We start from the raw sequence: 57,671 nt of genomic DNA on the forward strand, positions 1-57,671 counted from the left end.
ACGAAGGTTTTCTCCGGGTCCCGCTCCCGTCTAGCCGGAACCAACGGCTCCACGCGACTCCAGAACGCATCCGTCACTTCCCACGACTTGGCTCCCATGCACCTGCTCCGAGCAAGAACGAAAGCCGTATTATCGGCTAATTACGGACAAGTTCTTAATGGCGGCACCTGGAAAAACGCCGAGCCCCTCTTCCCCGGTGGCGCCTTCATCTCCGACAACTCGCCGCGGAACGACCTGGACAAGGATGGCCAGGCGGATGATCCAGGCTGGATCATGCTGGGAAAATACGAGGGGGGCCGTTTCGACCCGATGGCCGTCGGCGGCGTCTCCGGCATCGTGCTGGATGGTTTCTTCAGCATCACTGAGACCAGCAGCGGAGTGGGCTCCTGGGCCCTGACCCTGGACCCTGCGGTGGCCTCTCGGGCTGCCGCAGTCCTTGGCGCCAATTACTTCGACCAGTTCGCCCTGGTCTTCAAGGCTGGACCCAATTTTGCCGTTTATGATTTCACGGCAGCTCAGTTCGGCATTACCAACCCAAACGCCACCGACCCGGCTTACAACTGGTATGGCACCTTCGATGTCAGCGACACCCTTCGCAACGGGGGGGGCAAGGCAGCCGGCATCTCCCATGTGAGCGTCTGGGCCCGCGACCCGGCAGAAAACATCAACGCCGTTCCGGAACCCGGCACCCTCGCCCTGCTCGGCCTGGCCGGCGCGGCACTGGTCAGGCAGCGTCGCAAGACAGCCGCCTGAGCGCGCCCCGCCGCTTCACACTCGCCGCCCCCTTGACCTTGCGCAATGGGGCGGCGCTGCATTTGGCGCTAGACTGGAAATTCATCGAACATCTAAAGACGGGAGGCTCCCATGATTCCCCTCAACCCGTTGCTGGCCAGTTCGGGGCAGGACGCTCTGGATACCCTGTCCACCCTCTGCCAAGGCAGCCTCATCTGTGCCCAGCGCCTGATCTCCCTCAACCTCAGGGTGGCTCAGACCCTGATGGCAGGCAACGTGGCCGGCACCGACGCCCTGCTCAGGGCCCCTGACATGACAACCATCTACGACACCCAGAGCCGGTTAAGTCACCAGCTCATGCAACAGGCCGTAGGCTACGCGGTGGATTTCAACGAAGTCGTGGCGGAAAACCAGCAGGAACTGGCTGATCTGCTCAAGGCCAGGACAGACAGCCTGACCCGCGCCCTGTCCGGACAGGGCGTCGAACAATCCGCCGCCAGTGCCACCCTCATGGCCGGGGTCGTGCGCAGCATGCTCGACTCCGCCACTCAGGCCAGGGACAGCATGCTCGAAGTCGCCCGCCAGGCGGAGCGCAACCTGACCAAACCCTGACCCGGATCAGGGCGTTTCAGGCTCGTCCCGCTCCGGAAAACGGGGCAGGCAGACCCGGAAGACTGCTCCAGCCCCCAGTGTGCTGCTGACATCGATCCGGCCACCGTGCTTGCGCACGATGTCATAGGAAATCGACAGCCCCAGTCCGGTCCCCTTTCCTACGGGTTTGGTCGTGAAGAAGGGATCGAAGACATGCTTGAGCACCTCCGGGGAAATGCCTCTGCCGGTGTCGGCCACTTCGATCCAGATTTCGGTCGGTGTAAAGCCGGTGCTCACGGTAATGGTGCCCCGCTCCTCAATGGCGTGGGCTGCATTGATCAGCAGATTCATCACCACCTGGTTGATCTGGGCAGGAACGCAGGGCACCCTCGGCAGGCTTGTATCGTAGGCACGCACCACCTCAGCTTTGTATTTGAGCTCGTTCCAGACCACATTGAGGGTGCACTCGACGCCCGCGTTGAGATCGGCCTCCTCCTGCTCAGCCTTATCCACCCGGGAGAAATCCTTCAGGTCCGAAACAATCTTGCGTACCCGTTCCAGCCCCTCCCGGGACTCCCGGATCAAATCGGCACAGTCCTCCTTCAGATAATCGAAGTCGACCGCCTGGAAATCCGCTTCGGTCGCCGTGCCGGCACGGCAGGTCTCCAGCAGGCTCAGGAGTTCTTCGTTGTAGCCCTTCAAGGTCCCCAGGTTGGAATTGACGAAGCCCACCGGGTTGTTGATTTCGTGTGCCACCCCGGCCGCCAGCACGCCGATGGAGGCCATTTTTTCAGACTGGACCAACTGGCAATGAGCCTCCTCCAGCTCATGAATCTTGGAGGCCAGTTCAAACCAGCGCCGGCGCAGCAGCTCCAGCAATCCCCAACCCACCGCCAGCACCGCCATGAAAGCCGCGCTGTGAACCAGCGTGGCCTGACGAACCCCGTCCCCGGTGGCGGCTTCAATCGGGTCGTAGCGCTGGGAAACGCTGATTCCGCCTCGCACATCCCCCACCCGATAACCCTGTTTGGCATGGCAGGCCATGCAGCTTTCCTCAACCATCAGGGGCGCCATGTAGCGCAGCAGACGCTCTCCGCCGCCCTGCAAGCCCGTCACCTCCCTTGTGCCCTGCTCGAAAGCACGCAGGGCCCGAGCCTCCCACTCGTCGGCCATGTTGGCAGGGCGGATGGGATTGAGGCTGGTCAGACGAAACATCACACCTCCGTCGCTGGCCGCGATCCCGGCGATCAAGCGGGTCATGTAGGCCGGATTGATCATCGTGAGCTGGAGCCCCTCACGGGTGGTCAGATCCCTGAGGGGGTGCTCCAGATACGGGTTAGGCTCCACTCCCCGCCCTACCGGCACATAAACTCCCCCATGAACCGCATTCCAGTTGCGGGTCAGCATGACCATCCGGAACATGTTGCGCGCACCCTCCACAGCCACCTCGGTGGCCTGCTCCCGGATCTCTTTCACCTGCAGGTCCAGCGACACCCACACCAGCAAGCCCCAGAGCGCAAGAGGCAACAGCCACCACCGCCGCTCGCGGATGACCCGGGGTACCGATCGGATGGAGAGGGAGGCAGGTGCGTCGACGGAAGACACGGCAATCTCGTCTTGGAAAGGTGGCGCTCAGGATAACGGAGGCAAGGGCTGCGGTCCTGAAGGAAAATCAAAATCCCTCAAGGACGGCTGTGTTTCCGTCATGGCCAACCGCTTCATGGCTCCTCACGTCCGCGCCCCTCACGGCAAGGCTTGGAAGCGGCCACCCTCTGGGCCCGATAGATCCCCGCATGGCCGGAGAACAAATAGCTCACCACGCAGGCGATCCCCGCAAAGACACCCACCTCGGCACCAAAGACCTCCATCGCCATCAGGGTCGACGCAATCGGTGTATTGGCAGCCCCGGCAAAAACCGCCACAAAACCGACTCCTGCCAGCAGACCGAAGGGTAGATCCAGCAGCGGCGCCAGCGCATTGCCCAAGGTGGCGCCGATGTAAAACAGGGGCGTCACCTCTCCTCCCTTGAACCCGCTGGCCAGGGACAGTGCGGTGAGGCCCAGCTTGGCAGCGAAATCATGGAAAGGCAGGGGCTGCTGGAACGCTTCGACGATCACCGGAATCCCCAGGCCCAGATAACGCTCGAGAGGTAGGCCGAAGGCCAGGGCGGCAATCAGGATTCCGCCCAGAAGGGGGCGCAGGGGCGCATAGGTGACCTTGCCCCGCAGCCAGGCTCCGAGGCCGTGGGTGGTCGCAGCAAACAGTTTTCCGGTGAGGCCGAACAAGGCCCCGGCCACCACCACCGCTCCCAGGTTCCAGGCATTTACAACGGGTACGCTGCCAATCATGTAATGGGTATGCTGAACGCCCCAGGCGATTCCCACCTGATCGGCCACCACCGCTGCCGTCATGCAGGGCAGGAGAGCGTCATAGCGCAGGCGACCAATGGCCAGCACCTCCAGCGCAAACACGGCGCCCGCCAGGGGGGTCCCGAACACCGAGGCAAAGCCGGCCGCGATGCCCGCCATCAGGATGATGCGCCGGTCTTCATGGCGCAGACGGAAGAGGTGGGTCAGTTGATCGGCCAAGGCCCCTCCCATCTGGACGGCGGTGCCCTCCCTGCCCACCGAAGCGCCAAAGAGATGGGACACCACGGTGGCCCCCAGCACCAGGGGCGCCATCCGCAGGGGAACCACCTTCCTGGGGTCGTGGATCTCGTCGATCAGGAGGTTGTTCCCCGCCTCCACGCTTTGACCGATATGGAGATAAAGCCATCCCACCGCAAAACCCGCCAGAGGCAACAAGGCCACCAGACCGGGGTGGGCCTCCCGGTTGGCCGTCGCCCAAGCCAGCGCCCACAGGAATGCCGCCGATGCGGAGCCAGCCAGGACGGCCACCAGGCAGGCCAGCGCCACCCACCGGGTCAGATAGGGTAATACGTCGAGGAGCTCGGGGCGGGACGGCTTGAACATGGTCCGGACTGTGCCGGGAAACACGCCCGAGGACAAGCCGCCGCCAGGGCGGGCGCTCAGGCCGTGCCTGCGTAGATCCGCCTGAGCTCCCGCTTGAGCAGCTTGCCCGAAGCATTACGGGGCATGTCCTCCACGAAGAAGACCTGTTTGGGTACCTTGAAGGGCGCCAGGTGCTCCCGGGCATGGGCGATGATGTCCTCGGCACTGGCCCGTACCCCCTGCTTGAGGCTCACCACGGCGACAACCGCTTCGATCCATTTCTCATCAGGCAGGCCGACTACCGCGGCCTCTGCCACGGCGGAATGGAGATACCGGGCCTCCTCCCCCCCCCGGCCCGAAACCACGCCCCCACCGGTCTTGATGACGTCCTTGATCCGGTCGGTGATGTAGAGATAGCCTCCTGCGTCCATGTAGCCCACGTCCCCGGAACGGAACCAGCCATCGGCAAACGTGGCGGCCGTCTCGTCCGGCTTGTCCCAGTAGCCACTCATCAGCTGGGGGGAACGATGGACGATCTCGCCCATTTCGCCCACAGGCACGTCCTTCATGTCCGTATCCACGATGCGGGTCTCCACGTTGAAGATCGGCCGCCCCGCCGATGCAGGACGCTCGGCATGCTCTTCCGGGCGAAGCACCGTGGCCAGAGGGGCAATCTCGCTCTGGCCGTAGCAGTTGTAGAGGGCCAGCGCCGGCAACCGGGACGCCAGCTCCTGCACCACGGCCACGGGCATGATGGACGCGCCGTAATAGCCCTTCTGGAGGCATGCAAGGCGCACTGGATCGAAGGCCGGGTGACGGAGGAAGGCAATCCACACCGTGGGGGGTGCAAAGAAGGACGTGATCTTTTCGCTCGCAATCAGGGCGATGCAGGACTCGGGCAAAGGCGCCTGGACCAACAGCGTGGTGGCGCCCACGAGCAGTTGAGGCATCAGGAACACATGCATCTGCGCCGAATGGTACAAGGGCAGGGACGCCAGGGAGCAGTCATCCTCCCGGATGTCAAGGGCCAGCAGCGTTGCCACATATTCCGCCAGCAAGGCCCGGTGGCTCATCATCGCCCCTTTGGGTGCCGCCGTGGTCCCCGAGGTGTACAGCAACTGGACAACGGCTTCCTCGTCCACATCCAGTTCCGGCGGTGTTGCATCACCGGGCAGCTGAGCCCAACCCAGCACATCGTGATCCAGGCCCCCATGGAGGGTGCCCTGCCACTCACAGGACAGCGTCACACCAGGTGCCCGGACATGGGACGCCATGTCCGGGTCGGCGAACAGCGCCCGGGCACCAGACTGGTCAACGATATAGCGCAGCTCGCTGTCGATCAGGGCATAGTTGATGGGCACATGGACCAAACCCGCCCGCACGCACCCCAGCCACAGCAGCACGTAGGCATCGGAATTGCGGCCATAGGCGGCCACCCGGTCACCGGCCCGGAGACCCAGCCCGATCAGGCGACGGGCCACCCGGTTCGCCCCTGCGTCCAGGCGTGCGTAGGACCAGCTGCGCTCGCCAAAGCGCAAGGCCTCCTTGTGAGGGTTGCGGCGGACCGAACGGGCCAGGGCGTCACCGATCAGGTTACGGCTCGCACGCCGGATCTGCTGCACGGGGGTACAGGTATTCATGGGGTCTCCTCCTTGTATGTATGGGTTTCAGGGCGCACACCAGTCCTTGATGATAATCACGGCGGCCATGCCACGCTCAAAGTGGGAATAGGCCACACCCGGTGCTGCATCGTTTCCGCTATGCTCAAGCCAGATCATGCCCGAAACCCCAGCCCTCCCTTCCACGGGTGACGCGGGAAAGACTCGCGGCGAGCCTCCCCCTGCCCTCACCCGTCTGCGCCATCGCCCCCTGCTGCTGATCAGGCTGTTCATCCTGGCCAGCAGCCTGGCGGGGCTCGTCATTGCCTGGGCCGACATCCTTTCAGACATGTCGGCCCGGGAAATCACGGCCCGCGAGCGGGTACGCAACCTTGCCCTGATCCACGCGCGGGCGGCAGGCGAAACCATTCAGGCCACCATCGAACGCTTCGACTTTGCCCTGCAACTGGCCCGCAGTGCAGCCCGGGAAGGCTCACGGCCCCTTGCCATCCAGGCGAGTCAGAACAACGCAGCCCTCCCTCCAGACCTGGTTATCCAGCAATTCCTGATTGATGAAACGGGCCACCTGGCGTTTTCATCCCTGAGCACAGCCCCCCGCAACTACCTGGGTGACCGGGACTACTTCCGGCAACTGGCCAGCACCAGCGCCGATACGCTGGTGATCTCGCCTCCCGTACTGGGCCGGCTGACCCGGAAATGGAGCATCCAGCTCGCCCGTCCCCTGCTCGAAGACGGCCGGTTTCAAGGGGTGATGGCCATGGCGATCGCACCGGAGACCTGGACCCGTCAGCTGGCGCGCTTCGAGATGGCCCCCCGGGACACCCTGACCCTGGTGAACGGCCAGGGTCAGGTACTGTTGCGCACCCTGGCGGGGCCCGAACATATCGGCAAGACAGCGCCTCCCCAGCGGGACTACATTCGCAATCCCTCCCAGATGGAAGGCAATTACGAAACCCATGCGTCGGTGGATGGCGTGCTGCGTCAGTACGCCTGGGTACGCCTGCCCTCGGGGCTGGTCATGCTGACCGGCATCGCCCTGGATGACGCCCTCGCCCCCGTCAGGGAAATCAACCAATGGACCCTGGTGCGGGCTGGGCTGTTCAGTGCAGTCTTCCTGGCCCTGACCTTGACCCTCCTGGTGGCACTCAGCCGCTACGAGAAGATCGTGCTCCAGCTGGGAGAACGGGAAAAACACTACCGGAACGTCGTGACCCACATGGCAGAAGGGCTCCTGGTGGTAGACGAGGAGGGATGCATCACCGACAGCAATACCGCATTCACTGCAATCACCGGCTTCAGCAGCCAGGAAGTGCGCGGACGCCACGTCTCCATGCTGGAGGGCCCTCCCAAGGGAATCGCCAGCCTGAACGAACTGATAGACGCCACCGATGACATCCCCATGGAAGGGGATTTCCACGGCCTCCACCGGGATGGCCACAGCTACACCGGTCACAGCCTGATCTCGGTGGTCCGAACTCCGGATGGGCGCATCCTGCGGCGGGTCGTGCTCCTGACTGACGTCACCGAGAAGCGCCTTCGGGACGGACAGATCTGGCATCACGCCCACTTCGATCTGCTGACCGGACTGCCCAACCGGGTCCTGATGCAGGAACGCATCGACAAGATGCTGCGCCAGGCCCGTCACAACGACAGCGGGGTCACCGTCCTGTTCATCGACCTGGATCACTTCAAGCCCATCAATGACGAACACGGCCACGACGTGGGAGACGTAGTCCTGCGCCAGGTCGCCCAGCGCCTGAAAGATCTGTTCCGGGAGGACGACACGGTCTGCCGGCTGGGCGGCGATGAATTCGTCGTGGCCATTCCTGGTGATCTGGATCCGCTGGCCTGGGAAACCGTGGCCGCAAAAGTCGTCCGCAGCCTCTCAGTCCCCTTCCTGGTGGCCGGTCAGGCGCTGAACATCTCGTGCAGCCTCGGCGTGGCCCGTTTTCCTGCCGATGGCGAGAATGCCGAGGCCCTGATCAGCCATGCCGACCAGGCCATGTATCGGGCCAAGAACCAGGGCCGGGCCCGCTGGAGCACCTGAACTCCGCCAGCGCGGTTCAGGTTTCACCCACGGCAAACTGCCCTACGGTCTGCTCCAGTTTGCCGGCCGCAAAACCCGTCAGCTCAGCACTGCGCATGGAGGCGTGAGTGGCGCCACGGGTCCGCTCGGCCAGCTTGCGCACCTCATCGCTGACCCGGTGCGCCACCTCCTGCATGGCCGCCGCATTGGCATTGGCCGCGTCGATTTCGCCCAGTTGTCCCCGGATCGCCGCCCGGATGCCCTCGATGGCCCGCTCCACGTCCGCAGACACCTGACCCGCCTGGCCATTCTTGGCGAGCATGTCCCGGTTGGTGTCGCCGATCTCGCTGGTGGTATTGACCACCTGGCGGATCGTCTGCTCCAGATTGTCGATGAAGCTGTTGGTCCACTGGGCCAGTACCGCGGTCTCGTCGATGCGTCCGGAGGCCCGCGGCAGTCACTGGGACAGCCGCCCACCTCCCTCCGCAGTGGAAGAGGTTTTCCCCCTGCGGATGGTCTCCCTTGCACCCGGATGCAGCTGCCCCGTCGCCGGATCCTTGAACACCAGCTCCAGCTCGGTGTGCTCCCGTACCTGCACCCGCCCGAAGTCCGTGCGTACCCCTTCCTTCAGGTTGTCACCCCCTGTGAACGTGGCATCCTCAAAACGGGAACGAGCACATCACTCATGCACCAGGACAGGGCATGCGAACGTGATTGGTGCGCCCTCAGTCCAGTTCTAAACCCGCCTTGTAGCGCCAGGCCGACTGCCCTTTTTTTAGGCAGCCCTTAAAAACCTTTCCAAATCATTCCCTTGAAAACAAGGCTCACACCTTATCCACAGCTTTGACCACGACCCCCGGGGATAACCCATCTCTTCCTTCCGCAAGTGAACAACATGGGTGGCCAACCCCACTCATCCTGAGCAGGATGCACACCGAAAGAACCACCCAGACCTAAATTGCACAAAATTTAAGCATCCAAAAAATTCTCATTGAAATCAATTCCCTGGCAAAAAATCTCACATTTTGTCCACAAGCCTGCCCACGGCGGACGGGGATAAAACCGGCTTATTCCACATCCTCCCGCATCTCCCACTGGAAATTCACGCATTCCGGACGCCCGGGAATGTGCAGCCGGCTCGCCGCCGGCGGTGCGGAAGCCACCACACGTCCTGCCCGGAGCACCAGCCGCCGCGTAGCCCTCAGGCGGATCGCCTCCACCGGATCCCGAGCCTGCAGGAGTACCAGATCGGCACGGCAACCCGGCGCAAGGCCATACCCCTCCAGCCCGAGAATGCGCGCCGGCGTCTCCGTCACCGCAGCAAAGCAGGCGGCCATGCCCGCCTGGCTGGTCATCTGGGCCACGTGGAGGCCCATTGCCGCGACCTCAAGCATGTCGCCGCTGCCCAGGGCATACCAGGGATCCATCACGCAGTCATGGCCAAAGGCCACCGACACGCCCGCCGCCAGGAGCTCCGGCACCCTGGTCATGCCACGACGCCTGGGATAGCCGTCATGGCGGCCCTGCAGCGTAATGTTGATCAAGGGATTGGCAATGGCTGCAACCCCCGCCTCGGCGATCAAGGGGAGCAGCTTGGACACATAGTTGTTATCCATGGAATGCATGGACGTGAGATGCGATGCAGCCACCCGCCCCTGGAGCCCCAGTCGCTGGGCGTGATAAGCGAGGGTTTCGATGTGGCGCGAGAAGGGATCGTCGGATTCGTCACAGTGCATGTCCACGGGCAGCCCCCGCTCTGCGGCCAGTTCGCAGAGGATGCGAACCGACTCTGCCCCTTCCGCCTGGGTACGCTCGAAATGCGGAATCCCGCCCACCACCTCCACGCCCAGGTCGAGGGCCCGTGTGAGGTGCTCCAGACTCCCCGGACACCTCAGCACCCCATCCTGGGGAAAGGCAACCAGCTGGAGATCCAGATAGGGCTGCACCTGCGCCTTCACATGGAGCAGGGCTTCCACGGCCAGCAGGCGCGGATCACACACATCCACGTGGGAGCGGATGGCCAGGAGCCCCTGCGCCACCGCCCAGTCGCAGTAGGTCATGGCCCGCGCCACCAGGGTCTCCTGAGTCAATCGGGGCTTCAGCTCCCCCCACAGGGCGATCCCTTCCAGGAGGGTACCGGAGCGATTGACCCGGGGCAGGCCATAAGACAGGGTGGCGTCCATGTGGAAATGGGCATCCACGAAAGGAGGTGTCACCAGTTGCCCCGCTGCGTCCACCTCCTCGTGTGCCCGGGCCGCCAGGGAAGGCTCGAGGGCAGCGATGCGCCCATCCAGAATGCCTATGTCCAGGCCCCGGCGACCATCGGCCAGACTGCAATTGCGCAGGATGAGATCAAGCATGGTGACTCCTTTCTTGTGCGGGGTACTCAGCGCGTACCGAAAATACGGTCTCCCACATCGCCCGGGCCGGGCACGATGCAGTTGTGATCACGAGAGGAACGAAGCAGGCCACGCGATGCCTTGCCCGTTTCCCCCAGCGTCACACCAAAATGAAAATTTTTCATCAATACGTGCGCAAATCCTGCGTTTCATGTATAGTGCGCGCCTCTGACACGCAACGCAAAACAACGCCAAGCGCTGATTCAGTCCCATGCGGCAGTAGCTCAGTTGGTAGAGCGCAACCTTGCCAAGGTTGAGGTCGAGAGTTCGAGACTCTTCTGCCGCTCCAGTTTCAAGCCTGTCAGGTGCATGTCTGACAACGCATGGCGCAGTTCAAGCTCATGTAGCTCAGTGGCAGAGCACTCCCTTGGTAAGGGAGAGGTCGGCAGTTCAATCCTGCCCATGAGCACCAGTCGCCCGAAAGGCCGGTTCCCACGGAACCGGCCTTTCGTTTTTTGGCGCCCCTCACAGATCAGAAGCCAGGGTACTGGTGGAGCAGGCCGGTTACGGCCCGCCCCCTAAGCCTCAATGGCGACTCTGGATTTCCTCGATGAAGCCCTGCATGCCGGTGCGGATGTTGGCGGCGTTGCCCTCGTCCGTATCAATATGCATGGCCAGGCGGTAGGCCGGATTCACCCGCACGACCACGTCGCCGAAGATCAGCTCCCGGTCCCCCTCGACGCGCACCCGCACCACATACTTGTCACGGACGCGGAAGCGCCGGGCATCATCGGGCGACATGTGGATGTGGCGCTGGGCACAGATCACCCCGCGCTCGATGGTCGTGCTGCCAGCCGGCCCTTCCAGGGTCACGCCCGGCGTATTGGCCAGGTCACCGGACTCCCGGATGGGCGGCTGGACGCCAAGCTTGAACTGTTCGGTCATGGCAATTTCCACCTGGGTTTCCTTGCGGGTGGGTCCGAGGACGCGCACATTGGCAATCCGCCCCTTGGGGCCTACCAGATGAACCTTTTCGGCACAGGCAAACTGACCTGGCTGGGACAGCTCATGCTCGGGCGTGAGCTGATGATCCTTGCCGAAGAGCTTTTCCACATCCGCCTGACACAGGTGCACATGGTGAGCTGAAATCTCGATGGGGATGGCCGGCGGCTCCTCAGCCCGGGACTCCAGCAACAGCTGGTTGCGTTCGATGGCCCGAAGAGTTTCCCAAGCCAGCAGACGCTGATGGTCATTGGCGATGACCAGGATGGTCACCGGGGAGTCGTCCGCCGAGATGGTGGCATGAGAGCCCACCATCTCCAGGTTGCGGTTCTTCTCCTCGTCCAGCTTGATGCCCATGTAAGCCAGACCCTGACAGGCCAGGCTGCGTACGGCCGCACTGGTTTCACCCACATCGCCGGTAAAGGCCAGCACATCAATGCCCCCCATCGCCGCCACATAGGCACCGATGTTCTTGCGCACCTGGTAGCAATAGGCCTTGTGGGCCAGCAGCGCACGGTGATGACCGTTGCTGGCCGCCGTCTCGATGTCGTGGATGTTGCTGGAGATGCCGGAAATGCCCTTCAGGCCGCTGCCGGTATTGATCAGGCTGGACAGCTCCTGCGGGGACATGCCGTGCTGCTCCATGAGATGGATCATCACCGCCGGATCAATGCTGCCGGAACGGCTGGCCATGATCACACCGTCGGTGGGCGTCATCCCCATCGAGGTATCCACCGAACGGCCATGATCGATGGCGCACAGGGACGAACCAATGCCCAGGTGGCAGGAGATGATCTCCAGCTCACCGAGAGGGCGCTTGAGCACCTCCGCCGACTTGAGGGATACATATCGGTGAGACGTGCCATGGAAGCCATAACGGCGGATACCCTCCTGTTTGTACAGGTCGTAGGGCAAGCCGTAGAGGTAGGCGTAGGGCGGCAGGGTCTGATGGAAAGCCGTATCGAAGACCGCCACATGGGGCACACCGGGCAGCTGCTTCATCGCCATCCGGATGCCGTCCACGTTCACCGGATTATGCAGGGGCGCAAACACCGACAGGGATTCGATCTCCGAAATCACCTGAGGGGTGATCACCACCGCACTGGAAAACTTGTTTCCCCCATGGACAACCCGATGCCCCACCGCGCTCACGTCCTCGGGATGGAAGGCAAACGCGTCTCCCAGCAGGCGGGTAGATTCCTGGATGATCCGGAACAGCTCGGCCAGGACAAAGGGCTCACGCATCTGGGTACGGGTCTGGGTACCCACGGAGACGGTCACGCACGCCACGGCCGGGTCTGCATTGTCGATGATCCCATGGACATCCGACCCCAGATCCTTGGTGTCGTAAATGCCAAAATGGATCTGGCTGAGGCCCACGTTGAGGGCCACCACCTTGCCGGTGCTGCCAGTGTGCAGCGACAAGGCGTAGGGGTCATCGGTGCGGGGGGAGCCCTGAGCCTGTCCGGTGACGATATCCACCGACATCCGGCGCATCCGGTCCAGCAGCAGCCGGGAAAGATACGCCACGGCCTTGGGGTTGGTCAGGATCCGGGAATTGAAGACATCCTGAGGCACCAGCAGCACGTAGCAACGGTTACCGGCAATCACATCCGCAGCAAGCTTGTCGCCCGTGAGGATGGACATGACGCCGAACACATCCCCCGGCCCCAACTGGCTGAGCACGGTGCGGGTGCCCGTATTGTCGGTGATGGAAATCTCCGCATGCCCGGTGATCAACACACCAAGGTATTTGCTGTCGTCGCCGGTTTCCAGGATCGCCTCATTACCCTCGTAGGTGGCCAGGCGGCCCCGGCTGACGATCTCCTCGACCCTGTCGGCCGGGAAGTGCTCGAAAAGGCGTACCTGTTCGAGGAAAAACCGTTTCAGATCAATTTCGCTCACGCTGATTCTCGCTTCCAAGGGGTATAGCCATGAATGACAGGATAGTCCTGCTGCTGCAATGCAGCAAAGAACAATCGCGGCGGCACCGGCGGGACTCCACAACTCCGTTGCGAAAGGGCGACGGCAGGCCTGACCACGAGTCTATGACAATCCTATGACGAAAATAAGGCACACGCCGGGCCAGGCTGCCAGCGCTGCCAGATGACGCCGCGGAGCTGCCGGACGGACAACCGTACCCCCGGCTGCAGGGATTCCACAATTTATTGGCGACGGCCGTTCCTGGCTCATTACCCGAGGGGCTGGCGGCAGGTGCCCTCAACCTCGTGATTGCCATCAACCACCGCCCGGACCCTTACTTTGACCCGTGATTCAGAGGCTGGAACTCCCCGTTGCGGATCCGGGCGAAGAATACCTGCCGCTGGGTATCCCCGTTGGCATCGAAGACGATCTCCTGCTGGAGGCCCTGGTAAGGACCATACTTGAGCACAGCCTGCTTGGCAGACTCCCCGCGTTCGCGACGGCTCATGGCCGTAAACAGCACCATCGCCGCATCGTAGGCACATACGGCGCTGTAGTCGGGGCGCTTGTTGAAGCGCTGGAAATAGGCCTCGCGAAATGCCGCATACCGCTCGGAACCATCATGGCGGTTGTAGTTCTCGATGATCACCAGCCCCTCCACCATTTCACCCCCCAATTCCAGCATCTGGAGGGACGCACCCCATTCAGCAGCAGCAATGGGCAGTTCGGGCGCCCGCTTGCGTGCCTGGTGGGCCAGCCTGGCCACGTCGATCCCTCCCGAGATGAACAGCAGCGCATCGGGCCGGGCCGACACCATGTCTGCCACGACCCGGGCAAAATCCAGGTCCACCCGGGATTCATAGGGAACAGCAACGACCAGAACGCCCCCGAGCTCGGTATAGAACCGACGGAATTCATTCAGCCAGGACTCCGTAAACACCTGGTTCCGCACATCGTAAGCAATCGCCATGCGCTTCTGCCCCATGCCCAAGAGCGTCTGGGCATAATCGCTGGCATTGTCACGGGTGGTTCGGTTGATACGGATCAGATTATCATCCTTGCCATGCAGCTCCATCGCCGTGATCGTCGGACTGATCGCCAACGTACCTGTCCGGGCCAGCACCGGCACCGCCGCCGCTGCCATGCCGCTGGAGAACGGGCCGATCACCGCCTCCACCTTCAGGGCAGCAAGCTCCTCCGCAGCACGGACAGCTGTCGCCGGTGTGGCGGCATCATCCCTGGCGACCAGCCTGACCTTCCGGCCAGCAACGCCCCCAGCCCGATTGGTCTGCTCCACGGCCAGCTGAACACCATGGAGTCCCGATTCGCCGACATCGGAATTACGGTCGGAAAGCCCTCCCAGGAAACCCACTACCAAGGGCGCCTCCTGGCTGCAGGCGGCCAGCCAAACAACCAGCATAAGGGACAGCAAGAAACAGGCTCTGGGCATGGAGTTTCTCAAAAATTCAAAAAAGCCAACAATTTCACTAAAAATTTTAGTGTTTTTAACAAAAATATCAAATAATGATTTTTGCCTTGCGCTGTGACGAGATACGCTCTCCGCAAGACTTTCCAAGATGGGGATCTTCAAACACGCACAGCCACCACAGATGACCATATAGCCCGATCAATCATGACATCAGCTTTCAAACGGCCTCGCTGGCATATGCGCTGGCGAAACTCGGTCCGGCAACGCCTGATGGTCCTGGGACTGGCACCCCTGCTGGTCGCCCTGCCTGTCATCGTGGGAATCCTGATCCTGGTCGGAGGTGCCCGGTTCGATAACCTGCTGCTTGCCACGGCGGCAGGCAACATGGCCAGCGCCCGTACCTACATGGACCAGCTGCGCGCCCAGACACGCCAGGACATCCTGGAAGTCGTACGCTCCGACACGATTGTCCGGCTGCTGGAAGAGCGGGCCGCCCACCCCGCTGGGGACGCAACGGAAACCATCGACCGGGCCCTGAGGGCCCGGGCGGACGCTGCCCATCTCGACTATCTGGTGATCTCTACGCCCGAAGGGCATGTGATCGCCTCAAGCTCAGGACTCCGGCCCGGCAGCCAGATCCCCATCAGCAACGTAGCCCGACAAGCACGCACCGGGATCCCAAGCTCATCCTACGAACGCTTTGAAGTCGCGGAACTGGCGGCTCTCAACCCGGAGCTTCCCGCCAAGACCCTCATCAAGACAGACAACGCCCTGCACACCAATGCACCTCCGTCCAAGGATGAATCACGGGGCCTGATGATCGCCGCTGCGGCCCACTTTCCCCTGAGCACGCGACACCCCGAAGCCATCGTATTGGGAGGAATCCTCCTGAACAACAACATTCCGCTGACCAATCGCATCCGGGAAGTGGTCTTTCCCATCAACGCCAACTTTGGCGAAGTCAGCGGCCATGCCTCCCTCCTCCTCGGGAATACGCGGGTGGCCACCACCCTGACCGGGCACCGGAACGAATATCTGCTTGGCACGCTCCTCAGCCCGGAGATCCAGGCACAGGAAACCCAGGAAACCCTGATCCTGGGCAAAACACTGACCCTGCGCACCCACATTGCAGGAGAATGGTACGTGGCGGGGTATCAGCCCATTCTGGACAGCCAGGGAGAACAGATCGGGATTTTTGCCACCGGCTTTCCTGAACATCATTACAGCCGGGAAAAATGGCTGCAAGTGGGAGGCATCACCTTGCTGCTGGCCATCAGCATGCTGACACTCACTTTTTCCTTTCTGCGAGCCGGCAACGACATCACCCGACGTCTGACGGCCATTGGCGGCACGATGCGGGCCATTCACAACGGCGAGACGGGCAGCCGCGTCACTCTGGATCACGAAACCGACGAGATCGCCCAGCTGGCCCGCCACTTCAACGAGCTGCTGGATGCCCTGGATGCCCGGGAGCAGGCCGAACGGGCCGCACGCCAGGCCATCGCCGAAGAAGCCATGCGCCGTCGCGCCCTGTTCGAAATGGCCCGGGACGGCATCGTCGTGGTAGACATGAACTGTGCCGTCGTGGACGCCAATCCCCAGTTCGCCACCATGCTGGGGTATTCCCTGGAGGAAATGAAAGCCCTGCATGTATGGGACTGGGATCCGGGCATCGCCCCTGCCGAACTGCTGGAGATGGTCCGCAGTGTCAGTCCCGAAGGAGAACAATTCGAAACCCGGATCCGCAGCCGTAGTGGCTGCAACCTGCCGGTGGAAATCAAATCGAGCCGCGTCCTCTGGGGCGACAAGGTGTACGTGATGTGCACGGTGCGGGAAATTTCAGAGCGCAAGCAACTGGACCAGGAGCTTGAGCGCCACCGCCACCACCTGGAAGACCTGGTCGGCCAGCGCACTCTGGAACTGGCCTCTGCCCGGGACGAAGCTGAAAGTGCCAACCGGGCCAAGAGTGCCTTCCTAGCCAACATGAGCCACGAAATCCGGACCCCGATGAACGCCATCATCGGCCTGACTCACCTCCTGCTGCGGGACGTGGAAAACCCGGAGCAGGCTGAACGCCTGGGAAAGGTGGACAGCGCTGCGCGACATCTCCTGCGGGTGATCAACGACATCCTCGACCTGTCGAAAATCGACGCCAACAAGATCACCCTGGAAAACATCGACTTCCCCCTGTCCGCCGCCCTGGACCGGGCCACCTCGATGCTGCGGGCCAGCGCAGCCCAGAAAGGACTCCAGCTGCAGCTCGACGTGGATCCCGTCCTCCCCACCTGGGTCTGCGGCGACCCGGTGCGTCTGGAGCAGATCGTTGTAAATTATTTGTCGAATGCGATCAAATTCTCCGAAAAAGGCTGCATCACCCTGCGCGCCCGGGCGCAGCCGCCTCTCGGCGACGGCCGCCTCGTGGTGTGCATCGAGGTGGAGGATCAGGGCATAGGCCTCAGCCCCAAGCAGATTGACTCCCTCTTCAGGGCCTTCGAACAGGCCGACAACTCCACCACCCGACGCTATGGCGGCACGGGTCTGGGCCTGGCCATCAGCAAGCGCCTGGCCGAGCTGATGGGCGGGAGCGTCGGGGTGACGAGTGCCGAGGGTACAGGGTCCACCTTCCGGGTGACGCTGCCCTTTCTCCCTGCCAGCACAACCCTGCTGTACGCAGGAAGCCCTGCCACGGACGCGGGCTTTGGCGAGGACAAAACCGAGGGCCTTGCCGAGCAGATCTGCACGGGCCATGCAGGTCAGCACATCCTGCTGGTGGAGGACAACCACCTCAATCAGGAGATCATCTGCGAATTGCTCGGGGATACCGGACTCCGGGTGACTGTCGCCAACAACGGGCAGGAAGCGCTGGACATGCTCGCCCGAACCCCCTGTGACCTGGTCCTGATGGACCTCAGCATGCCGGTCATGGGAGGTCTGGAAGCGGCTGCCCTGATCCGCCGGCAGCTTCATCTGACGGATCTGCCGATCCTGGCAATGACGGCCAATGCTTTTGACGAGGACCGGGATCGCTGCCTGGAAGCGGGCATGAACGACCATGTGGCAAAACCGGTGGATCCGGAGATCTTCTTCCAGGCTCTGTTGCGCTGGCTGCCCCTCCAGTCGCACCCTGCAGCACCTGATGCCAGACAGTGAAGCGCTCTCCGCCCCCTTCAGCCCAGACGACACCCGGAAGCACTCACACCTCCTGACACACATCCAGTCACCTTCCCGGAACCTTTACCTACCCTTAGCACTCTCTCAAGGAGAGTGCTAATATCCGGTTGAAGGAGGTGCCTACTGATGTCCAATGCCCTGTCGTTTCCTGTTCCGTCCGCGGTTGGCAGCCTGGATCAATACATCCAGAGCGTGAATCGCATCCCGTTGCTGACCGAGAAGGAAGAATCCGACCTGGCCCACAGCTTCCGGGAAGAAGGCGACCTGGAAGCGGCCCGCAAACTGGTGATGTCCCACCTGCGCTTGGTAGTAGCCATCGCCCGGGGTTATCTGGGTTATGGTCTGCCCCATGCCGACCTGGTCCAGGAAGGCAACGTCGGCCTGATGAAGGCCGTCAAGCGCTTCGATCCCGAGCGGGGCGTGCGCTTGGTGTCCTTCGCCATCCACTGGATCAAGGCCGAAATCCACGAGTACATCGTCAGGAACTGGCGTCTGGTCAAGATCGCGACCACCAAGGCCCAGCGCAAGCTGTTCTTCAACCTGCGCAGCATGAAGACCAGCAACAGCACCCTTCAAGGGGAGGACGTGCTGGCCGTGGCCCAGCAACTGGGGGTCAAACCCGAAGAAGTCCGGGAAATGGAAACCCGTCTGTCGGGAGGCGACGTGGCCCTGGAAAGCGGCCCTGATGACGAAGAAGAGCGCTTTGCTCCGATCGCTTACCTGGCCGACCCCCACGCCGAGCCTTCCGAAGTCATCGCCCAGCGGGAATATGCCCGCCTGCAGGATTCGGGCCTGCATGAAGCCTTGGCTGCCCTGGATGAGCGTAGCCGGACCATCGTCCAGCGTCGCTGGCTGGCGGAAGGGGATGCCGCCACGCTTCATGAACTGGCAGCAGAATATGGAGTTTCCGCTGAGCGGATCCGCCAGATCGAAGCCAAGGCGATGCAGAAGATGCGCACCCAGCTGGCAGCCCTGACGGCCTGAAGGCCAGCGGGCTCCTGCTAGCACTCGGCTGGCTCTGCAGGGCGGCCTCCGGGAGGCCGCCCTATTTGCCAGCCAGCAACTGACGGATATCCGCCGCAATCTGTTCGGGCCTCTCGCCGTGTTTCACATACAGGCGCAGCCGCCCCTGAGGGTCGAAGACATAGGTTCCGGTGGAATGATCCACGGTGTAGGTGCCCCCCCTGGTACCCCCCTGCTTCTGGTAGAACACCTTGAACTCCCTGGCCACCGCCTCGGTGGCCGCTTCGTCCCCACGCAAACCGACAAAACGCGGATCGAACACCGGTACATATTCGGCCAGCAAGGACTGGGTATCCCGCTCGGGATCCACCGTAATGAAGAGCACCTGCACCTGCTCTGCATACGCCCCGAGCTGGCGCATCACTTCCGCCATGCCCAGCAGGTTGGTAGGGCAGATGTCGGGACATTGGGTATAACCAAAGAACAGGGTCACCACTTTTCCCCTGTAATCCGCCAGGCTACGCACAGCGCCGGTGTGGTCCTTCAGCCGAAAATCCTTGCCATAATTGGCACCGGTAATGTCCGAACTGGCAAACCCGACCCTCCCCTGCCCTTCACCGGAAGGCGAGCACCCCACAAGAACCCCTGCTGCCAGCAAGGCAGCCACACTGTATCGAAGGCGGAAACTCATAAATATTTTTTTTGATAAAAAAAACAATATCAATGCTAGACTTCGGCCAGAATTTAACTTGTAGCAAATTGATACAAGTGGGGCCTGGAGGAGACGCCAAGGCCAAAACCATAAGAAAGCCTGTCGGGGGTGCGGCGAAAGCCGCGCCCCCGATCCATTTCAGGCTCAGCCTGTTGGGTGACCAGGCCGCAGGAATGGCTCAAGCCGCCAGCGCCGTCAGCAGCTTGTCATGGATTCCACCGAAGCCCCCATTGCTCATGACCAGGACCTGGTCCCCTGCCCGGGCTTCCGCGACAATCGCCGCGACCAGCGCCGCCAGGTCATCCTCCACCACAGCCTTGCCGGCAATCGGCGCCAGCGCGCTCCTGGCATCCCAGCCCAGGTTTGCCGCATAACAGAACACCTTGTCTGCCTGGGCCAGGCTGGCAGGCAGTTGCTCCTTCATCACCCCCAGCTTCATGGTATTCGAGCGAGGCTCCAGCACGGCCAGGATACGCGCCGCACCCACCTGACGACGCAAGCCCTCCACCGTCAGGGTGATCGCCGTGGGATGGTGGGCAAAATCATCGTACACCGCCACGCCACGCACGGTTCCCCGCAATTCCAGGCGGCGCTTGACCCCCTCGAAACGGCTCAAGGCATCCAGGGCCACCTCCGGGGTTACCCCCACGTGGCGGGCCGCAGCCAACGCAGCCAGCGCATTCGCCCGGTTGTGGCTGCCTGACAGGGGCAAGCGCCGCCGGCCAAGCTCCTTGCCCAGGTGACGAATCACCACCTCATCCTCAAAACAGCCTTCGGCCACCGACCAGCCCGCTGCGTCATTGAACCACTCGAGCTCAGACCAACAGCCCCGCTGGATCACCCGCGCAAGAGACTCTTCGGCTGCATTCGCGACGATCCGTCCAGACAGGGGGATAGTCCGCACCAAATGGTGGAATTGCGTTTCGATCGCGGCAAGATCACCAAAAATGTCTGCATGATCGAACTCCAGATTATTCAGGATCACGGTCCGGGGACGGTAATGGACAAACTTGGAACGCTTGTCGCAGAAGGCCGTGTCGTACTCGTCAGCCTCGATCACGAAAAAGGGCGACTCGGTGAGCCGCGCCGACAGACCGAAATTCTTGGGAACCCCCCCCACCAGGAAACCCGGATTCAGCCCTGCGTCCTCCAGGATCCAGGCCAGCAGGGAAGTGGTGGTGGTCTTGCCATGAGTTCCCGCCACCCCCAGAACCCAGCGCCCCTGGAGCACATGCTCGGCCAGCCACTGGGGACCCGAAACATAAGGCAGCCCCTTGTCGAGAATGGCCTCCAGGAGGGGATTCCCGCGGGAAATGGCGTTTCCCACCACGAAGACATCCGGGGCAAGCCCGAGTTGCTCGACCCCGTAACCCTCGACCAAGCCAATACCCTGCTCCTCCAACTGGGTACTCATCGGCGGGTAGACATTGGCGTCGCAGCCGGTCACCTTATGGCCGGCGGCCCGCGCCAGCAGTGCCACGCCACCCATGAAGGTGCCGCAGATTCCAAGAATGTGAATATGCATGGTCAGATGCAGCAGAAACCGTGCCGCAATAGTCGTGTGTAGAATGGCTGATATTCTAATCGAACGGGGAGCTCCGACCTGCCATGCCGCGCCCTGCCGTTCCATATCGCAGCAACCTGCGCCGGGAAATCGCCGCCCTCGCCGCCCGGATGATCGCCGAGGACGGAATCAGCGACTATGGCTTCGCCAAGCGCAAGGCTGCCCGCCAGTTGGGCGCCACCAGTGCCGACGAGCTGCCCAACAATGCCGAAATCGAGACCGAGGTCCGCACCTATCTGACCCTCTTCCAGGACGACGAGCACCTGGAACGCCAGCGGCTGCTGCGGGTTGCCGCCGCCGAAGTGATGCGTGAACTGGAGCCCTTCCGCCCCTATCTCACCGGCTCCGTACTGGAAGGCACCGCGGGGCGCTATTCCGAGGTGGACATCGACCTCTTCCCGGAAAGCGCCAAGGAAGTGGAAATCTTCTTTCTCAACCACAATGTGGACTACGAGCATAGGGAGCCCCGCCGCACGCAACCCGAAGCCCCGGAGGCGATCCTGGTCTTCGACTGGGGTGATGTCCCCATCCGCCTGCGGATCTACTCTCCGGAAGTGGAACGACTGCACCGCAGGGGCAGTCACGGAACCCGAGGCATGGAACGCGCCCGCCTTCCCACCGTCGAAGCCCTGATCAACAACACGCCACCGGCAACGGTCGACATCGAGCCATGAAAACCCGCCTGAACACCCTGTTCCTGATACTGATCGCCGTCGCGACAACCATCGCCGGGATCTATGCCGCCCGCAAGGAAACACAAAGCCTGACCGCTCCGGACATCACCGCCGCCCAGCAGGACGCCGTGGCCCAGTTGATGGCCCTGGACCTGCCCGACAGCGCTGGCAAACAGCACCCCCTGCACCAGTGGCAGGGGAAGGTCATGGTGGTCAATTTCTGGGCAACCTGGTGCCCGCCCTGCCGCAAGGAAATGCCGGCCTTCTCCCAACTGAGCGAGAAATATGCACACAAAGGCATCCAATTCGTCGGCATCAGCATAGATACCGCAACCAACGTACGGGATTTCCAGGCAGCCAACCCCGTCGCTTACCCTCTCGTGGTGGCCGCACCCAGCGTTGTGAGTCTCACGGAGGTCCTGGGCAACACTTCTCAGGGTCTACCCTTTACAGTCATCATTGACCGGCAGGGCAAGCTCAGTCTGGTCAAGCTGGGGATGCTTGCCGAAGAGGATCTGGAGCGCAAGCTGGCGGAACTGAGCCAGTCCTAAGCATCATCCGAAGCTGGCCCGTTGTGGACAACTTCCGGCAAATTACGGCAAACTTGCCAGCATGACGCGGAAAAACAGCCCCCAGGATGCCACCTCGAACGACGCCCGGCAAAGCCGGATCCTCGTTTTGCATGGCCCCAACCTCAATCTGCTCGGTCGCCGGGAACCCGGCATTTATGGCCTGACCACCCTGTCCGACATCCATGAAGCGATGGAAAGCCGGGCCCGTGCGGACGGTGTGCTCCTGGAGTCTTTCCAGAGCAACCACGAAGGAGAGCTGATTGACCGGGTGCAGGCGGCTGCCACCGAAGGCGTCGACTTCATCGTCATCAATCCGGCAGGCTACACCCACACCAGCGTGGCCTTGAGAGACGCCCTTGCCGGTGTGGACATCCCCTTCGTGGAAGTACACCTGTCCAACATTCACGCCCGCGAGCCCTTCCGGCATCACTCCTATTTCTCCGACAAGGCCATTGGGGTGATCTGCGGCCTGGGCGCCCAGGGCTATCTGCTGGCCCTGGAATTCGCCCTGTCCCGCCTGCGCGGCTGACACCAGACATCGGCCCGTCCCCTCCTGCGGACGGCCATCAACACATCAAGGGGAAACTACAATGGATCTTCGCAAGCTCAAGAAATTGATTGACCTGGTCCAGGAGTCCGGCATTTCCGAACTGGAAGTGACGGAGGGCGAGGAAAAGGTTCGTATCGCCAAGCATGTAAGCGGCCCGGCGCCGGTGAATTACGTCTCCCACATGCCAGGCCATGCCCCGGCGCCGGCGCCCGTTGCGGCAGCCACCACCGTCCCGGCGGCAGCGGACGAAGATGCCCTCCCCGAGGGTCACGTGGTCAAGTCTCCCATGGTGGGCACCTTCTACCGGGCCAGCTCGCCGGGTGCCAAGCCCCTGGCAGAAATTGGCCAGAGTGTGGCTGCCGGCGACGTGCTGTGCATCATTGAGGCCATGAAACTGATGAACGAAATCGAGGCGGAAGTCTCCGGCACCATCAAGGCCATCCTCGTGGAAAACGGAGAACCCGTCGAGTTCGGCGAACCCCTCTTCGTCATCGGCTAAGCCCCACCATGTTTGAAAAGATCCTTATCGCCAATCGGGGCGAGATTGCCTTGCGCGTGCTGCGAGCCTGCCGTGAGCTGGGCATCAAGACCGTCGCCGTACACTCCGAACCGGACGCCGAGGCCAAATACGTCAAGCTCGCCGACGAATCCGTGTGCATCGGCCCGGCTTCATCCACCCTCAGCTACCTCAACATCCCGGCCCTGATCTCGGCGGCTGAAGTCACCGATGCCGAAGCCATCCACCCGGGCTACGGTTTTCTGTCCGAAAACGCCGACTTCGCCGAGCGGGTCGAGCAATCTGGTTTCGTCTTCATCGGCCCCCGCGCCGAGACCATCCGCCTGATGGGTGACAAGGTCTCCGCCAAGGACGCCATGAAAGCCGCCGGGGTACCCTGCGTCCCCGGCTCCGAAGGCGCCCTGCCGGACGACCCCAAGGAGATCGTCAAGATCGCCCGCGCCATCGGCTACCCGGTGATCATCAAGGCAGCCGGCGGCGGCGGTGGGCGCGGCATGCGCGTGGTGCACACCGAAGCCGCCCTGCTCAACGCCGTCACCACCACCCGCTCCGAAGCCGGCGCCTTCTTCGGCAACCCGGTGGTGTACATGGAGAAGTTCCTGGAAAACCCGCGTCACGTGGAAATCCAGATCCTCGCCGACCAGCACGGCAACGCCATCCACCTGGGCGAGCGCGACTGCTCCATGCAACGGCGCCACCAGAAGGTCATCGAGGAAGCCCCCGCGCCCGGCATCGAGCGCCGCCACATCCTGCGCATCGGCGAACGCTGCGCCGAGGCCTGCCGCAAGATCGGCTACCGGGGCGCCGGCACCTTCGAATTCCTTTATGAGAATGGCGAGTTCTACTTCATCGAGATGAACACCCGGGTCCAGGTCGAACACCCGGTCACCGAACTCATCACCGGTGTCGACATCGTGCAGGAGCAGATCCGCGTCGCCGCCGGCCAGAAGCTGCGCTACCGTCAGAAGGACATCGAGTTCCGCGGCCATGCCATCGAGTGCCGCATCAACGCCGAAGACCCGTTCAAGTTCACCCCCTGCCCGGGCAAGATCGGCAACTGGCACGTCCCCGGCGGCCCCGGCATCCGCGTGGATTCCCACGTGTACAACGGCTACACGGTGCCCCAGCACTACGACTCGATGATCGGCAAGCTGATCGCCTACGGCGACACCCGCGACCAGGCCATCCGCCGCATGCGCATCGCCCTGTCCGAAATGCTCGTCGAGGGCATCAAGACCAACATCCCGCTGCACCAGGAGCTGATGCTTGACGCCCGCTTCGTCGAAGGCGGCACCAGCATCCACTACCTGGAACACAAGCTGGCGGGGCGCAACGAGGTCTCGAAGAACTGATGTGGATCTCCGTCATCCTGCAGGCTGACGCGACGCGCGCCGAAGCCCTCTCCGAAGCCCTGATGGAGCACGGTGCCCTGTCGGTCAGCATCGACGACGCCGACGCCGGCACCGACGCCGAAAAACCCCAGTTCGGCGAGCCGGGCATGCACCCAGCCAGCCTGTGGGACCACAGCCGCGTCGTCGCACTGTTCGACACCGACATCGACCTGGCCCAGGCGCTGGCCACCGCCTCCGCTGCAGCCGGGCTCGATGCCGTACCGCCCTTCACCATTGAGGAAATCGAAGAGCAGAACTGGGTCCAGCTCACCCAGAGCCAGTTCGACCCGATCCGCATCACCGACCGCCTGTGGATCGTGCCCTCGTGGCACGAATCCCCGGCGCCGGACGCCATCAACCTGGTCCTCGACCCGGGCATGGCCTTCGGCACCGGTTCCCACCCCACCACCCGGCTGTGCCTCGAGTGGCTCACCACCGAGATCCAGCCCGGCGTCAGCGTGCTTGATTACGGCTGTGGCTCCGGCATCCTGGCCATCGCCGCCGTCAAGCTGGGTGCTGGCGAGGTGACCGGCGTGGACATCGACGAGAAGGCTGTCGAGACCGCTGCCGACAACGCCGCCAACAACAGCGCCAGCCTGCACCTGCAGGTCTCGGCCCAGCCCCTGGACGGCACCTTCCAGCGCGTGGTGGCCAACATCCTGACCAATCCCCTTAAGGTACTGGCACCCCTGCTGGCGGCCCGGGTCGCCCCTGGCGGAAAGCTGGCCCTGTCCGGCGTCCTGGAGGCCCAGGCCGAGGACGTGATCAAAGCCTACGCACCCTACATCTCCCTCCAGGTAGGTGCGACCCATGAAGGCTGGGTTCGTCTGGAAGGCGAGCGGCCGGAGCAGGCAGTGTCATGATCCTGGCGCGCTGCCCGGCGTGCTCCACCGTTTTCCGGGTACGTCCCGAGCAGTTGCGCGCCCGGAGCGGGCTGGTCCGCTGCGGGCAGTGTCAGCATACCTTCAATGCCCTGGATACGCTGGTGGATGAAGGTGATGAAGTCCCCGCTGCGCCCCCCCTCCTGCAGGCCATGGAGGAACCGGGGCCACCACCCAGCCCATCCGGCCCCCTCTTCGTACTGGAAGAAAAAGAACCGGAAAATGCCCTGCTCGATCCGCTGGAGGTGTCTGCCCCAACCCACGAGCTGCCCCTTCCTCCTGGCGAACTGCCTTCATCCGGCCCCCCACCCGCAGACATCTCGCCTTGGGAGGATGTGCCCCTAGATCCAGACGACAGCTGCGCCCCCCTCCCCTCTGGCCTTCCCCTTCCAGGCAGCGGGATGGTCGGGACCCCACCGCCTCTTGAACTGGATTTCGACCTGGAGCTCGTCCCCTCGTCCGGGAACGCTGGGCACCTGGAGAAGAGCCTTGAGCCAGCTTCCGGACAGGTGGCGGATGAGCGCGACCTGAGTGCTGTCGCTGCGACCCTGACCTGGCCAGCCGAGCTCACGTCATTGCGGAACGAGCCCTCCATCACACCGGATTTTGAGCTGGACGATCTGCACCAAAGCCTTCCCGAGCCACTGACATCCCCCTCTTTCGAGCCGGCTCTGGATGAGGCTGCGGCCCCGCTGGACTTCGAATCGCTGATTCACACCCGCGACCAGGGCAGGGAGAATGAGCCCCCCCAGGCGCCACTGTTGCAAGGGGCACGGGCAGGAACAACCGCGCCAAACCAGTCGCGCCCCCCCTTGCCGGCCTCCGATCTGGAAAAGCCCGCGGCCGAGGCCGACGAAGACACCGCGGAGGAAGCCGACGAAGAGGGAGACAAGGGCTGGGGACAGGCGCTCTGGGCTGCAGCAGCGACGCTTCTGCTCCTGACCATGGCCGCCCAGGGCGTGCTCGTGTTCCGTAACGAGGTTGCCCTCGCCAATCCCCACCTGCGCCCCTTCCTGGAGAGCCTGTGTGCCGGCATCGGCTGTGAGCTGCCATTACCCCGTGAATCCTCGTTGATCGCCATCGAGAGCTCGGACATCCAGCCCGATGCTGGTCATGAGGCCCTGTTCACCCTCCACGCAACCCTGCGCAACCGGGCGGAGTTCCAGCAAACCTGGCCCCACCTGGAAATCACCCTGACGGATGCCCGGGATAAAGCCCTGGTGCGCCGGGTCCTCTCGCCAGATCAGTGGCGCCCCGCCGAAGCGCCGAAGGCGGCCTTCCCTGCCAAAAGCGAAATCGTCAGCCGGGTCGCCTTCGAAGCACCCGGCATAGCGGCTGCTGGCTACCGGGTCTATGCCTTTTATCCCTGACCACGTCCGGGATTAACGCAGCCTCGTCCCGCTCAACCTCGCACCACGCAACAACATCATGTCCACACTCATCTGCGGCTCCATCGCCTTCGATTCGATCATGGTGTTCCATGATCGCTTCCGCAACCATATCCTGCCCGAGCAGATCCACATCCTGAATGTCTCTTTCCTGGTACCGGAGATGCGTCGGGAATTTGGTGGCTGCGCCGGCAACATCGGCTACAACCTCAAGCTGCTGGGGGGGGAGCCGCTGCTCATGGCCACCGTCGGCGACGATGCCACCCCCTATCTTGAACGTCTTGATCGACTGGGCATATCCCGTGCCCACGTGACTCAGGTGCCAGGCACCTTCACCGCCCAGGCCTTCATCACCACAGACCTGGATGACAACCAGATCACTGCCTTCCACCCCGGGGCAATGGTGCACTCTCACCGCAACAAGGTCAGCGATGCCCAGGGAGTCACGCTGGGGATCGTTTCCCCGGACGGCCGCGACGGCATGCTCGAACACGCCCGCCAGTTTTCGGAGGCAGGCATCCCCTTCATCTTCGATCCGGGCCAGGGTCTTCCCATGTTCAACGGGGATGAACTGCTGCACTGCCTGCAACTGGCCGACTATTGCACGGTCAATGACTACGAAGCCCAACTGCTGTGCGAGCGCACCGGTCGCAGCCCGGAGTCCCTGGCCACTGAAGTCAAGGCTCTGGTCGTGACCCGGGGCGGCGAAGGGTCAGAAATTCATGTGGACGGGCGCAAGCTGGAGATTCCCTGCGCGACACCGGCCAGCCTGACCGACCCCACCGGCTGCGGTGATGCCTACCGGGCCGGCCTGCTGTATGGAATCGAGCAGGGTATGGACTGGGAGCAGACCGGACGTCTGGCGTCCCTGATGGGCGCCCTCAAGATCGCCTGCCGGGGCGGACAGAACCATGCCCCGAGCCGGGATGAAATCGCCGAAGCCTATCGGCAGACTTTTGGTTCAACCCTGTGGTGAAAGGAACCCTCATGCGAATCCTGAACATCGGCCTGGCCCTGGCGGCCGCCATCAGCATTACCGGCTGTGCCTCCGGCCTGGGTGGAGGCGACTACGAACGTACCGAAGCACGACGCGTGATGAGCGTGCGGATGGGCACCATCGAAGGTGTCCGCCTGGTCAAGCTGGAAGGCACCAACTCTCCGATCGGCTCCATCGGCGGCGCTGCCATCGGCGGTGTTGCGGGCAGCACCGTCGGTCAGGGCAAAGGTGCAGCCATCGCGGCCGTGGTGGGCGCTGTAGTGGGCGGCATTGCCGGCGCCGCCGCCGAGGAAGGCCTGACCCGCAAACAGGGGGTCGAAGTCACTGTCAAACTCGACAATGGCGAGCTGCTGGCCATCGTCCAGGAAGACGGTGGCGAGAACTTCAAACCCGGTGAGCGGGTCCGCCTGCTCCAGGATGGCCGCAACACCCGCGTCACCCGCTGAATCAGCCAGTTCATCCATATCCACTGGGGGATCAGATGCCCCCCAGTTCCTTTCCGGGCCGGCGTCATACACCCGTCATCACTCGTTCACGGCAGCGCAATCTGGTCTTTCCAGAATGGATGGAAACCTACAGAGGATTCCGTCATGCTGCAGAAGCAACAGAACATCACCCAGCGCTCCGGGCGCAACCTGCATGCAGGCCTGGCCAGCTGCCCCACCGAGATTCTGGAAGCCCAGAAGCTTCGCTATCGCGTCTTTGGTGAGGAGATGGGTGCTCGACTGTCCAGCCGCATCCCTGGAGTGGATCGGGATCTGTACGACCCCTTCTGCAAACACCTGATTGTCCGCGACGAGGACGCAGGAAAGATCGTTGGCACCTACCGGATCCTCTCACCGAGTGCAGCGAGGGAAGTGGGCAGCTACTACTCCGAAAGCGAATTCGACCTGACCCGCCTGCGCCACCTGCGCAACCGGATGGTGGAAGTCGGTCGCTCCTGCATTGACGCTGAATACCGCTCCGGTGCGGTGATCACCCTGCTCTGGGCAGGCCTGGCCCGCTACATGGTGGAAAACGGCTACGACTACCTGATTGGCTGCGCATCCATCAGCATGGCTGACGGCGGGCATGCAGCGGCCAGCCTGTATAATCGCCTGAAGGATGAGCACATGTGCCCGCTGGAGTACCGGGTCTTCCCCCGTACCCCTCTGCCCCTCCAGGCCCTCCGTCAGGATCTGGACGCCGAAACCCCGCCCCTGATCAAGGGCTACCTGCGTGCGGGTGCCTGGATTTGTGGCGACCCCGCCTGGGATCCCGACTTCAACACGGCGGATCTGCCCATCCTGCTGCCGGTGTCCCGGATGGACGCCCGTTATGCCAAACACTTCATGGGACGCAAGGACTGAAACCCGCCAGCCCCACTCCACCGCTGCTTCGCACCCTGCGCTACGTCCGTCTGTCGGTTCACGTGCTGAGAGGATTCATCCTCTCGGCGCTGTATCTTCCCCTCATCCGCCCATCCCGACGGATACGCCTCAAGCAGAACTGGTCCAGGCAGTTGTTACTCATTCTGGGCATACGGATCGTGGCAGACGAGCCTTTTGTAGCGCCCGGTAGCCTGCTGGTCGCCAATCACATCTCGTGGCTGGACATTTTCGTGATCAACGCCGCCTTCCCTGCCGCCTTCGTCTCCAAGGCCGAGGTAGGCCAGTGGCCCTTGATCGGCTGGCTGGCGGCCCGCCACGAAACCGTGTTCCTGCGCCGGGGCAGCCGCGGTCACGCGAAGATCGTCAATGGGGAAATCGAGGCACTTCTCGGCCAGGGGCGCCACGTGGCAATCTTTCCGGAAGGTACCACCACCGACGGGCGTCATGTCCAGGGCTTCCATGCCGCCCTGCTCCAGCCTGCAGTCGAGATCGGCGCTCCGGTCCAGCCTGTCGCCCTGACCTACCGCCTGCCCGACGGTGCTTACACCCGGGCGCCTGCCTACGACGGGGACGTCAGTCTGCTGGAATGCCTGCAGGCCGTGATCGCAGAACGGGAGATCATTGCCCGGGTGGGGGTCTTGCCCGCCCTGAGCAGCACCGCCGGACTTGATCGCAAGGCCATGGCGCAGGCAGCGCGAGCTGCCATCATGGCACGCATCGCCGACCACTGAATCCGACGTGCCATCAGGACGGCCGGGGCTTGCCGTGTGCCAGCCCCGGGCAGGGGATCTGAAACACGCTCCTGTCCTCCAGGCGCACAGCCGTCAGCTCACGTCCCCACAGGCAACCGGAATCCAGGGCCAGCAGATTGGGCTCGACGCGCAAACCCAGCGCTGACCAGTGCCCGAACACCAGGGTGGTGTCGGCACTGCGGCGGCCGGGCACCTCGAACCAGGGCAGATAGCCCTTCGGTGCCTTGGTCACTTCGCCCTTCACCTTGAAGTCCATCTGTCCATCCACGGTGCAGAAACGCATCCGGGTCATCGCGTTAACCACCACCCGCATCCGCTCGTGGTCCCGCAGGTCATCCCGCCAGGCCACCGGTTCACTACCCCACAGGTTATGGAGCAGCTCGGCATGATACGGTCCCGCCAGCGCGCCCTCCACCTCACGGGCCAGCGCCCGGGCCTGAGGTACGGTCCAGCCCGGCAGCAGGCCCGCATGAACCATCGCACAACCGCTTTCCACATGCATCAGCGGACGCGTGCGGAGCCAGCTCAGCAAGCTCTCCCGATCCGGGGCATCAAGCACCGCCTGCAGCGTGTCGTCCTTGCCCCGGCTGCGGATCGCCCCGTAAGCCACCATCAACAGGTAGAGGTCATGGTTGCCCAGGACGGTGATTGCCGCCGGACCGAGGTCACGAATGAAGCGCAGCGTCTGCAGGGAATCGGGGCCACGGTTGACCAGGTCCCCCACAAGCCACAGACGGTCCCGGGCCGGGTCGAAGGAAACCCGCTTGAGCAAGGCGGCCAGGGAAGTGAAGCAGCCCTGGATGTCACCGATTGCGTAAGTCGCCATGTCAGGCTCGCTGTTCCTTTTTGGCCACCACGGTCAGGGGTGGCGCGGTGGGCTGAGCTGGGGTGTACTCGGGCACCCAGCGTCTCAATTCCTTGCGTACTTCCACAGCCCCCACCGACCGGCGCTGGCGCAACCAGTGCAGCAGCGCTTCAAGCCAGCCGTCCTCCACCTCCTGAGCCCGGGCGATCCGCAGCTTGGGATGGTGGGTGGCTCGGGTCTGCTCGGTATCAGCGAGGACTTCCTCATAGAGTTTCTCACCCGGGCGCAAGCCGGTGAATACAACCCGGATCTCGCTCTCCGAATGGCCTGACAACCGGATCATGTCCCGGGCCATGTCAGCGATGCGCACCGGCTCACCCATGTCGAGCACGAAAATTTCACCGCCATGTCCCATCGACCCCGCCTGCAGCACCAGCTGGGCAGCCTCAGGAATGGACATGAAAAAACGGGTGATGTCCGGGTGCGTCACGGTCACCGGTCCGCCTGCCGAAATCTGCTCCTGAAACTTGGGAATGACACTCCCCGCGCTCCCCAGCACATTACCGAAACGGACAATCTCGAACTGAGTCTTACCCCTCGCCGACAGCGACTGACAGACCCGCTCGGCCAAGCGCTTGGTGGCACCCATCACGTTGGTCGGATTGACCGCCTTGTCGGTGGAAACCAGCACGAAGCGGGGAACCCCGAAAGTCACCGCACTACGGGCCACCTGCCAGGTTCCGAGAACATTGTTGCGCACAGCCTCCCAGGCGTTGTCATCCTCCATCAGGGGAACATGCTTGTAAGCCGCCGCATGGAAGACCACATGGGGACGGTAACGGCCGAGCACCTCATCCACCCGGATCGCATCCTTGACATCCCCTGCCAGCAACAGCACCTGCACCCCGGGGAAATGGCTGGCGAACTCCTCCCCCAGGCGGTACAGGGAAAATTCGCTCACATCGAAGCAAATCAGCAGGGACGGCTCGAAACGGGCAATCTGGCGACACAGCTCCGATCCGATGGAGCCTCCCGCACCGGTCACCATGACCACCTTGCCGCGCAGATACTCCCTGACTTCCGCGGTATGAATATGCACCGGGTCACGGCCGAGTAGGTCTTCCAGGTCCACCTGGCGGACTGCGCTGTACTCCACCCGGCCGGCCATCACGTCCTCGATGGCCGGAAGAATCATCGCCTTCACGCCAGCCCTCACACAGGCACTGGTCACCGCACGGCGGACCTGGTGACGGGCGGACGGCATGGCAATGATGGCCGTGCGGACCTTGAACTCTTCGGAAAGGTGCTCAAGATCGGCGATTCGCCCCAGCACCTTGCAGCCATAGACCTCACGCCCCTGGCGCCGGGGGTCGTCGTCGAGCAAGCCCACAACCCGCCATTCGGAGGAGCGGGCCAGATCCCGGATCAACCCGGCAGCCTCCTCCCCCGAACCGAGTACGATGACGGGCTGCCCCTGTGCCCGCAAGGCACCGTACAGGTGGAACTCCTTCCAGGTTCGATAAAGGGCACGGGTTCCCCCCATATAGACTGCCAGCAACAGCGGCTGGAGCAGGAATACCAACCGGGGCACCGCCGGGAAGGCGCCAGCGGTCACCACCACCACCAGCAAGGGGGTGACGAGGGTCGCCACCAGGACCGCCCGGGCAATCCGCAACAGATCCGGCAGACTGGCAAACACCCAGACGCCCCGGTAAAGGCCAAAGGCACGCATCAGGGAACCCTGCACCACCAGCGCAGCTCCCAGGCCTGCGATGGCCGCCGGGTGGAAGTCGGCAGGGACGTCAAGATTGAAGCGGATCAGGTAGGCCAGCCACCAGGACAGCGCGACCCCCACGAGATCGGACAGGAACACCAGCAGGGGATGAAAGTTTTTGGGGATCAAGGTCGGGAAGCACTGCGAGCCAGGTGCCGACGCCATGCGACATCGATCCCCAGCCCCAGAAGAAAATGCATCAACAGCACGATTGTAATGAGGGCCCACTGCCAGGAGAAGTCCAGTCTCAGCATGCCCACGGCAGAGGCGCCCGAACCGGCCATCAGAAAGTAAGCCAGCAGCGCCGTCCGGCGATGACCGAACCCCAGCTGAACCAGGCGCTGATAGTAATGGGTCCGGTGAGCCTGCCAGACCCGTTCCCGTCGCAGGGCCCGCTGCAGCAGGGTCACGCTTGCATCCAGGATGAAGGGCGCGAAGACCAGGAGTGGAAACCACAGGGGCCAGGCGCCGGCACCCGAGCCGCACAGCCCGAGGGCGCCCGCCAGAAACCCCAAGGGCACCGATCCTGCATCCCCCATGAAGATCCGTGCCGGATGAAAATTGAAGCACAGGAAACCTGCCGCCGCCGCTGCGATGCTGGCAGCCAGCAGGGCCAGGGCAGGCAGGTCCCCCAGCCAGGCCGCAGCCGCCAACGCCGAAAAACCGAACAGCCCCATGCCTCCCGCCAGCCCGTCGGCGCCATCCATGAAATTGTAGAGATTGGCCATCCACACCAGCCCGACGGTCATCAGCACCCGCAGCCACCCGGGCTGTTCCAGCCCCAGCAATGCCAGCACACTCGCCGCAGCCACGAACTGAACCAGGAAACGGAGCCGTGCCGGCAGGCTGCGCCGGTCATCCAGCAAGCCGATGGCGGCCAGCAGCATGGCCCCCCCCAGGGCTGCGAAAAGCCCGTTTCCCAGGCCATCCGCAAGCCACAGGGCCAGGCCAGCGGCAAGCACCCCTGCCATGACCCCCACGCCACCGGTTCGCGGCGTCGGACGGACATGGAGGGAACGCTCATTGGGATGATCCAGGAAATACAGCCAGGATCCCGGACGGCAGCACTGCCGGGTGACCCCCCAGGCTACCCCGAAGGCCAGCACGGGAATCAACCATTCAACGGCCATGCAACATCTCCTCCAGGCCCTCCGCCAACCCGACCCGGGCCTCCCAGCCGAGCTCACAGGCAATCCGCGCAGGTGAATGGCAGGCGGACCCCAGCAGCCGCTCCAGCACGTCCTTGTCGAAGGGAAGGCGCCGCCTCATCAGCACCTCGCCCACGTCTCCCAGACGAGCCAGCCCGACGAGGAGCGGACGCGGAACGGCCCAGCCCAGGGGCGGCAGCCCGAGCACCGCCCGCAGGGCATCGTACAGCCCGCGTCCCGAAGGTGCCTGGGCGTGTGCAACGGTATAGGTCCGCCCCGCAGCCTGGGGCGCCGTCAGCGCCAGCTCGATGGCCGCCACCAGATCGCTCACATGCACCAGGGAGCGCCGATTTCCGGTCTCTGGCAAGGGCGGGAAAAAACCCCGGCGGATCAGGGCCGCCATGCGCTCCAGGTTGCCCCGCCCCCCCGCGCCATACACCATGGCCGGGCGCAGGATCACCACCTCCATGCCGTAGCGCTGACCCGTTTCCAGAAGAGCCTCTTCCGCAGCCCGCTTGGCCCGCCCGTAGTCGGAGACCGGAGGCAACGGCCACTCCTCATCGGCACACGCCTCTCCCGGCTCCCCCACCGCCTTGACGCTGGACAGGAAGACAAAACGCCCGACTCCCGCTCGCCCAGCGGCCTCCGCCAGGTGACGGGTCCCTTCAAAGTTGACCCTCCAGTGTCGTTGCACCTCTGCCGGCCCGAAGGCGCCAAAGGCATGGGCATGGCCCGCACAATGGACCACCCGGCGCACCCCTCCACAGGCCACCGCCAGGGCCGCCGCCTCGGCCAGGTCCCCCTGGCACTCATGAGGCACGTGCGGACGGCCACGCGTCAGCACCCGAAGGGGCGTGCCCTGCGCTGCCAGACGGGTCACCAGACGCCGGCCTATGAAGCCCCGGCCACCCGTGATCAGGATGGACGCCGGATTCAGAAAGCCTCCCGGGGACGCAGAAAGCTGGCAAAGCGGGGGACTCCATCCCGGGTCAGCTGGCGGTAACGATAGGTGATCTGACTCCCGACTGGGGGCGGGCTGCGCCGCTCCGCGTCGGTAAAGCCGGTACCGATCCGGAAACGACGCCCCTCGGGCGTCTCCACCACAAGCGCCCCCAGCAAACCGGTCAGGCGCCCTTTGCCCGGCAGATGGGCCACCACGATGGCCTCCGCATCCTGCTGCGGCTTCAGCTTGAGCAGGACGTCGCTACGCCCGGTGAGATAAGGAGCATCGGCCCGATGGAGCATCAATCCCTCGCCCCCTTCGCGCACCACTTCCTCCAGACGGGTCTGCAGTGCCGGACGGTCAGCAATCCGGAACTGCTCCACCGCCTGCAGCCAGGGCGTGCCGCTGCGCTCCACCAGCAAGCGGATCGCCTCGACCCGGGCCGTGAAATCACCGGGTGCTCCGGGTAACTCGAAGACCATGTAGCGCACCTGCCGCCAGGCTTCGTCATCGGGTTGAAGGCGCCGGACGGTGGCCGACAGGGCCTCGAAACGACCTCGTCCGAGCCAGAGCTCCCCGTCCAGGGAATGCTGCCTGGGCAGCCCCGCCACGAACCAGTCGGGGGCCGGCACCACATTCCCACTGCGAAAGCGCAGGACCTTGCCGTCCCACAAGGCCCGCACACCGTCAAGCTTTTCGCTGACCCAGTAATCCGCCGGCGCGACCGCCCCTTTCAGGGTTTCCGCCAGCAGCAGCAGCGGCGCAGCCGTCCCCACAGCGGGGGTAACAGCCAGAACCAGCATGAGCGCCCACGCCCGTAAACAGGATTTCAGAACCATTTCCAACCATGCACCCGAAAGAAGGTCGCCGCCGAACGGACGAACAGACCAACGTGGCGCAGCCCCTTGCGCGCCGCATGACCGCCATGATGCACTACCCGGACCGCCGGAACATATGCCAATCGTGTTTTTTCAGCCGCTCGCAGGCTCAGGTCGAAATCCTCGAAATACAGAAAAAAGCGCTCATCGAAACCGCCCAGCTCGCGCAGGACAGAGGACCGGAACAGCATGCAGCAGCCACTCACGATGGGGGGGTCCCAGAGCACCTGATCACCGATCCGGTCACGCATTTCGTAGTGCCCCAGGCGCCCTGCACAACGGGCCTTCAGCCACCCCGGGGCAAAGCCCCGCAGAAACAGATCGAAGACGCTGGGCCTGCGCTTGCACAGATACTGGACACGCCCGTCATCCCAGCGGGCCGACGGCACCAGCAAGCCACACTCCGGGTGAGCCCGCATGAAGTCACGGGCCTCGCGCAGGGCGTCGGGAGCCAGTTCGAGGTCAGGGTTGAGGATCAGATGAAACGCCCCGGCCCCCTCCAGGCTCAGGTTGTGCCCCCGCCCGAAGCCGACATTGCCATGCCCCTGCAGCACCCGCACCTGCCACGCCTCCGGCAGCCGCAGCCCTGCCAGCGCGGCCGCGCTTTGGCCATTGTCGATCAGGAAGAGCTCAGGGACCCAGGCGGCCTCATCACAGGCACGCACAAGGGAGGTCAGGGTTGCCTCCAGCAAGCGGGGATCCGGCCGGTAGAGGACGACACTGACCGTCAGACGTTCCATGGGTGAACTCCCGGCGGAAGCGTTTCATCCGGAAGGGCGAGTCTGGAGCGGATCAAACCTGGTAGTAGGCGCGATACCACTCCACAAAGCGGGCGACCCCCACGTCCACCGGCGTGGCCGGAACGAAGCCCGTCCAGGCGTTGAGGGCATCCGTATTGGCATAGGTGGCCGGCACATCCCCATCCTGGAGAGGCAGGAAATTCTTCTCGGCCTGTTTGCCCAGTGCGTTTTCGATGGCTTCAACAAAGGCCATCAGCTCCACAGGATTGTTGTTGCCGATGTTGAAGACCCGGTAAGGCACGTTGCTGGTACCGGGATTGGGCAGGTCTGCGTTGTAGAGCGGATCGGCCTCCGCAGTGTGGTCGAGGGTCTTGATCACGCCCTGAACGATGTCATCCACGTAGGTGAAGTCACGCTTCATCTTGCCGTGGTTGAACACGTCGATGGGCCGTCCCTCAAGGATCGCCTTCGTGAACAGGAACAACGCCATGTCCGGGCGCCCCCAGGGACCATACACCGTGAAGAAGCGCAGGCCAGTCGTGGGCAACCCATACAGATGGCTGTAGGTATGGGCCATCAGCTCGTTGGCTTTCTTGGTAGCCGCATAGATGCTGACCGGGTGGTCGACACTGTCCTCTTCCGAGAAAGGCATTCTGGTATTGCCGCCATACACACTGGAGCTGGATGCATACACCAGATGCTGCACCCGATGATGGCGGCAGCCTTCCAGGATGTTCATGAAACCCACCAGGTTGCTTTCCACGTAGGCGTGGGGATTCACCAGGGAGTAACGCACACCCGCCTGGGCAGCCAGGTGGATCACCTTGTCGAACTTTTCCTCGGCAAACAGCTTTTCCATGCCGGCCTGATCGGCCACATCCAGCTTGATGAAACGGAAATTGTCGTGAGGAGTCAGGCGCGCCAGACGATCGTGCTTGAGCTGGACGTCGTAGTAATCATTCAGGTTGTCGAGGCCGACCACATGGTCACCCCGTGCCAGCAGGACCTGACTGGCCTGCATGCCGATAAAGCCGGCGGCGCCGGTAACGAGAATTTTCATGGTCGCGAAACTGCCTGAAATGGGAAAACCGGACCGATTTGGCACACAACGACATTGGAATGCCAAGTCAGATAGCCCGACATTCTGGCATGCTGCTCCGCAGCGGTAAATCCATCTGTCACCCTGCGCGTGGCGTCTGTAACGGCCGTTATACTTTTACACCGTCCCGCCACCAGGCATGAACTTGACTCTCCGTATCCTGTACACCCTCGTCTGGCACCTCGCCCTGCCGCTGATCGGGCTGCGCCTGCTCTGGCGTGCCCGGCGCCAGCCGGAATACCTGCAGCATGTAGGCGAACGCTTTGGCCGCTATCCGGACCGGGTGGCGGGTCCCGTGATCTGGCTACACGCAGTTTCTGTCGGAGAGACCCGCGCAGCGGCCCCCCTGATTCATGCCCTGCTCGCAGCCCACCCCGACTGCCGGCTGCTGCTCACGCACATGACCCCCACCGGGCGGGCTACCGGGGTCGAGCTCTTTGGCGCCCTGAGTCCACGGGTACGCAGCGTCTATCTACCCTACGACCTGCCCTGGGCCATGCAGCGCTTCCTCAAGCACTTCCGGCCACGCCTGGGGATCCTGATGGAAACCGAACTGTGGCCCAACCTGATTGAAGCCTGCCACCAGCGACACATTCCCCTGGCCCTGGTCAACGGACGCCTGTCCGAACGCTCGGCCCGGGGCTACGCCCGGATCGGAACCCTCGCCCGGGACGCCTTTGCCCACCTGTCGGCGATTGGCGCCCAGACCGAAGCGGACGCCCAGCGGATGACTGCACTGGGAGCCCGCTATCTGAGCGTGACCGGCAACATCAAGTTCGACATCGCTCCTCCCCCAGCGATGGACGCCCTCGGCGCCACATTCCGCAACCGCATCGGCCCCCGCCAGATCCTCCTGGCCGCAAGCACCCGGGAAGGTGAAGAAGAGCCGCTGCTGGAGGCATTTGCCCGCCTGGCCGGGCCGGAAGTCCTGCTGCTGCTGGTCCCACGCCACCCCCAACGCTTTGGCGAGGTGGAGCGGCTGGTCCAGCGCTGCGGCCTGACCCTGCAATTGCGCTCCCAGGCGGTCCCGGTAATGGCGGATACCCGGGTCTGGCTGGGAGACTCCATGGGCGAAATGCACGCCTACTACGGCGCAGCCCACGTGGCGCTCATTGGTGGCTCCTGGAAGGAGCTGGGGGGCCAGAATCCCATCGAGGCCTGCCAGATGGGCTGTCCGGTCATCGTCGGCCCCCACACCTTCAACTTCAAGGCGGTGTGCGAACAAGCCATCGAAGCGGGCGCCGCCTTGCGGGCTGGCGCTATCGAGGAAGGCCTGAAGCAGGCACTGCTGCTCCTGGACACCCCCACCCGCAGGGCCAGCATGGGCGCAGCAGGAAGGGAGTTTGCCCAATCCCATCGGGGGGCTACGGCCCGTACCGTCACCCTGCTGATGCCCCTTTACCGGGGCTCTCATCCCCAGCCCGGCCAATGAGGCCAAGGATTCAGGCTGCCAGCAGGTAATCCAGGACCCACCCACCGAAGATCACCGCCCCCACCCAGTTGTTGTGCAGAAAGGCCTTGAAGCAGCGGGGCCGGTCCCGGTCGCGGATCAGGATGTAGTGATAAATCATGAGCACCGCTGCAGCCCCCAGCCCCGCCAGAAAGTACATTCCCCGACCGGTGTGCAGCCCGACCCAGGCCAGCAGCGCCAGGGTTAGCCCGTAACAGAGCATGATGGCCGTGACCTCGAAGCGGCCGAAGGTGATCGCCGAAGTCCTGATGCCGATTTTCAGGTCATCGGGACGGTCCACCATCGCGTACTCGGTATCGTAGGCCACCGCCCAGAACACATTGGCCAGCAGCATCACCCAGGCCTCCAGGGGCACCTGGCCCTGCAGCGCCGCAAAGGCCATCGGAATTCCGAAACCGAAGGCCATCCCCAGGTAAGCCTGAGGAATCGCCAGAAAACGCTTGGTGAAGGGATAACTGCCGGCGAGGAAAACCGCCGGCACGCTGAGCAGGATGGTCAGCCCGTTGAGGGGCAGTACCAGCAGGAAGGACACCAGGGCCAGGGCCGCCGCGAGCCCCAGGGCCTCCCCGGGGCGGACCCGCCGGGCAGCCAGGGGGCGGTTGCGGGTACGTTCCACATGCCCGTCGAAATCCTTATCGGCATAATCGTTGATCACGCAGCCTGCCGAACGCATCAGCACCGTACCGACCACGAAGATCGCCACCACCCACGCCACCGGCCGGCCGTCACTGGCGACCCACAGGGCCCACAAGGTCGGCCACAGCAGCAGCAGGATTCCGATCGGCTTGTCGATACGCATCAATCGGGCGTATTCGGCGAGGCGCTGGGACAGGGTCAGCTCAGGAAAGGGACTCAAGATACTCATGGGGCAAGCGCTCCTATGGCAGGCAAAAAGGCTTCGGTGACCAGCAGCGGGGAACCGCAACGCCAGAAGGCGGAGCGTCGCGCCCACAGGGGTGGCAGGTCGGGCATCCCGGTGGCCCGGGCGGCATGATGCCAGCGGGTATCCCGGCCATCCAGGCGGGCCGCCTCGAGGGGCGAACGGCGCACCCGGGGATCATCGAAGAGCACTGCCGCCAGGGGGCGTGCGCCCAAGCCATGGAGGAGGTGCCAGGCAGCAGGAATGCGGGTATCCACCACCAGCGAACGGGCAAACACCACTGGCCGCCCATCCGCCATCAGCAGGACTTCCCGGATCCACAGTTCGCCATGCCCATGCACCCCCAGGGCCGCCAGTTCATCCGGCATCACCCGCCCCTTGCCCTGGCTCACCACCCGCAGGGAGAAGCGCTCACATCGACTGCGGATGCGCGCCGTCAGGGAACGGTCATCAGTCAGCCAGCCCCGCATCGCCCTGGGAGCCTGCCAGGCAGCCATGCGGAAGGGATCACGGCCCGGAAAGTGGGCAAGGGTCATCGGAACAGGGAAAGAGGCAAAGGGCCGTATTGTGATCACTCGGGGATCAAGAGTGAAGGGGCGGGGTTCCCGCGCAGACACGCCGCCGCGATCGCGGCCAGGGTCGCCCTGCCCCCGAGACAGGTGGCTGCGGACACCCCCTGGCCGCAGGCCACGGCCGTAACGGCACGGGGCTATCAGGCCTTGAGCAGGCTGGCCCGTCCGCCGAACCAGCGGGCGGTGATGGCATCGGCCACCTGCGGGGCATCGCGCAAAATCTCTTCGGCCAGGCCGCGGGCGATGTCCACCAGCACTGCATCCTCCTCCAGGTCGGCATAGCGCAGCAGGGGCACACCACTCTGGCGGGCACCGATGAACTCCCCAGGGCCCCGGATGCGCAAGTCCTCGCGGGCAATCACGAAACCGTCAGTGTGCTCATAGATGGCCTTCAGGCGCTCACGGCCGGTCTGGGACAGGGGTTGGGCGAACAACAGGATGCACACGGACTCATGCACCCCCCGGCCCACCCGGCCACGCAACTGATGGAGCTGGGCCAGACCGAAGCGCTCCGCGTGCTCGATGACCATCAGGCTGGCATTGGGCACATCCACGCCCACCTCGATCACCGTCGTGGCCACCAGCACCTGCACCTCGTTGCCGATAAAGGCTGCCATCGTCGCCGATTTCTCGTCATTCTTGAGACGTCCATGCACCAGCCCCACCCGGAGTTCCGGCAGTGCCGCAGAAAGCATCTCGTAGCACTCCTCGGCGGTCTTGAGCTGGAGCGCCTCCGACTCCTCGATCAGCGGACACACCCAATAGGCCTGACGCCCCTCCAGACAGGCCTGGCGGACCCTCAGGATCACCTCGTCGCGGCGCTCGTCCTTGATGAGTTTGGTAACGATGGGGGTCCGCCCGGGCGGCAGCTCATCCAGGACCGACACGTCCAGGTCGGCGTAATAACTCATGGCGAGGGTCCGCGGAATGGGCGTGGCAGACATCATCAGCATGTGGGGCGACTCCCCGGCCTGGCCCTTCTCGCGCAGCGCCAGACGCTGGCGGACCCCGAAGCGGTGCTGCTCGTCCACCACGGCCAGGGCCAGCAGTGGCAGGGAAACCGGGTCCTCGATCAAGGCATGGGTGCCCACCGCCAGCAGGATTTCAGCGCTGGCCAGGCGGGCAAGGGTGGCTTCCCGCTCCTTCTTGCGGCGGCTGCCTGACAGCCAGGCCACCTCGAGACCCAGAGGCGCCAGCCAGGCGGCGAGCTTGCGGTAATGCTGTTCGGCGAGGATCTCGGTGGGCGCCATCAGTACCGCCTGGCGACCGTTTTCAGCGGCCTGGAGCATGGCCAGGGCGGCCACGCAGGTCTTGCCGCTGCCCACATCCCCCTGCAGCAGGCGCTGCATGGGATGGGCCGAGGCCAGATCCCGGGCAATCTCCCCGAACGTCCGGGCCTGGGCGCCGGTCAGGGCAAACGGCAGCTGGCCGAGCAGGGCCCGGGTGAGGGTGTCATGCGGTGGCAGACTGGGCGCGTTCTTGGCCCGGCGGGCCGCATAGGCCCGGCGCAGGGAAATCTGCTGGGCCAGGAGCTCATCCAGCTTGATGCGCTGCCAGGCCGGATGGCCCCGGTCTTCGATGTCGGCGATGGCCATGGAGGGCGGCGGAGCATGAAGGGTGCGCAGGGCATCAGGCAGGGAAGGCAGGTGAAGGCGCTGGCGGAGCCCGTCCGGCAGCTCGTCGCGGAGGCCGTTGTGACGCAGGGCTCCCGTCACCAGCTTGCGCAGGGCCGACTGGGCGAGGCCCGCCGTGGTCGGATAGACCGGGGTGAGGCTCTCGGGCAGAGGCGCCCCGGGCTCCACCCCCCGCACCCGCGGATGGATCATCTCGAGGCCGAAAAAGCCCGGCCGCAGCTCACCGAACACCCGCAGGCATGCACCTGCGGCCATCTGCTTCTGCTGCGCGGCATAAAAATGCACAAAGCGCAGGGTGACCTCGCCGCTGGCATCCCTCGCCCGCACCACCAGCTGGCGCCGCCCACCCAGGGTGATCTCGGAGGACAGCACCTCCACCTCACACTGGACGGCCACGCCGGGACGGGCATCCGCCAGCGGGGTCAGGCGGGTCTCGTCCTCGTAGCGCAGGGGAAGGTGCAGGATCAGGTCCGAGGGGCCGAAGACATCGATCTTCGCCAGCCGCTCCGCCAGCTGCGGCCCGACCCCGGGCCACCCTTTCAAGGCAGGCCGGGACCCAGTCCGGCCCTCACCCTTCGGCCGGCGCGCAGGCCCGGCCGGCAGCTCGGCGGGAACGAGGTCAGCAAGCGGCTCGGCGGACATGACGGGAATGCACGGGTCAGCCGATCACCAGCACCGCATCCGCTTCCACCTGGGCACCCCGGGGCAGCTCCTTCACACCCACCGCAGCACGCGCCGGGTAAGGCTCGGTGAAGTAGCGGGCCATGATCTCGTTGACCTGGGCAAAATTGGCCAGGTCAGTCAGGTAGATGTTGAGCTTGACCACATCCGCGAGACGGCCTCCGGCCGCTTCGGCCACCGCCTTCAGGTTTTCGAAGACGCGCACGGTCTGGGCCTCGAAGCCTTCCACCAGCAGCATCGAGGCCGGGTCGAGGCCGATCTGGCCAGACAGGTAGACGGTGTTGCCGGCCTTCACGGCCTGGGAATAAGTGCCGATGGCCGCAGGGGCATTCGGGGTGGCGATGATCTCTTTGGTCATTGATGGGCTCCGGAGCAAGGTGGACCGCCGTGGCGGCAGGAAATTGGCAAAGGGGGGAGTTTACCCTGCTCCTGCAGCCTGCACGGCAATGGCAAGATGCGGGTTTGGCCTGCTTGAACCGGAAGATCCCATGCCTGCCCTGCCCCCATCCCTTGTCCAGCAGCTCTCAGAACGCTTCGGGAAGCGCTTCTCCACCGCCGGATCCGTCCGCGCCCATCATGGCCACGACGAATCCCATTTCCCCGACGCCCTTCCCGATGGGGTCGTGTGGCCCCACTCCACCGCCGAGGTGGTCGAGATCGTGAACCTGTGCCGGGCGCATCGGGTACCGCTGATTCCGTTCGGCGTGGGCAGCTCCCTGGAAGGACACATCCTGGCCACCCAGGGGGGCATCAGCCTCGACATGTCCGAAATGAACCAGGTCCTCGCCATCCATGGGGAAGACATGGACGCAGTGGTCCAGCCAGGGGTCACCCGCAAGGCCCTCAACGCGGCGCTGCACGGCACCGGGCTGTTCTTCCCGATCGACCCGGGAGCGGACGCATCCCTCGGCGGCATGACCGCCACCCGCGCCTCGGGCACCAATGCAGTCCGCTACGGCACCATGCGCGAAAACGTGATGGCCCTGGAAGTGGTCCTGGCCGACGGCCGGGTGATCCGTACCGGCGGCCGCTCCCGCAAGTCATCCGCCGGCTACGACCTGACCCGGCTCTTCGTCGGCTCCGAGGGCACCCTCGGCGTGCTCACCGAGGTCACCGTCCGCCTGCATCCGCTGCCGGAAGCCATCTCCGGCGCCACCTGCGCCTTCCCGGACGTGGGCAGCGCGGTGCAGACGGTGATCCAGACCATCCAGCTGGGCATCCCGGTGGCCCGCATCGAGCTCCTCGACACCCTCACCGTGCAGGCGGTCAACCGTTACAGCAAGACGGCCCTACGGGAGTCGCCGATGCTGTTCTTCGAATTTCATGGATCTCCCGGCAGTGTCGAGGAACAGGCCTGTACCGTGCAGGACATCGCCCGGGACAACGGCGGCCAGGACTTCGAATGGGCCACCCGCCCCGAAGAGCGTACCCGCCTGTGGCAGGCCCGCCACGACGTGCTCTACGCCAGCCTGGCCTTGCAACCGGGCAGCCGTGGCGTCACCACCGATGTCTGCGTGCCGATCTCACGCCTCGCCGAGGCGATCGCCAGCACTCAGGCGGCCATCGCCGAGAGTGGCCTCCTGGCCCCCATCGTCGGCCACGTGGGCGATGGCAATTTCCATGTGGTGATCCTGACCACACCCGACGATCCGGATCAGGTCCGCCGGGCCGAGGCACTCGGCAGGCGCATTGTCGAGTGCGCCCTGGCCCTGGACGGCACCTGCACCGGCGAGCATGGAATCGGCATCGGCAAGCAGGACTTCCTGCGCGCCGAACATGGCGAAGCGGTGACGGTGATGGCCAGCCTCAAGGCCGCCCTGGACCCGCTGAACCTCCTCAACCCCGGCAAGGTGCTGGCGCCGGCGCTGAAAGCACAGCCGACCAGGTGATACCCACACGCCGGCTGCAACATTTCCAGAGCAATCCACTTGCATTAAAAAAACAACACCTGACGAGCAGAGGTCAGATACGTCAGCGGACTGCGCTAAAATCTGTCTGACATTGCATGTGCAATGCTCGAAAACAGAAAGAAAAAAGAGGACCCAGTCATGAAGAAAATCATTCTTGCCGCGCTCGTTTCCGTCCCCTTCACCGCTTTCGCTGCGGCCAACAACGTGGGCTCCTGCGGCCTCGGCTCCAAGGTCTTCGAAGGCCAGCGCGGCGTCGCCCCGCAGGTCCTGGCTGCCACCACCAACGGCACCTTCGGCAACCAGACCTTCGGCATCACCTCCGGCACCCTGGGCTGTACCCAGGACGGCGTGGTCAGCTCCAGCTGGAAGACCGCCATGTTCATCGACGGCAACAAGTCCCAGCTGGCCCGTGACGCCGCCTCCGGCCAGGGCGAAACCCTGGATGCGCTGGCCGCGCTGCTGAAGGTCGATGCTGCCGACAAGGCCGCCTTCGTCAGCCTCACCAAGGCCCGCCACTCCGAGATCTTCGCTTCGGTTGAATCCGCCGAGAGCATCGCCACCCGCCTGAAGGCCGCCCTGCAGTCCGACGCCCGCCTCGCCAAATACGCTGAAGCCGTCTGATTACCGCAGCACCGCGGGTCCTGGTCAGCCAACGGCCCGCAGCACACCCCAGCCCTGTGCCCGCACAGGGCTTTTTAACGCCCGCAGCACACCTTCATCCCATGCGCACACTGCTCGCCCTCGGCGCCGTCCTGAGTCTGGCCGCAGCCGCCCTGCCGGCCCGGGCCGACGGCCCCGGCGACCTCCAGGCCCAGGCCCGCAGCCTGCATCTCGCTGACGACCCTGGCTGGGCCGACCTGCTCCAGTACGAACCCCACCCGCTCACCCGCCGGCTGCGCAGCCTGGCCGACGACCCGGGTTTCTTCAACGCCCCGGACGGTGCCAGGAACCCGGCCGCCGAGCTCGACGCGACCCTCGCCCGGCTGTTTGAGCCGGCCCGCCCGGACGATCCCGACAGCCACCCCCAGTGTCGCTTTCCGGCACGCCTGCACTGGCTGCGGGCGCGGCTCGGCATGAGCATCGACACCCTGCCGGCCCAGCCCTGCCCGCGCCTGGAGGCCTGGATGGCGGCGATCAACCCGGCCGGCGCCACCCTCGTCTTCCCGTCAGCCTACGTAAACAGCCCGGCCTCAATGTTCGGCCATACCCTGCTGCGCATCGACGCCGTCGGCCAGACCGAGGCTACCCGGCTGCTCGCCTACACCATCAACTACGCCGCCAAAGCCGACGCTACCGATGGCTTCAGCTTCGCCCTCAAGGGCCTCACCGGGCTTTACCCTGGCATGCTCTCCAGCTCGCCCTACTACGTGAAGGTGCGCGAATACAGCGACATGGAAAGCCGCGATGTGTGGGAATACGGCCTCAACCTCAGCACCGCCGAAACCCGCCAGTTGCTGCGCCACGCCTGGGAGATCGGCGCCACCCGCTTCGACTACTGGTTCTTCGACGAGAACTGTTCTTACATGATGCTGCGCCTGCTCGACGTGGCGCGGCCGGGCCTGCGCGTCTCGCAGCAGTTTTTCTGGACGGCGATCCCGGTGGATACCGTCAAGGGCGTGGTCGCCGCAGTGCCGGGGCTGGTCACCGACATCCACTTCCGCGCCTCGGCCGGCACCGAGCTCGCCCACCGCGCCGGCCGGCTGGCCCCCGGGCAGATGGAGGCCGCCATCGCGGTGGCCGACGGACGCGCCGCGCCGGAGAGCCTGGGCGACAGCCCGCTGGCCATCGAGCAGCTCGAGTTTGCCGACCGCCTGGTGTCCTTCCGTGGCCACGGCGGCAAGCTCGGGCAGGACGAAGCCCTCGCCCGCCTGAAGGGCATCCAGACCCGCCGCAGCACGCTTCCAGCCATGGACAGCGGCCCCGTCCCCATTCCGGCGCGCCCGGAAACCGGCCACGCCTCGGCCCGCGCCGGCCTCGCCGCAGGCAGCCTGGCGGGCGACGCAGCCGTGTTCCTCGAGCTCCGGCCGGCCTACCACGAGCTCCTTGACCCCGAACGCGGCTACGCCCGCGGCGCCCAGATCCGCTTCGGCGACCTGGCCGCCAGCCAGCGCGAAGGCCGGGGCTGGCAGCTCGACCGCTTCCTGCCCGTGGACATCGTCTCGGTAGCGCCGCGCCAGGCATGGACCCAGCCCCTGTCGTGGAAGGTGCGCTTCGGCTGGGAGCGCAGCCTGGGTGCCAGCCGCGCCATCGCTCCGATGCTCGCCGGAGGCCCTGGCGCGGCGTGGGAGTGGAAGCTCGGCGGGGAGCCGCTGCTGGCCTACGTGTTCCTCGAAAACCAGCTCCTCAGCCACCCCGCCCTGCAGAAGAGCTGGGCCATCGGGAGCGGCCCGCTGGCCGGCGTGCTGCACGACCTGGGCAAGCACAGCCGGGTGCAGGTCGAAGCTGGCCGCCAGTGGTACATCGACCAGCGTCTGCAACGCAGCAGCTTCCGCGCCCGCCTGCGCACGCGCCTTGACCCGCACAGCAACCTGGTGGCCGGCTACGAATGGACACAACTCGAGCTGCCCGGGACGCACCACAGGGAGCGCAGCCTCCAGGTGGGCTGGCAACTCTATTTCTGAACACTGGAACCCGCGCGCTGCTGTCGCCTCAAAGAGGAGTCAGACAGTGTCGCGCGGGGTACCCGCACAGCCGGGTTGGCGCGCGAATCGTCCCACCGATTTTTGCGAGGACAAAACCATGGCCGAGCAGGATCCACGCCCTGTCCGCAGCGCATCCCTGGACGACAAATACACCACCGAGTCCGGCCGAACATATCTCACCGGCTACCAGGCCCTCGTCCGCCTGCTGATGATCCAGCGCAACCGCGACCGGGCCGCCGGGCTCGAGACCGCCGGCTTTGTCTCCGGCTACAGGGGTTCCCCCCTGGGCGGGCTCGATCTGAGCCTGTGGAAGGCCCGGGACCACCTCGCCCGCCACGACATCGTCTTCCAGCCCGGCATCAACGAGGACATGGCGGCCACCGCCGTGTGGGGCAGCCAGCAGGTAAGCCTGTCGCCCAAGGCCCGGGTCCAGGGCGTGTTCGGCATGTGGTACGGCAAGGGCCCGGGGGTGGACCGCTGTGGCGACGTGTTCCGCCACGCCAATGCCGCCGGCAGCGCGCAATACGGCGGGGTGCTGGTGATCGCCGGCGACGACCACGCGGCCAAATCGTCCACCCTGCCCCACCAGACCGACCACTTCTTCAAGTCGATGATGATGCCGGTGCTGGCCCCGGCTGGTGTGCAGGACTATCTCGACTTCGGCGTGCATGGCTGGGCCCTGTCCCGTTATTCGGGCTGCTGGGTGGCCTTCAAGGCCCTCGCCGATACCGTCGAGACCTCCGCCTCGGTGGACGTGGACCCCCACCGGGTGAAGACGAAGATTCCTGAAGATTTCGCCTTGCCCGAAGGCGGCCTCAACATCCGCTGGCCCGACCCGCCCCTGGTGCAGGAAAAGCGCCTGCTCCACGCCAAACTCTACGCCGCCCTGGCCTACTGCCGGGCCAATGGCCTCAACCGGATCATCATCGACTCGCCCCAGCCGCGCCTGGGCATCATCACCGCCGGCAAGAGCTATCTGGATGTGCGCCAGGCCTTCGACGATCTGGGCATCGACGAGGCCCTGGCCGCCGAGATCGGCATCCGCCTGTACAAGGTGGGCATGGTGTGGCCGCTGGAGGCCGAGGGCGTGCGCCACTTTGCCGAGGGCCTGGACGAAATCCTGGTGATCGAGGAGAAGCGTCAGCTGATCGAATACCAGCTCAAGGAAGAGCTCTACAACTGGCGCGAAGACGTGCGCCCGCGGGTGGTGGGCAAGTTCGACGAGAAGGGCGAGTGGTCGCTCCTCACCACCCAGGGCCCCGACGGACGCGCCACCGTGGACCATGGGGAATGGCTGCTCCCCGCCGCCGGCGAGCTGACCCCGGCGATGATTGCCCGGGTCATCGCCGTGCGCATCGGGCGCTTTTTCACCTCCGAGCGCATCGAAACCCGGCTGGCCTTCCTGCAGGCCAAGGAGGCCACCCTCGGCCGCCGTGTCTTCGCCATCGACCGGGTGCCCACCTTCTGTCCCGGCTGCCCCCACAACACCTCCACGGTGGTGCCCGAGGGCAGCCGCGCCATGGCCGGCATCGGCTGTCACTACATGGCCACTTTCATGCCCGACCGCAAGACCGGCACCTTCACCCACATGGGGGGCGAGGGCGTCCCCTGGGTTGGTCAGGCGCCCTTCCTGAACGAGGAGCACATCTTTGCCAACCTGGGGGACGGCACCTACTTCCACTCGGGCCTGCTGGCCATCCGCCAGGCGGTGGCGGTCTTCAACCGGCCCGGGGTGACAAGCGGCATCACCTACAAGATCCTCTACAACGACGCCGTGGCCATGACCGGGGGGCAGCCGGTAGACGGGGAACTGAGTGTGCCCAGGCTGCTGCGCCAGCTGCAGGGCGAAGGCGTGAACACCATCGTGCTGGTCACCGACGGCACCGACCGCCCCTGGCATGTGGCCGACATCCCCCACGGTATCCCCATCCGCCACCGGGACGAGCTGGAGGTGATCCAGCGGGAACTGCGCAGCACCGCCGGCGTGTCGGCCCTGGTTTTCGACCAGACCTGCGCTGCCGAAAAGCGCCGCCGCAGGAAGCGCGGCACCTACCCCGACCCGCAGACCCGCGTCTTCATCAACGAGGCAGTCTGCGAAGGCTGCGGCGATTGCGGGCGGGAATCCAACTGCATGGCCATCCTGCCCGTGGAGAGCGAGTTCGGGCGCAAGCGCCAGATCGACCAGTCGGCCTGCAACAAGGATTTCTCGTGCATGAACGGCTTCTGCCCCAGCTTCGTCACCGTTGAAGGTGGCCGGCTGCGCAAGGGCCGTGGCCTGCAGGGCGATGACAACCGCTTCGCCCCCCTGCCCGCCCCCAGCCTGCCCTCCGCCCGCGAGCCCTGGGGTATCCTGGTCACGGGTGTCGGTGGCACCGGCGTGGTCACCATCGGCGCCCTGATCGGCATGGCGGCACATCTGGATGGCAAGGGCGTCACCGTGCTGGACATGACCGGTCTGGCCCAGAAGGGCGGTTCGGTGTTCAGCCACGTGCGCATTGCCGAGCGCCCCGAAGACCTCCACGCCGTGCGTATCGCCACCGGCGAAGCCAACGTGGTGATCGGCGGCGACCTGGTGGTCACCGCCAGCGTGGACGCCCTGGCCAAGATGGCCACCGGCCGCACCCGCGGCGTGGTGAACTGTGCCGAGACGCCCACCTCCGAATTCACCCGCAACCCGGACTGGCAGTTTCCGCAGGAAAAGATGCAGGCAGCCATCGTCGAGGCGGTCGGCCAGGGAGCCTGCGACTTCCTGGATGCCCGGTGGCTGGCCACCCGGCTGATGGGCGACGCGATCGCCACCAACCTGTTCCTGCTGGGCTACGCCTGGCAGAAGGGCTGGGTACCGGTCAGCGAGGACAGCCTGCTGAAGGCCATCGAGCTCAACGGTGCTGCCATCGAGATGAACCGCAAGGCCTTCACCTGGGGCCGCCGGGCCGCCATGGACCTGCGCGCCGTGGAGCGGGAGGTCCGCCCTGCGCCGGTCATCCCGATCCGGCCGGAAACCCTTGAGGACCGGATAGCCCGCCGGGCAGCCCTCCTCACCGACTACCAGGACGTGGCCTACGCCCGTCGCTACACCGACCTGATCGCCCGGGTGCGGGCCGCAGAAGCCCCCCTGGGCAGCGACACGCTCACCGAGGCAGTGCTCCGCAATCACTTCAAGCTGCTGGCCTACAAGGACGAGTACGAGGTGGCCCGGCTCTACAGCGCCCCCACCTTCCGGGACGCCCTGGCCGCCACCTTCGAAGGAGACTTCACCCTCCACTTCCACCTGGCACCCACCTTCCTGGCCCGGCCCGACTCAGCCTCCGGACGCATCCGCAAGCTCGCCTTCGGCCCCTGGATGCTCACCGCCTTCAAGTGGCTGGCGCGCCTGAAAGGCCTGCGCGGGACGCCCTTCGATCCCTTCGGCTACCACCCGGAACGCCGCGCCGAGCGGGCCCTGCTCGCCCAGTACGAAGCCGATCTCCTGGGTATCCTGCCGGACCTGACCACGGATCGACTCCCGCTGGCCATCGAGCTGGCGAACCTGCCGGAAGACATTCGGGGGTTCGGACACGTGAAAGGACAGGCCATCACCCGCGCCGAGCAGAAACGTCAATCCCTGCTGACCCGCTGGCACGCCCGCCTCACTGGCGCCAGTCAGGCCGCATGAACCGAACTGTACGGAACAACGGGCCACGGAAATATCCAGCCACCCCGTGGCCTGGTTGACTGGCCCCGCACGCCCAAAGGCGTCATCATCCGGCCTGACGTCCTTTTCAAAAACGGTCCCGGAACGCTCCGATGAAATCCCTCTCCCTCCTGCTCACCACGCTGCTGCTGTCCACTCCGCTGATGGCTTCGCCGCCGAGTCCCGAGTCCGTGCACCAACTGCTGACCCTGAGTGGCGTGGAGCGTGCGCCTGCCAACGCCCAGCAGGGGCTAGAGACGGTGCTCCGCAACTCCCTCAACCAGGCCCTCCAGGGCAAGACCCTGACGCCCAAGGGGCAGCAGATCATCGACAAATTCAATGCGGACAGTCTCAAGACCATCCGGAGCGAGATCAGCTGGGCAAAACTCAAGGACGGCTACGTCAAGGCGTATACGGAGACCTTCACCCAGGAAGAAGTGAATGGCCTGATCGGCTTCTACAAGAGCCCGACCGGCCAGGCGCTGCTGACCAAGATGCCCCAGATCGCCCAGAAGACCAACCAGCTCAACCAGCAGAGGCTCGGACCCATGGTCGAGCAGCTGAAGAACGGGCTGCAGAAGGCGATCCAGGACGCCCAGGCAGCCAAGTAACGGGTGTCCTGTCGCCCATGGCCCCCGCACTCAAGGCCCTCGTCGCCCAGGTGACGGGCTGGCTGGTGACCTTCGGACTGGCACGCAGTGGCCTGCTGCCCGCCGGGCTGCTTGCCATTGTCTTAACGCAGGCCCTGACAGCGGCGGCAACCGCGACCGCCCTGGGGAGCGCCCCCTGGTGGCGCTGGATTCACCTGGGCTTCACCCCCCTGGTGATCGGGGCACTCCAGCTGGAGATCGCCCCGGGATGGTATCTGGCGGGCTTCACGGGCCTGGTGCTGGTTTACTGGAGCAGTTTCCGGACTCAGGTTCCCCTGTTCCTGTCCAGCCGGGCGACCGCTGCGGCGGTCGCCGGACTCCTGCCACGAGGACGCCCTGGGCACCTGCTCGATCTGGGCAGCGGTACCGGCGCCCTGCTCCGTCCCCTGGCCCGGTTACGCCCCGATCTGCGCCTGGAAGGGGTGGAGTCCGCGCCGGCACCCTATGCCCTCTCCCGCTGGCTGTCCCGCAAGTCACCCACCATCGCCCTGGCCCGGGGGGATTTTTTCCAGATACCCTGGTCAGATTACGACCTGGTCTATGCCTTCCTGTCACCGGCACCCATGGCCCAGGTCTGGGAGAAGGCCTGCGCAGAGATGCGCCCGGGAGCACTCCTGGTCAGCAACAGCTTTCCCGTCCCCGGAGTGGAGCCGGAACGGGTAATCGAGGTGGACGATCCGCGCAGGACCCGGCTTTACTGCTACATCCCTGCCGGAACGGAATGGCACAAAGGACGAATAGGGGTACCATAAGCCCCCACTTCAAAAGACTTTTTCCGGGAGATCCGCCGATAATGGCGTCATCCCATCGTGTGTTCAGCAAGAGGCGCATACCATGTCCCGGATCATCTGCATCATCGGCAACAAGGGCGGTACCGGCAAGACCACCCTGTCCCACATGCTCTGCCAGGGTTTCGGCCTGCTGGGGCAACGTTCCGCCTGCGTGCTGACCGACACCCAGCGGGAACCCCTGTCGCCGGACGGACGCCGCTATGTGACAGCCGATGGTCGTACGCCGGAAGCCCTGCACAAGGTGGTGGGCAAGCTGCGCACCATGAATGGCTGGATCGGAGTGATCGACGGCGGTGGCAACCGGGCCGAAATGGATCGTATCCTGGACGAACTCGCGGACATCGTGCTGCTGCCCTTCCGGGAATCCCACGAGGACATGCGTACGGTCCTCAAGGATCTCGAAGCCTTCCCCCACGCCTATGCACTGCCCTCCCAATGGCCCACGAACGCCTGGGCCAGGGATGCCGCCGACCGCAACGTGATGACCCTGCTGGGCGTGCACAAGCACCGCCTGCTGCATCCCGTCGCCAACCTGTCTGCGACCAAGCTGCTACTCCAGAAAAATATCCCGGACGGACTTCCCTCCAATCTGGGCAACGCCTGCCGGGCCCTGGCACGTCAGGTGCTGGAAGTGCTGGAAATCGACGAGAGTGTTCCCGAACCAGATCGGGAAACCCAGCAGGACACGCACGCCACTCCTGGCGCCACCCTCCTGCCGGAAGGTTACGCCAGCACGGCACGCCACTGACCTCCCGCGGGCAGGATGCGCCCCGGGAGCCTCCGGGGGCCCATTTACTTGACCCATGCGGTTGTTCCGCCCGGGTCCGTCGGGCAGAATGCGCCGACTTTTGAATTTCCCGGCCCTGCTTACCGATGCTCCGTGCCCACGGACTTGCCTGTGATCGCGGTGACCGCCGCCTCTTTTCCGGAGTGGACCTGAGAGTTCAACCTGGGGAATGGCTGCAGGTGGAAGGTGCCAACGGCGCTGGCAAGACCAGCCTACTGCGGATCCTGGCGGGTCTGTCCCCAGCGGCAGAAGGCCGGATCGAATGGAACGAGAGCGCGGTCTGCGACGCCCGTGACGAATACCACGCCCGCCTGCTCTACCTGGGCCATGGCCCCGCCATCAAGGATGATCTGTCCGGCCTGGAAAACCTGCAGGCCAGCGCTGCCATCGCCGGTCACCCCCTGGAAGAAGGCACAGCCCTCGCCGCACTGCGGCGGATCGGTTTGAGAGGTCGGGAAGAGCTGCCCACCCGGGTACTCTCCCAAGGCCAGAAGCGTCGGGTTGCCCTGGCCCGCCTGCTGTGCAGCCAGGCCCGCCTGTGGATCCTTGACGAACCTTTCGTGGCCCTCGACGTGGCCGCAGTGGACCAGCTGTGCGGAATCCTCGACGAACACCTGAGCAGGGGCGGCCTGCTGATCTTCACCAGCCACCAGCCGGTACGCCTGGCCGGCCAGGGCGGCTGCCTGAGGCTGGGCCAATGAATGCTTTCGGCAGCGTGCTCCGCCGCGACCTGCTCCTGGCCACCCGGCGCAAGAGCGAGGTGCTCACGGCCCTCTTCTTCTTCATGATCGTGGTCAGCCTGTTTCCCCTGGGCATCGGGCCGGAAAGCGCCATCCTGCGCCGCATCGCCCCCGGAGTCCTGTGGGTGGCAGCCCTGCTGGCGGCCATGCTGTCCCTCAACCGGCTGTTTGCCGGGGACTACCAGGATGGAACTCTGGAACAGCTGGCCCTGTCTCCCACTCCGTTGGCGTTGCTGGTGGGCGGGAAGATACTGGCCCACTGGCTGACCTCGGGTCTGCCCCTGGTGGTGCTGGCACCGGTGCTGGGCCTGCAGTTCGACCTGCCGGCCGAAGCACTCGGGGTGATGATGCTCTCGCTGCTGCTGGGTACGCCGCTGCTGTCACTGATCGGCGCCATCGGCGCGGCCCTCACCCTCGGCGTGCGGGGCGGGGGAGTGCTGCTGTCCCTGCTGGTGCTACCCCTCTATATTCCGACCCTGATCTTCGGTGCCGGTGCGGTGGAGGCCTACACCGCCGGCCTGGGTGCGGGCGCCAATCTGTCCCTGCTGGGGGCCCTGCTGGCCCTGGCTGTGTTTTTTGCTCCCTGGGCGGCCACCGCTGCCCTCCGCATCGCCCTGGAATGAGCTTCGTCCCATGACGCCTTCGTCGATCAACTGGTTCAAATTTGCTGCCCCTGCCCGCTTTTATCCCCTGGCCGGGCGCCTGTGGCCCTGGTTTGCTGCCATCGGCACGTTGCTGGGGCTTGTCGGGCTGTGGATCAGCTTCTTCGTCGCCCCCACCGATTTCCAGCAAGGGGAGGGCTACCGGATCATCTTCATCCACGTGCCGGCATCGTGGATGTCCATGTTCATCTACTGCGTGATGGCCTTCTACGCCCTGCTGGGGGTCACCTTCAACACCCGCCTGGCAGGCATGATGAGTTCGGCACTGGCCCCCACCGGCGCCCTGTTCGCCTTCCTGTCCCTATGGACCGGCGCCCTGTGGGGCAAGCCCATGTGGGGTACCTGGTGGGTATGGGATGCCCGCCTCACCTCCGAGCTGATCCTGTTTTTCCTCTATGTCGGCTACATCGCCCTCACGGCCGCCATCGACGACCCCCGCCGGGCCGACAAGGCCGGCTTCATCGTATCCCTGGTCGGCGTGGTGAACGTGCCAGTCATCTACTTCTCGGTGAAGTGGTGGAACACCCTCCACCAGGGCGCCTCCGTCTCCCTGACCAAGGCGCCCTCAATGGCCACCACCATGCTCCTGGGCATGCTGATCATGGCCCTGGCGTTCTGGGCTTACACCATCGCGATGGCCCTTTACCGGGTGCGGGCCATCATCCTGGAACGGGAACGAAACGCCACCTGGGTGGCCGAACTGCCGGAGATGAAATCATGAACTGGGGCAGCACCAGCGACTTCCTGGCGATGGGTGGCTACGGCCTCTATGTGTGGGGCAGCTTCGGTGTGACCGCTGCCGCCCTGCTGGTCGAAGTGATCCTCGTCCGCCAACGCCTCAGAAACACCCGCCGCGCCCTGCGCCGGGAAATTTCCGCCAACCGGAACAGCCAGGACTGAAACCATGAAAGCCCGCCAGAAACGTTTCGCCATCGTGATCGGCGGCCTTGCCGCCCTCGGCATTGCCGCTGCACTGATCCTCAATGCCTTCCAGAGCAATCTGGTGTTCTTCTTCACTCCGACCCAGGTAGCCGCCGGGGAAGCGCCCAAGGGGCGGGCCTTCCGGGTCGGCGGACTGGTCAAGGAAGGCAGCCTGCAGCGCAACGACATCACCGCGCGCTTCATCGTCACGGATACGGCACAGGAGATCCAGGTGGCCTACACCGGCATCCTTCCTGATCTGTTCAGTGAAGGCAAGGGGGTGGTCGCCCAGGGCACCCTGAGCCCGGACGGACAGTTCACGGCCAGTGAAGTCCTTGCCAAACACGACGAGAACTACATGCCCCCGGAAGCCCAGGCCGCGGTAGACAAGGCTCATGAAGCCAGCCGCTCCCTGCAACAGTAACCCTGGTTTTTACCTGACAACGCCATGATCCCCGAACTCGGCAGTTTTGCCCTCGTCCTCGCCCTGCTGGTTGCCCTGATCCAGGGCACCCTACCGCTGATCGGTGCCCAGCGAGGCATTCCGGCCTGGATCGCCCTGGCCAGGCCCGCTGCCTCCGCCCTCTTCCTGCTCATCGCCATATCCTTCGGCTGCCTGACGGCCAGCTTCATACAGAACGATTTTTCGGTGGTTTACGTGGTCCAGCACAGCAATTCCCGGCTCCCCCTGGAATACCGCATTTCCGGGGTATGGGGCGGCCACGAAGGCTCGCTGCTGCTGTGGGTGCTGATGCTGTCCCTGTGGTCCCTGGCCGTGGCGGCCTTCTCCCGCAGCCTGCCGGACGACATGGTGGCACGGGTCCAGGGAGTGCTGGGTCTGGTCGCAACCGGCTTCATCCTGTTCATCCTGACCACCTCCAGCCCCTTCGTCCGTCTGCTCCCCGGCGCCGACGATGGACGCGACCTGAACCCCCTGCTCCAGGATCCTGGGCTGATTTTCCACCCACCCATGCTCTACATGGGCTACGTGGGCTTCTCGGTGGCCTTCGCCTTTGCCATCGCCGCCCTGCTGTCCGGCCGGCTGGATGCTGCCTGGGCCCGCTGGTCCCGGCCGTGGACCACGGCGGCCTGGGTGTTTCTGACCCTGGGTATCGGCCTCGGGTCCATCTGGGCCTACTACGAGCTGGGCTGGGGAGGGTGGTGGTTCTGGGACCCTGTGGAGAACGCCTCCTTCATGCCCTGGCTGGTCGGGACCGCGCTGATTCACTCCCTCGCCGTTACGGAAAAGCGTGGCAGCTTCAAGAACTGGACCGTGCTGCTGGCCATCGGCGCCTTTTCCCTGTCCCTGCTCGGCACCTTCCTGGTCCGCTCCGGGGTGCTCAGTTCGGTGCATGCCTTCGCCTCCGACCCCAAACGCGGGGTCTTCATCCTGATCTTCCTGGTGGTGGTGGTGGGCGCCTCCCTCGTCCTGTACGCCTGGCGGGCGCCCAGGGTCAGCCTGGGCGGGGCCTTCGCGCTGATGTCCCGGGAAACCTTCCTGCTCGTCAATAACGTGCTGCTGCTGTCGGCCACCGGCGCGGTGCTGCTGGGCACCTTGTACCCGCTGGTGATCGATGCCCTCAACCTGGGCAAGCTGTCTGTCGGCCCCCCCTATTTCAACGCGGTGTTCACCCCACTGATGGTGCCGGCGCTGTTCCTGATGGGGGTAGGACCGGTGGCGCGCTGGAAACACACCGACCTGGCCGACATCCTCCGCCCCCTGCGCCTGGCCTTTGCCGTGGCGGTGGCCCTGGGCGTCAGCGTGCCCTTCCTGTTCGGCGGCTGGTCCGGACCCGTAGCCCTGGGCATCGGTCTGGCCATCTGGATCGCTGGAGCTTCCGTCCTGCAGATCCTGGCGCGCGCCCGCCGCAGTCTGCCGCCACGGGCCTTCTGGGGCATGCACCTGGCACATATCGGGGTGGCCGTGTGCACCGTGGGTATCGTGATGGTCACCAACTACGAATCCGAACGGGACGTGCGCATGGCCCCTGGCGACACGGTCCAGACCGGCGGCTATCAGATCCGCTTCCTCGGCGTTGAAGCCGCCTCCGGGCCCAATTACAACGCAGCGCGGGGTAATCTGGAACTGATCCAGGACGGCCGGGTGCTGATGGCCCTCCACCCGGAAAAACGCAAGTACCTGTCTTCGGCCATGC

General features: G+C 64.6%; 50 protein-coding genes and 2 tRNA genes (1 of these 52 running past the window's edge). 32 read left to right on the forward strand and 20 right to left on the reverse strand.

Translation table 11 applies throughout. The annotated features are described in order from the left end of the window. Together PHD22_RS00865 and PHD22_RS00870 are read left to right on the forward strand one after the other, a co-directional pair. On the forward strand, nucleotides 1-753 hold a 753-nt coding region (locus PHD22_RS00865), incomplete at its 5' end, for a PEP-CTERM sorting domain-containing protein (RefSeq protein WP_299860903.1). A 111-nt stretch (nucleotides 754-864) separates the two neighbouring features. After that, complete coding sequence (locus PHD22_RS00870; protein ID WP_299860906.1) at nucleotides 865-1,344, forward strand: phasin family protein; 480 nt, start codon at nucleotides 865-867, stop codon at nucleotides 1,342-1,344. Nucleotides 1,345-1,350: 6 nt separating this feature from the next. Here the strand turns inward: PHD22_RS00870 and PHD22_RS00875 are convergent, their stop codons facing one another. From PHD22_RS00875 to PHD22_RS00885, 3 genes are all read right to left on the reverse strand, one after another. Then, nucleotides 1,351-2,928: an ATP-binding protein gene (locus PHD22_RS00875; RefSeq protein WP_299860908.1), complete on the reverse strand. Its 1,578-nt coding sequence runs from the start codon at nucleotides 2,926-2,928 to the stop codon at nucleotides 1,351-1,353. A 113-nt stretch (nucleotides 2,929-3,041) separates the two neighbouring features. Then, on the reverse strand, nucleotides 3,042-4,295 hold the full coding sequence (locus PHD22_RS00880; RefSeq protein ID WP_299860911.1) for a voltage-gated chloride channel family protein: 1,254 nt from the start codon (nucleotides 4,293-4,295) through the stop codon (nucleotides 3,042-3,044). Nucleotides 4,296-4,351: 56 nt separating this feature from the next. Next, on the reverse strand, nucleotides 4,352-5,914 hold the full coding sequence (locus tag PHD22_RS00885) for a fatty acyl-CoA synthetase (protein WP_299860914.1): 1,563 nt from the start codon (nucleotides 5,912-5,914) through the stop codon (nucleotides 4,352-4,354). Between the two features lie 136 nt (nucleotides 5,915-6,050). Here PHD22_RS00885 and PHD22_RS00890 point away from each other — a divergent pair, with 136 nt between their 5' ends. Then, on the forward strand, nucleotides 6,051-7,940 hold the full coding sequence (locus PHD22_RS00890; RefSeq protein WP_299860917.1) for a diguanylate cyclase: 1,890 nt from the start codon (nucleotides 6,051-6,053) through the stop codon (nucleotides 7,938-7,940). 16 nt (nucleotides 7,941-7,956) lie between these two features. On the opposite strand, the gene PHD22_RS00895 is transcribed toward PHD22_RS00890, so the two are convergent. Both PHD22_RS00895 and PHD22_RS00900 read right to left on the reverse strand, forming a co-directional pair. Next, a complete protein-coding gene (locus PHD22_RS00895; RefSeq protein WP_299860919.1) occupies nucleotides 7,957-8,283 on the reverse strand; it encodes a hypothetical protein in 327 nt (108 codons plus the stop codon). A 703-nt stretch (nucleotides 8,284-8,986) separates the two neighbouring features. Next, nucleotides 8,987-10,279, reverse strand: a complete 1,293-nt coding sequence (locus PHD22_RS00900; RefSeq protein ID WP_299860922.1) for an amidohydrolase family protein — start codon at nucleotides 10,277-10,279, stop codon at nucleotides 8,987-8,989. A 252-nt stretch (nucleotides 10,280-10,531) separates the two neighbouring features. Between PHD22_RS00900 and PHD22_RS00905 the strand changes: the two genes are divergently transcribed. Continuing rightward, nucleotides 10,532-10,607, forward strand: a tRNA-Gly gene (locus PHD22_RS00905). A gap of 48 nt (nucleotides 10,608-10,655) precedes the next feature. Next, nucleotides 10,656-10,730, forward strand: a tRNA-Thr gene (locus tag PHD22_RS00910). Between the two features lie 113 nt (nucleotides 10,731-10,843). On the opposite strand, the gene PHD22_RS00915 is transcribed toward PHD22_RS00910, so the two are convergent. After that, entirely contained in the window at nucleotides 10,844-13,165 is a 2,322-nt protein-coding gene (locus PHD22_RS00915; RefSeq protein ID WP_299860924.1) for an acetate/propionate family kinase, read from the reverse strand. A 352-nt stretch (nucleotides 13,166-13,517) separates the two neighbouring features. Then, nucleotides 13,518-14,615, reverse strand: coding sequence for an ABC transporter substrate-binding protein (locus PHD22_RS00920; RefSeq protein ID WP_299860927.1), 1,098 nt, complete (start codon nucleotides 14,613-14,615; stop codon nucleotides 13,518-13,520). Nucleotides 14,616-14,882: 267 nt separating this feature from the next. Between PHD22_RS00920 and PHD22_RS00925 the strand changes: the two genes are divergently transcribed. Both PHD22_RS00925 and rpoH read left to right on the forward strand, forming a co-directional pair. Further along, entirely contained in the window at nucleotides 14,883-17,762 is a 2,880-nt protein-coding gene (locus PHD22_RS00925; protein WP_299860930.1) for an ATP-binding protein, read from the forward strand. A 147-nt stretch (nucleotides 17,763-17,909) separates the two neighbouring features. Beyond that, the gene (gene rpoH / locus PHD22_RS00930; RefSeq protein ID WP_299860932.1) at nucleotides 17,910-18,767 is read left to right on the forward strand and encodes an RNA polymerase sigma factor RpoH; all 858 of its coding nucleotides are present in this window, start codon (nucleotides 17,910-17,912) and stop codon (nucleotides 18,765-18,767) included. 61 nt (nucleotides 18,768-18,828) lie between these two features. Here rpoH and PHD22_RS00935 read toward each other — a convergent pair whose 3' ends face one another. Together PHD22_RS00935 and mpl are read right to left on the reverse strand one after the other, a co-directional pair. Beyond that, entirely contained in the window at nucleotides 18,829-19,437 is a 609-nt protein-coding gene (locus PHD22_RS00935) for an SCO family protein (RefSeq protein ID WP_299860934.1), read from the reverse strand. A 199-nt stretch (nucleotides 19,438-19,636) separates the two neighbouring features. Further along, complete coding sequence (gene mpl, locus PHD22_RS00940; protein ID WP_299860937.1) at nucleotides 19,637-20,983, reverse strand: UDP-N-acetylmuramate:L-alanyl-gamma-D-glutamyl-meso-diaminopimelate ligase; 1,347 nt, start codon at nucleotides 20,981-20,983, stop codon at nucleotides 19,637-19,639. A 149-nt stretch (nucleotides 20,984-21,132) separates the two neighbouring features. Between mpl and PHD22_RS00945 the strand changes: the two genes are divergently transcribed. The 11 genes from PHD22_RS00945 (at nucleotide 21,133) to PHD22_RS00995 (ending at nucleotide 30,093) form a co-directional block, all read left to right on the forward strand. Continuing rightward, a complete protein-coding gene (locus tag PHD22_RS00945) occupies nucleotides 21,133-21,696 on the forward strand; it encodes a hypothetical protein (RefSeq protein WP_299861093.1) in 564 nt (187 codons plus the stop codon). Further along, nucleotides 21,693-22,247 carry a TlpA disulfide reductase family protein gene (locus PHD22_RS00950; RefSeq protein WP_299860939.1) on the forward strand — a complete coding sequence of 185 codons (555 nt, stop codon included), beginning with the start codon at nucleotides 21,693-21,695 and terminating at the stop codon, nucleotides 22,245-22,247. The genes PHD22_RS00945 and PHD22_RS00950 overlap by 4 nt, the downstream gene beginning before the upstream one ends. 61 nt (nucleotides 22,248-22,308) lie before the next feature. Further along, a complete protein-coding gene (gene aroQ / locus PHD22_RS00955) occupies nucleotides 22,309-22,797 on the forward strand; it encodes a type II 3-dehydroquinate dehydratase (RefSeq protein WP_299860942.1) in 489 nt (162 codons plus the stop codon). 61 nt (nucleotides 22,798-22,858) lie between these two features. Then, nucleotides 22,859-23,317, forward strand: a complete 459-nt coding sequence (gene accB / locus PHD22_RS00960) for an acetyl-CoA carboxylase biotin carboxyl carrier protein (protein WP_299860945.1) — start codon at nucleotides 22,859-22,861, stop codon at nucleotides 23,315-23,317. Between the two features lie 8 nt (nucleotides 23,318-23,325). Then, entirely contained in the window at nucleotides 23,326-24,687 is a 1,362-nt protein-coding gene (gene accC / locus PHD22_RS00965; RefSeq protein ID WP_299860948.1) for an acetyl-CoA carboxylase biotin carboxylase subunit, read from the forward strand. Beyond that, a complete protein-coding gene (gene prmA, locus PHD22_RS00970) occupies nucleotides 24,687-25,589 on the forward strand; it encodes a 50S ribosomal protein L11 methyltransferase (RefSeq protein ID WP_299860950.1) in 903 nt (300 codons plus the stop codon). Before accC ends, prmA begins: the two co-directional genes overlap by 1 nt. Further along, nucleotides 25,586-26,977 (forward strand): DUF3426 domain-containing protein, encoded by a 1,392-nt coding sequence (locus PHD22_RS00975; protein ID WP_299860952.1) that lies wholly within the window; start codon nucleotides 25,586-25,588, stop codon nucleotides 26,975-26,977. The genes prmA and PHD22_RS00975 overlap by 4 nt, the downstream gene beginning before the upstream one ends. A gap of 58 nt (nucleotides 26,978-27,035) precedes the next feature. After that, complete coding sequence (locus PHD22_RS00980; protein WP_299860954.1) at nucleotides 27,036-27,971, forward strand: carbohydrate kinase family protein; 936 nt, start codon at nucleotides 27,036-27,038, stop codon at nucleotides 27,969-27,971. An 11-nt stretch (nucleotides 27,972-27,982) separates the two neighbouring features. Next, the gene (locus PHD22_RS00985) at nucleotides 27,983-28,438 is read left to right on the forward strand and encodes a glycine zipper 2TM domain-containing protein (protein WP_299860957.1); all 456 of its coding nucleotides are present in this window, start codon (nucleotides 27,983-27,985) and stop codon (nucleotides 28,436-28,438) included. Between the two features lie 144 nt (nucleotides 28,439-28,582). Further along, complete coding sequence (locus PHD22_RS00990) at nucleotides 28,583-29,341, forward strand: GNAT family N-acyltransferase (protein ID WP_299860959.1); 759 nt, start codon at nucleotides 28,583-28,585, stop codon at nucleotides 29,339-29,341. 179 nt (nucleotides 29,342-29,520) lie between these two features. Then, the gene (locus PHD22_RS00995; RefSeq protein ID WP_299860962.1) at nucleotides 29,521-30,093 is read left to right on the forward strand and encodes a lysophospholipid acyltransferase family protein; all 573 of its coding nucleotides are present in this window, start codon (nucleotides 29,521-29,523) and stop codon (nucleotides 30,091-30,093) included. A gap of 13 nt (nucleotides 30,094-30,106) precedes the next feature. Here the strand turns inward: PHD22_RS00995 and PHD22_RS01000 are convergent, their stop codons facing one another. From PHD22_RS01000 to PHD22_RS01030, 7 genes are read right to left on the reverse strand one after another with little or no spacing between them, the layout of a single operon-like run. Further along, the gene (locus PHD22_RS01000) at nucleotides 30,107-30,940 is read right to left on the reverse strand and encodes a symmetrical bis(5'-nucleosyl)-tetraphosphatase (RefSeq protein ID WP_299860964.1); all 834 of its coding nucleotides are present in this window, start codon (nucleotides 30,938-30,940) and stop codon (nucleotides 30,107-30,109) included. Between the two features lies 1 nt (nucleotide 30,941). Further along, on the reverse strand, nucleotides 30,942-32,822 hold the full coding sequence (locus PHD22_RS01005; RefSeq protein ID WP_299860967.1) for a nucleoside-diphosphate sugar epimerase/dehydratase: 1,881 nt from the start codon (nucleotides 32,820-32,822) through the stop codon (nucleotides 30,942-30,944). Further along, nucleotides 32,819-33,823 (reverse strand): glycosyltransferase family 4 protein, encoded by a 1,005-nt coding sequence (locus tag PHD22_RS01010; protein WP_299860970.1) that lies wholly within the window; start codon nucleotides 33,821-33,823, stop codon nucleotides 32,819-32,821. The genes PHD22_RS01005 and PHD22_RS01010 overlap by 4 nt, the downstream gene beginning before the upstream one ends. Then, nucleotides 33,813-34,778 carry an NAD-dependent epimerase/dehydratase family protein gene (locus PHD22_RS01015; protein WP_366520660.1) on the reverse strand — a complete coding sequence of 322 codons (966 nt, stop codon included), beginning with the start codon at nucleotides 34,776-34,778 and terminating at the stop codon, nucleotides 33,813-33,815. The genes PHD22_RS01010 and PHD22_RS01015 overlap by 11 nt, the downstream gene beginning before the upstream one ends. Then, on the reverse strand, nucleotides 34,775-35,587 hold the full coding sequence (locus PHD22_RS01020) for a DNA ligase (RefSeq protein ID WP_299860973.1): 813 nt from the start codon (nucleotides 35,585-35,587) through the stop codon (nucleotides 34,775-34,777). The genes PHD22_RS01015 and PHD22_RS01020 overlap by 4 nt, the downstream gene beginning before the upstream one ends. A gap of 26 nt (nucleotides 35,588-35,613) precedes the next feature. Continuing rightward, entirely contained in the window at nucleotides 35,614-36,402 is a 789-nt protein-coding gene (locus PHD22_RS01025; protein WP_299860976.1) for a glycosyltransferase family 2 protein, read from the reverse strand. A 52-nt stretch (nucleotides 36,403-36,454) separates the two neighbouring features. Beyond that, nucleotides 36,455-37,462 carry an NAD-dependent epimerase gene (locus tag PHD22_RS01030; RefSeq protein WP_299860979.1) on the reverse strand — a complete coding sequence of 336 codons (1,008 nt, stop codon included), beginning with the start codon at nucleotides 37,460-37,462 and terminating at the stop codon, nucleotides 36,455-36,457. Nucleotides 37,463-37,646: 184 nt separating this feature from the next. On the opposite strand from PHD22_RS01030, the gene waaA reads away from it, so the two are divergent. Continuing rightward, nucleotides 37,647-38,933 (forward strand): lipid IV(A) 3-deoxy-D-manno-octulosonic acid transferase, encoded by a 1,287-nt coding sequence (waaA, locus tag PHD22_RS01035; RefSeq protein ID WP_299861098.1) that lies wholly within the window; start codon nucleotides 37,647-37,649, stop codon nucleotides 38,931-38,933. Nucleotides 38,934-38,943: 10 nt separating this feature from the next. On the opposite strand, the gene ubiA is transcribed toward waaA, so the two are convergent. From ubiA to PHD22_RS01055, 4 genes are all read right to left on the reverse strand, one after another. Beyond that, the gene (gene ubiA / locus PHD22_RS01040) at nucleotides 38,944-39,837 is read right to left on the reverse strand and encodes a 4-hydroxybenzoate octaprenyltransferase (RefSeq protein WP_299860982.1); all 894 of its coding nucleotides are present in this window, start codon (nucleotides 39,835-39,837) and stop codon (nucleotides 38,944-38,946) included. After that, nucleotides 39,834-40,388, reverse strand: a complete 555-nt coding sequence (locus PHD22_RS01045; protein ID WP_299860985.1) for a chorismate lyase — start codon at nucleotides 40,386-40,388, stop codon at nucleotides 39,834-39,836. The genes ubiA and PHD22_RS01045 overlap by 4 nt, the downstream gene beginning before the upstream one ends. Before the next feature lie 176 nt (nucleotides 40,389-40,564). Beyond that, nucleotides 40,565-42,700 (reverse strand): ATP-dependent DNA helicase RecG, encoded by a 2,136-nt coding sequence (gene recG, locus PHD22_RS01050; RefSeq protein ID WP_299860988.1) that lies wholly within the window; start codon nucleotides 42,698-42,700, stop codon nucleotides 40,565-40,567. A gap of 16 nt (nucleotides 42,701-42,716) precedes the next feature. Further along, nucleotides 42,717-43,097 carry a RidA family protein gene (locus PHD22_RS01055; protein WP_299860991.1) on the reverse strand — a complete coding sequence of 127 codons (381 nt, stop codon included), beginning with the start codon at nucleotides 43,095-43,097 and terminating at the stop codon, nucleotides 42,717-42,719. 130 nt (nucleotides 43,098-43,227) lie between these two features. On the opposite strand from PHD22_RS01055, the gene PHD22_RS01060 reads away from it, so the two are divergent. The 13 genes from PHD22_RS01060 to PHD22_RS01120 all read left to right on the forward strand — a co-directional run. Then, on the forward strand, nucleotides 43,228-44,628 hold the full coding sequence (locus PHD22_RS01060) for an FAD-linked oxidase C-terminal domain-containing protein (protein WP_299860994.1): 1,401 nt from the start codon (nucleotides 43,228-43,230) through the stop codon (nucleotides 44,626-44,628). A 159-nt stretch (nucleotides 44,629-44,787) separates the two neighbouring features. Beyond that, nucleotides 44,788-45,270 carry a DUF3015 domain-containing protein gene (locus PHD22_RS01065; protein ID WP_299860997.1) on the forward strand — a complete coding sequence of 161 codons (483 nt, stop codon included), beginning with the start codon at nucleotides 44,788-44,790 and terminating at the stop codon, nucleotides 45,268-45,270. Between the two features lie 101 nt (nucleotides 45,271-45,371). Continuing rightward, nucleotides 45,372-47,270 (forward strand): DUF4105 domain-containing protein, encoded by a 1,899-nt coding sequence (locus PHD22_RS01070; RefSeq protein WP_299861000.1) that lies wholly within the window; start codon nucleotides 45,372-45,374, stop codon nucleotides 47,268-47,270. 118 nt (nucleotides 47,271-47,388) lie between these two features. Continuing rightward, nucleotides 47,389-50,946, forward strand: coding sequence for an indolepyruvate ferredoxin oxidoreductase family protein (locus tag PHD22_RS01075; RefSeq protein ID WP_299861003.1), 3,558 nt, complete (start codon nucleotides 47,389-47,391; stop codon nucleotides 50,944-50,946). A 131-nt stretch (nucleotides 50,947-51,077) separates the two neighbouring features. After that, on the forward strand, nucleotides 51,078-51,575 hold the full coding sequence (locus tag PHD22_RS01080) for a DUF2059 domain-containing protein (protein ID WP_299861005.1): 498 nt from the start codon (nucleotides 51,078-51,080) through the stop codon (nucleotides 51,573-51,575). Between the two features lie 17 nt (nucleotides 51,576-51,592). After that, a complete protein-coding gene (locus PHD22_RS01085) occupies nucleotides 51,593-52,366 on the forward strand; it encodes a class I SAM-dependent methyltransferase (protein ID WP_299861008.1) in 774 nt (257 codons plus the stop codon). Nucleotides 52,367-52,448: 82 nt separating this feature from the next. Next, nucleotides 52,449-53,153 (forward strand): hypothetical protein, encoded by a 705-nt coding sequence (locus PHD22_RS01090; protein ID WP_299861011.1) that lies wholly within the window; start codon nucleotides 52,449-52,451, stop codon nucleotides 53,151-53,153. Between the two features lie 125 nt (nucleotides 53,154-53,278). After that, the gene (gene ccmA, locus PHD22_RS01095; protein ID WP_299861014.1) at nucleotides 53,279-53,893 is read left to right on the forward strand and encodes a cytochrome c biogenesis heme-transporting ATPase CcmA; all 615 of its coding nucleotides are present in this window, start codon (nucleotides 53,279-53,281) and stop codon (nucleotides 53,891-53,893) included. Next, nucleotides 53,890-54,555, forward strand: a complete 666-nt coding sequence (gene ccmB, locus PHD22_RS01100) for a heme exporter protein CcmB (protein WP_299861017.1) — start codon at nucleotides 53,890-53,892, stop codon at nucleotides 54,553-54,555. Before ccmA ends, ccmB begins: the two co-directional genes overlap by 4 nt. 10 nt (nucleotides 54,556-54,565) lie before the next feature. After that, nucleotides 54,566-55,315, forward strand: coding sequence for a heme ABC transporter permease CcmC (ccmC, locus tag PHD22_RS01105; RefSeq protein ID WP_299861019.1), 750 nt, complete (start codon nucleotides 54,566-54,568; stop codon nucleotides 55,313-55,315). Beyond that, complete coding sequence (gene ccmD / locus PHD22_RS01110; RefSeq protein ID WP_299861022.1) at nucleotides 55,312-55,494, forward strand: heme exporter protein CcmD; 183 nt, start codon at nucleotides 55,312-55,314, stop codon at nucleotides 55,492-55,494. Before ccmC ends, ccmD begins: the two co-directional genes overlap by 4 nt. Nucleotides 55,495-55,498: 4 nt before the next feature. Beyond that, nucleotides 55,499-55,939, forward strand: coding sequence for a cytochrome c maturation protein CcmE (ccmE, locus tag PHD22_RS01115; protein ID WP_299861025.1), 441 nt, complete (start codon nucleotides 55,499-55,501; stop codon nucleotides 55,937-55,939). Nucleotides 55,940-55,963: 24 nt separating this feature from the next. Next, on the forward strand, nucleotides 55,964-57,671 hold the 5' portion of the coding sequence (locus PHD22_RS01120) for a heme lyase CcmF/NrfE family subunit (protein WP_299861027.1). 242 nt of this gene lie beyond the right edge of the window; the window shows 1,708 of its 1,950 coding nt (coding positions 1-1,708); the start codon lies at nucleotides 55,964-55,966; the stop codon falls past the right edge of the window.

It is taken from the genome of Zoogloea sp. (genome assembly GCF_028693495.1).
GTDB lineage: Bacteria > Pseudomonadota > Gammaproteobacteria > Burkholderiales > Rhodocyclaceae > Zoogloea.

Coding starts and splice junctions, on each gene's coding strand:
- PHD22_RS01065 (WP_299860997.1), top strand. CDS start 44,788: ATGAAGAAAATCATTCTTGCCGCGCTCGTTTCCGTCCCCTTCACCGCT.
- PHD22_RS00900 (WP_299860922.1), bottom strand. CDS start 10,279: ATGCTTGATCTCATCCTGCGCAATTGCAGTCTGGCCGATGGTCGCCGG.
- PHD22_RS01070 (WP_299861000.1), top strand. CDS start 45,372: ATGCGCACACTGCTCGCCCTCGGCGCCGTCCTGAGTCTGGCCGCAGCC.
- PHD22_RS01080 (WP_299861005.1), top strand. CDS start 51,078: ATGAAATCCCTCTCCCTCCTGCTCACCACGCTGCTGCTGTCCACTCCG.
- PHD22_RS01010 (WP_299860970.1), bottom strand. CDS start 33,823: ATGGCCGTTGAATGGTTGATTCCCGTGCTGGCCTTCGGGGTAGCCTGG.
- accC (WP_299860948.1), top strand. CDS start 23,326: ATGTTTGAAAAGATCCTTATCGCCAATCGGGGCGAGATTGCCTTGCGC.
- prmA (WP_299860950.1), top strand. CDS start 24,687: ATGTGGATCTCCGTCATCCTGCAGGCTGACGCGACGCGCGCCGAAGCC.
- PHD22_RS01030 (WP_299860979.1), bottom strand. CDS start 37,462: ATGAAAATTCTCGTTACCGGCGCCGCCGGCTTTATCGGCATGCAGGCC.
- PHD22_RS01025 (WP_299860976.1), bottom strand. CDS start 36,402: ATGGAACGTCTGACGGTCAGTGTCGTCCTCTACCGGCCGGATCCCCGC.
- PHD22_RS00885 (WP_299860914.1), bottom strand. CDS start 5,914: ATGAATACCTGTACCCCCGTGCAGCAGATCCGGCGTGCGAGCCGTAAC.
- PHD22_RS00990 (WP_299860959.1), top strand. CDS start 28,583: ATGCTGCAGAAGCAACAGAACATCACCCAGCGCTCCGGGCGCAACCTG.
- PHD22_RS01060 (WP_299860994.1), top strand. CDS start 43,228: ATGCCTGCCCTGCCCCCATCCCTTGTCCAGCAGCTCTCAGAACGCTTC.
- rpoH (WP_299860932.1), top strand. CDS start 17,910: ATGTCCAATGCCCTGTCGTTTCCTGTTCCGTCCGCGGTTGGCAGCCTG.
- accB (WP_299860945.1), top strand. CDS start 22,859: ATGGATCTTCGCAAGCTCAAGAAATTGATTGACCTGGTCCAGGAGTCC.
- PHD22_RS00975 (WP_299860952.1), top strand. CDS start 25,586: ATGATCCTGGCGCGCTGCCCGGCGTGCTCCACCGTTTTCCGGGTACGT.
- ccmC (WP_299861019.1), top strand. CDS start 54,566: ATGACGCCTTCGTCGATCAACTGGTTCAAATTTGCTGCCCCTGCCCGC.
- PHD22_RS01055 (WP_299860991.1), bottom strand. CDS start 43,097: ATGACCAAAGAGATCATCGCCACCCCGAATGCCCCTGCGGCCATCGGC.
- ccmD (WP_299861022.1), top strand. CDS start 55,312: ATGAACTGGGGCAGCACCAGCGACTTCCTGGCGATGGGTGGCTACGGC.
- PHD22_RS01075 (WP_299861003.1), top strand. CDS start 47,389: ATGGCCGAGCAGGATCCACGCCCTGTCCGCAGCGCATCCCTGGACGAC.
- PHD22_RS01090 (WP_299861011.1), top strand. CDS start 52,449: ATGTCCCGGATCATCTGCATCATCGGCAACAAGGGCGGTACCGGCAAG.
- PHD22_RS00880 (WP_299860911.1), bottom strand. CDS start 4,295: ATGTTCAAGCCGTCCCGCCCCGAGCTCCTCGACGTATTACCCTATCTG.
- ccmE (WP_299861025.1), top strand. CDS start 55,499: ATGAAAGCCCGCCAGAAACGTTTCGCCATCGTGATCGGCGGCCTTGCC.
- PHD22_RS00925 (WP_299860930.1), top strand. CDS start 14,883: ATGGTCCTGGGACTGGCACCCCTGCTGGTCGCCCTGCCTGTCATCGTG.
- ubiA (WP_299860982.1), bottom strand. CDS start 39,837: ATGAGTATCTTGAGTCCCTTTCCTGAGCTGACCCTGTCCCAGCGCCTC.
- PHD22_RS01085 (WP_299861008.1), top strand. CDS start 51,593: ATGGCCCCCGCACTCAAGGCCCTCGTCGCCCAGGTGACGGGCTGGCTG.
- PHD22_RS01000 (WP_299860964.1), bottom strand. CDS start 30,940: ATGGCGACTTACGCAATCGGTGACATCCAGGGCTGCTTCACTTCCCTG.
- PHD22_RS00890 (WP_299860917.1), top strand. CDS start 6,051: ATGCCCGAAACCCCAGCCCTCCCTTCCACGGGTGACGCGGGAAAGACT.
- recG (WP_299860988.1), bottom strand. CDS start 42,700: ATGTCCGCCGAGCCGCTTGCTGACCTCGTTCCCGCCGAGCTGCCGGCC.
- ccmB (WP_299861017.1), top strand. CDS start 53,890: ATGAATGCTTTCGGCAGCGTGCTCCGCCGCGACCTGCTCCTGGCCACC.
- PHD22_RS00935 (WP_299860934.1), bottom strand. CDS start 19,437: ATGAGTTTCCGCCTTCGATACAGTGTGGCTGCCTTGCTGGCAGCAGGG.
- PHD22_RS00945 (WP_299861093.1), top strand. CDS start 21,133: ATGATCGCCGAGGACGGAATCAGCGACTATGGCTTCGCCAAGCGCAAG.
- PHD22_RS01020 (WP_299860973.1), bottom strand. CDS start 35,587: ATGCTGGTTCTGGCTGTTACCCCCGCTGTGGGGACGGCTGCGCCGCTG.
- PHD22_RS00985 (WP_299860957.1), top strand. CDS start 27,983: ATGCGAATCCTGAACATCGGCCTGGCCCTGGCGGCCGCCATCAGCATT.
- PHD22_RS00980 (WP_299860954.1), top strand. CDS start 27,036: ATGTCCACACTCATCTGCGGCTCCATCGCCTTCGATTCGATCATGGTG.
- PHD22_RS00870 (WP_299860906.1), top strand. CDS start 865: ATGATTCCCCTCAACCCGTTGCTGGCCAGTTCGGGGCAGGACGCTCTG.
- ccmA (WP_299861014.1), top strand. CDS start 53,279: ATGCTCCGTGCCCACGGACTTGCCTGTGATCGCGGTGACCGCCGCCTC.
- PHD22_RS00950 (WP_299860939.1), top strand. CDS start 21,693: ATGAAAACCCGCCTGAACACCCTGTTCCTGATACTGATCGCCGTCGCG.
- PHD22_RS01045 (WP_299860985.1), bottom strand. CDS start 40,388: ATGACCCTTGCCCACTTTCCGGGCCGTGATCCCTTCCGCATGGCTGCC.
- mpl (WP_299860937.1), bottom strand. CDS start 20,983: ATGCATATTCACATTCTTGGAATCTGCGGCACCTTCATGGGTGGCGTG.
- aroQ (WP_299860942.1), top strand. CDS start 22,309: ATGACGCGGAAAAACAGCCCCCAGGATGCCACCTCGAACGACGCCCGG.